We start from the raw sequence: 42,964 nt of genomic DNA on the forward strand, positions 1-42,964 counted from the left end.
ATAACAGCCCGTTAAGATCGAACGATCTTTGCGTGTAGCCTTTTTTTCAAAAGTCATGTCTTTTACTTTTTCTTCTTTTTCATCTAATTCCAACTGAATTTCATAGTAACGAGCAATCGTTGGATACCGTTCGCTAATTCTTCCAACACGTTCGCCCACCTTTACAACTAACTGGATATTACCTTTTTCAACGGAGGTTTTCAGTTTGTTTAGGTCGTATAGAAATCGGGTTTCTTTTAGGGCATCCATTGCGTCCTCTTTTTTCTCGCGGCCTTCACTAAGACAGAGAACACGACTTCCTTTTTCAATTGGAAGCTTTTTTACAAATACTGATTCGGATACTGTTTCTTCTGTTGAACTGCTCTGTTTCCCTGCTTTTGCAGGAGAAATTCTTTCAAACGATTCCTTTGCATCCTTAAATTCATCGATGTAATCCTTTTCCACAGCTCTTCGCTCAACTACGATGTACGGATAATCTAATTCCTTTATAAGTGCCAGATTATCTTTTGTAGCGATGCCACGATCCATAACAATCATCGGTCGCTTATCCCATAATTCAAGCGGTACATCAGTTTGTAGACAGGTCAGTATATCTTTCAGTGTTTCCGGTTCAGATTGATTTCCTCCATAGATTTGGCTGAAGATTGGAAATCCAGCATCATCGACAACGAGGGCTAGCGTAACTAGTGGGCAGTCAGATCGCTTTTCTTTCGATTTTCCTCGTTTTGCCAGCTCGTTATTTTGCGCACCGCCTTCGAAATAGGTATTGGTCAAGTCATACAAATAGACCTGACTTTCGCGTGGAAACAAGGTCATTTCCTTGGCGCGAAGCCCACTTTCCAGTTCCTTTTTGTTCGCCAGCAATTGATCCGCTATTTCGTATATCGCATTTTTCCCTATCTCTGAAAGATTAACAGGAAGTAACTCAACTAATGCGGTACGCTCCCGTAACCAACGCCATGATGCCAGGTCACTGGAAGGGGCAACCAAACGGCCGACAACGATTGCTTCAGCAAGCGCTTGTTGGGTAGGGTTAAAACCGCAAGCAGCTAATAGCTCATTTAACTCTAAACGCTCCCACATCGTATGACCCACTAATTCAGGACCAAGAGAACGCGTCTCTGCCGTAGCGATTGAATCTAAGTCAACAGATACAAAGTTTCCCTTTTCTTGACGTTCTTCTTTTGCCTGCGTCTTTTTCTGGGTAAAAGAAAAATGAGTCATCGCCTTTTCAGTAGCTTCAGCAATTTCATGTTCATCTTCAAACAGCGTAATTTGACCAGCTATGCGGCCTTCCAAGGCGGAAGCTAATTTTTTCCACTCAGATTTTGGAAGGGTGAGCGTTCCTAATTGCATCACAACCCGTTGCCTTGGTCCTTTTTCTGTTCGATAGGATTCAACCAACACATGTTTCACATATTCTTTTTGTGTATCTCTATTTTTAGTAGTCGTTTCTCTTATATACATAATTGAATTATAACTTATCGAAACCGGATAATCAACTGAAATCATCTACAAGTAAGTATTAGGTCACTACATTGAGCATCTTGGAAGGGAAACGTTGATAAATCAACGTTTCGATACATAAAAAATCAGTTTTTGATGTGTTTTTATCGAAAACTGATGAAAGTTGGGTTAAACCGACTTCTTGCCGTCGTTGTCACATTCTTATTTCTTAACAACGATGATTTTTGGATATACCGAGGTGGTTGGTCATTTCATTAATCATGTCATTCTTCTTATTTTTATTATTGAAGGCATTTCATTTTACCGTCTCTCTAGTTGCACCAAATAAACACCCAATATCAGAGTTGTAAACTTCTCCGTGATCTTGATGTGCGTTTCTAGGACACTGAACCCCTGTACTAACTAAATTTCCAACTCTTTTTCATCCGACACAAATCTCATTTCAAAATTAATCTGGCCTCATTCTCCACTAAATTCTTAACCATGGAAAACTTATTATCCCAGAACTGCTCGTACAACGAGATGTATTGTTTTTACTATCTATAAAAGTATTTGTTCATTATCATACCTATTAACAAAATTACTAGCCCTAGCAAAAAGACATAAATATATTTTTCATGAAATAGGTCAATAGACATACTAACATTACTAAAAATAGAAACTTTTGAAACGAAGGAACTATTTAAATATGTAACTAAAAAATTATACACCATTATGAACATAAATGTAATTGCACTAGACTTAGTTAGATATATCAAACAATAAGCTAAGCTTGAATAAAAGAAGCATTGTATCATGACTCGAAGCAACTCAAAAATCATATCATCAAGAAAAAAAGAAAAGAGGATAAATAACGGCGTTATCTTTAAAGAATAGATGATGAACACTATTAATATATCTAATAGTTTCGTTCTCTTTAAATCTTCATAAACATAAAGAACTTCATTACCTTCTCCCTCAATATACTCCCGTAGAATAAAGATAATCCACCAGACAGAAAAAAGTGGGAGTATTTTTTGTGTAGTTTCTACAACTCTTAAATGAAGAATGTCACCAACACCTGTAATGGCTATTTCAGAAAAAAATAGTGCAGGTATAACAAGGTACATAAAAAAAATAGGAATAAAATAGTAGATCTTTAAATTTCTTAGAGAAAGATAAGTCATCACCAAGTGTGTTTTTATAACCACTTTAACGCCCATAAATAACCGTCCTCAATTGTTGAAGTGACAGCTTGCCTATTTTTTTGTGGCTGTTCTGTTAATATCCTTAGATATTGATTATTTTCTTTTTCTATCTGTTTTTCTAAATAATACTCTCCTTGAATTGTTGATTGCTCTTCAGGTAAAATCTCATATACCTTATTCATTGCAATATTTCTAATCTTATTTCCATCACCACTAGTAATAATCTTACCTTCTTTCATAATAATAATCTTATCACAAATGGCTTCCACGTCTTCTACAATATGAGTTGATATTATAGTAACTCTCTCTTTAGAATTCGAGGTAATTAGACTCTTAAACCTCATTCGCTCCTCAGGGTCTAATCCAGCTGTTGGCTCATCGAAAATTAGAACATTGGGGTTGTTTAGCATTGCCTGTGCAATACCAAGCCTCCTGATCATCCCTCCAGAAAGACTCTTCACCTTATCATTAATACGGTCTGATAAGTTTACACGTCCTACGCTTTCCTCTATCATATCTGCCCGTTTATCTTTTTCAATGTTTTTAATGGCAGCAAAATATTCCATGACTTCTCTAACATTCAATTCCTTAAATAAATCAAATTTTTGAGACAAATATCCTAACGAACCAATATAACTCTTATTATCAATAATATTCTTCTCCGAGTAGGTTATCTCACCCTGCTTATACTTGTACAGATTGGTTAAGCATCTCATAAATGTTGTCTTACCGGCTCCGTTGGGACCCAGTATCCCATAAACTCCTGGGGTGAAAGAATAATTTATAGAATTTAACACCTTTTTCTTCTTAATCGTTTTAGTCAGATTATTTATTTCTAGCAAGACCTATCACTCCTTAACCTGCACTTGACAAAATATTGTCATCCACTGAATCTAGATAATGCTGTTAATATTATTCCTACTGTTCATTCATTCTCATTCTTTCCAATATCCAAGATGGTGAATAAAAATCTTCTAGAATAATATGATCTGAGTATTTGACAAACTTTTCACTCTCACTATGGATGTTTATTGGTGGTGTAGCAATAAGCTTTATTCCCTCTTTTGAGCCATCTTGTTTATTATACTTGTCAATATATTCTCTAAAATCTTTTTCTAATTCAGGCAACCAAGAGATGTCTGAGGGGTCAAGTAAAAAATCATAAACTTTAAAACTGGAAATATCTCTTTCTTGGACAAATCCTCCAATTAAAGTTACTCCTTCTGACTTCCCTCTAAATATGTTTTTTTCAAATTCGTCAAAATTTGAGAACACAGGAACATTAGAATTAACTGTCACTTCAAAATCAGCAAGACTATTCGTTTTATTTGTTATAAAACCATGAGTATTAATATCATAAACTTTATTATATCCACCCTTAGGATAATAGGGGAAATAGGCCGGAAGAAATACCCCTTGATGATTGCTATAGAATATAGGACTAAATCCTTGGTATACAATAACCAAATCGACAACATTTTTTTTATTGGGATTCAGGATTTCTAGATAATCACCCTTTTGAATAAAATCTAATTCTTCATCTAAATCATTATAAACTTTAGATACTTCATAGCCTCTATACAAAGTAAATTTGTATGAATCTAATATTTTATCTGTTCTTAATTTAATTTCAGCAGTTGCTGAAAGAGCTTTTTTAATATCTACTTTCAATTTATATGATTCTATACTGAACATTGCTGGCTCTTCCTTTTGTTCAGCCTCAGAATAATATTTAATATCATGTGAAACTAAACCATCAGGTCTATAATCCTTTATTACAGTACTTCCTGGGTTGAGGAAAAGTATTAAGTTCAAGATTGTAATACTTAATGCGCATAAAGAAAGTAACCTTGCCACATAATTTCTCTTTGAGATAATAGAGTTTATAAGGAACATGAATAATAAGAAAAGCCAAAATAAAGCAATATTCCATCGATATGATTCTATTGATATGCCATATAAATTATCCTCTTGCCAGTTGAGGTTTGGAGGTGTAATGGCAAAAAAGTCTGTAAAAGGGTAAGAATTAATATTTATATAGCGTAATGGAAATAAAATAAATTCTACTAATGGACTAACAAAAAAGATAATTAATGCCATCAATGTAAAAGCGGGAAACCTCCTGAGTACTAATGCAATGGTAAAACCGATTAGGGTGGCTATTAAGGAAACCAATAATATGTTTAACAAATTATTCTTCACGATATGAAGAAAATATATGTCAAAGTTAACTTGTTCTTTAAAGTAGACGTATATATCAAAGAGAGTCACACTAAGAAATACAAGAAAAATTGGTAGTAAGAAAAAGAGAAATTGATATAGGTAGGCTTTCGCTTTACCAATATAATAACTACCAATTACTTCTTCTAAATTTACACTCTTTAATTTGCTGAAGTATTCATAGGAAACAAACATAAAAAAGATAAAAAATGTCAAACTTAAGCTTTGAGACTTTACCAAAAAATATAATGGGTCACCATGAATATTTAAATTTGATAACTCCATTATTAGATATCCACAGACGAATAATAACAAGACTATGTAAGACCAGAAAATAAAAATATTTTTAATGAATAACCTACCAGATAGCATCAATAATTTCATACTTTAGCACCACCAATATTTTTAAGGAAGGAGTGTCAATGCACTCCTTCCTACTAAAATCTAGTTATCTCTAATCCAACCATCTGCTCTACTTCCAGTATAATCCCATCCCCAAGGATTTAACTCTATTCTCCAATTCGAGGATACAGTAAAATTATTAGTTCCTGTTAAGGTTTGCCCTTTTAAAACCAAGGTTGATTGTCTTTGAGCCCAACCCTTACCAGGTTCTGAATAGTGTCTATTTGAATAAACATCATGATCAGAATGAGAATAGTTCTGTGTTGACCATGTTGCATTTTTAGTTAACCCTACAGCATTACTATACTTGTTTTTTTCATTTTCATAAAGGCTAACATAGGTTGTTGCAGCAGATGTATTGCTTGAAAGCACAACCAGTAATATGAATGTTAGAAATACAACTCCCAAACCCTTTTTGGCTCTTTTCATAATCTCATCTCCCCGCTTAGGTTAGTTTAAATCTTGTTTTTAATTGGTAGATTATATTCTACCTAGTTTTAAGAGTATATTTATCTGCTTATAACCACAAGGAAAAATATGTCGAATTAAGTAAAATTTTTGTAAATATTTTAAAAAATGAGAATTTATTTTATAAACTTGACTCATGCACTTCAGCCAGATCTATAGAGAAGGGCAGACTTGTAGCTAGGGCAGCTTAAAAGTAAATTAAGCCGTAAGTTTTAGTTTCTTCAGCTCCTCACAAGCAATTTTTTAGGTAAAGCCTGTTCGTAAGTGTATACTGCAATTTTACTGAGATAATCTCTCCGTATCCTTCGGACAGCATCTCCAATCGTTAGCGGTATTTCTTTTTGCCATTCGTAATGTTGGTACTCTAAGAAGTCGTAGGTCAAAAACCCAATACACCAAAAACGCTCAATGCCCATTGCGAGAAAGCTCTACCACTAATTTATTATTATATCAAAAAGAAAATCCCCGCATCACACAGGGATCTACGCATACATCTTATTCTCTTCTTCCTTCTTAAAGAAGCTCTTCATTGCATGGAACACATCGGCTTTTTGCTTGAGGATATAGTGTCGGAACTTTTCATCATGGATGTTTTTGTACGCGGACATTAGGGTCGAGTGGCGATTGTATTGATTCACTTCACCGTATCCAAACATATTGGATACTTTCATTAATTCTTCCACTAGCTTGACGCAGCGTGCGTTGTCAGAGGTTAAATTATCTCCATCTGAAAAATGAAACTTTAGTCTAGTAACTTTACGGGCACTAGATAGACTCCTTATTCGTTAGCCTAATAAGATAAGTAGTACTGTGATTGAAACAATACTTATTAATGTTGTAATTAACGTAATACTTGATACAAGATTAGGTTCTGTCTCATACTGAACTGCATACATAACTGTTGTGGCAGCAGATGGCATTGCAGCTGAAAGAATAAGTACCTTTTGAAGAATTGGATCCATGGGAATGAACCATAGTATTCCTAAAGCAATTAGTGGAGATAGAAGTAATCTTACGACCACTCCAAATGAAATTTTATCCCACTGCATATTAAATAATTTTATTTCAGCAAGCTGCATTCCTAATATCACCATCACGAGTGGAATGGTAGCGGCTGCAAGTAAATCAATGACGGATAAAATATTATAGGCAACTTTCACCTCACCGAGATTCAACAAAAGTGCTAGGATGACTGCATATGTCGCCGGCATTTCAAAGACAGCTTTTATAGCAAACTTTGCACCCGCTTTTCCCCTTGCAGCATAATAAATTCCAAAGAAATTCATGATTATTGCTTGTAAAACTAGAAAGGATACAGCATAAGCAAATCCAACCTCACCATAGGCAAATAGAACAATTGGAGCACCATAATTACCAGCATTCATGAATGCAGTAGACAGAATAAGTCCACCTTCTACTGATTGGCTATAACCTCGGATTTTACAATAAAGCTTATTAATTATGATTAAAGCAGCTAACAGCAAAACAGAAAACAAGACCATAATGGCATACTGTTTATTTAGTTCGGCACGATAAAAGGTTTGAAAAACGAGCATCGGTGTTAAAATATAAATGGCAACAGTTGAAATTGGCTTAATATCAAGCCTTTTCCACTTTTGAATAACATATCCTGTTAGGAAAATATGTAAAACTGGCAAAACTACTCCAATAAAAATTGTCATATCTTTTTACCACTCAATCAATGGTACCATCTTGATGACGCCATACCTGGTTTTTCCAATTGTGTCCAATCTTTGCTTGTTCCCTTACAAACTCTTCATTTATTGAGATACCGAGACCTGGTTTATGTAACATATCTACATACCCATTTTTATATTCGAATACCTTTGGGTCATTTAAATAATCTAACAAATCACTGCCTTGATTTTTTTTGTATGAGTCTACATATTTAAGTTCTTCTGTTCCATTCATCTTGACAGCTGTAAAACCATCCTCCACAGCGTCTCGAGCAGCCTTCCCAACATCACTCGGTCTGTCGCCACCAATCCATGAGTAAACACGGACAGAATCACGACAGACTCCTCCCATTAATTCATAGACGGGAGCATCATAAAATTTTCCTTTTATATCCCATAATGCTTGGTCAATGCCTGCAATATCGCTCATTAAAGTTGGACCGCCACGGTAAAAACCAGAACGGTACATTGTTTGCCAATGATCTTCAATACGGAGTGGATCACTACCAATTAAGTAATCGCTGAGTTCCTCCACTGCCGCCTTTACGGTTGAGGCACGACCTTCTATAACAGGTTCCCCCCACCCTTCAATTCCTTCGTCTGTCACAATCTTTAAAAACAACCAACGTGGCGGAACAATGAATGTTTCTATTTTTGTGATTTTCATTTATGTAACCCCCATTGTATTAGACTAATTTCTACCGCTTCTAGCTCGTTGTATTTTTTCGATAAGACGGAGGTTTGGATCAAATACAATTGTCATGCTATTTCGTTTAGCAATGTTAATGGCTTCTAAGCTTCTAATACCGCCTTATAACATGTATCACTTAAAGCAGGAGTAATTCCCGTTATATGAAGAATCTTCGCTTGCGCTATGTAAGGTTCGTTTAAATCACTTGGTTCAATCAGACTAGCAGCAGAATCCTTTCGATAATAGTAAACATTAATATCTTCTGGAGAGCGCTTTTCTTTAAAAAAGATACCAGTTGGTGCTTTATCTGTAAAAAAACAGGAAGATGTATCGACACCTTCCACGCGTACCTATTTTTGAATGTAACGACCAAAAAGATCGTTTACAAGCTTGCTGAACCAACCTACAGAATGACCTAGTCTTGTTAACCCTATTGCAACGTCCGATTCGGCTCCACCAATTTGTTTAGGTAATTGGTGGACATATTCAAGTGGTAGCATTTGTTCCTGGTTGGAACAGGTCCATCGTTTCGCCAAAAGTAAACACGTCTAATTTATTCATGTTAAACAAACACCCTTCTCTCTATTCTTTTGGTGATTATTGCCCTAACCCTACTAAGAATAGCGAGAGTTGTGGAATAAACGTGAGAAACAATAGTGTGATTAGCATTGCAAAGAAGAACGGTATGACTGCACGTGATATAGCTTCAATTGACAGACCCGATATACCTGATGCAACAAATAAATTTACTCCGAGAGGTGGTGTAATAAACCCGATCGCTAGGTTTACAACCATTAGAATTCCAAAATGTATCGGATCGTATCCAATTTGAATTGCAATCGGCAATAGAATTGGAGTTAAAATAATTATGGCAGCTAACGTATCCATGAACGTTCCAACAATTAGAAGTAATAAAGTGATAAGCAAGATTAATATTAGAGGTTCGCTTGAAATGGACAGCATTCCTTGCGCAACCTTTGTTGGAATCTGTTCAATTGTTAAGAATCGCCCAAACGCCGTAGCCGTTCCGACTATAATCAATACAGTAGCCGTAGTTAAAGACGAGTCAACCAATATTTTAGGGAGATCTTTTATGCCAATTTCACGATATAAAACTAAACTCGCAAATAGTCCATATACCACTGCAATTACAGCAGCCTCAGTCGGAGTAAAGAACCCTCCATATATACCGCCTAGAATAATGATTGGAATCAGTAGGGCCCATTTCGCTTCCCAGACGTTTTTCCAAATGTTAGCTAAAGTAGTAGGCTCATTTGATCCCTTATAGCCCATTTTCCTCGAATAGTAGTATGCCCAAATCATCATAGAAAGCCCTACTAAAGTTCCTGGAACAATACCTGCAATAAATAAATCTCCAATTGAAGTACTACCAACAACTCCATATATAACCATTGGAATACTTGGTGGAATGATAACCCCTATTGAACCGGCAGCTGCAACTACAGCTGTCGCGAACTTCTTATCATATCCATTCCGAACCATTGCAGGAATCATGATGCCTCCAATAGCCGCAACAGTTGCAGGTCCTGAGCCAGATATCGCCGCAAAGAACATACATGTAATGATCGTTGCGATAGCAAAACCACCTGTTTTATTTCCAACAATAGCATTTGCTACTTTAAACAATCTTTCCGATATTCCGCCTTTACCCATTATTTCTCCTGCTAGGATAAAGAATGGAACCGCCATTAAAGGAAACGAGTCAACAGACGTAACTAACTCCTTCATTAAGAACTCTATCGGCAGACTTCCTGAATAATAAATGGTAATGAGTGTCGCTAATCCGAGTGAAATTCCAATTGGAACAGTTAAAAATAATAATATGGCAAAACTACCAAATAACACGGCAGCAGTCATGTTATAAACCTCCTCTATTATTCAAGGACATTATCCTGAACTCTTTTTTCTTCTGATTGATCTGTAAACTTTTCCTTACCTAGTAAAGCCCTAATATTTTTCACGAGATTTTGGATAAGTCGAATAAGCGTCAAGCTAATTCCAATTGGTGTTGCCATATAGACGATCCCCATAGGAATGTGTAAGGCAGGAGACGTTTGGCCAAAGGATAAAAGTTTTAATGAAATATCAAACCCATATCTAATGACAAATAAGGCAAATATGATAAAGAGCACATTTGAAACAATTGTTAAGATATTCTGCCCTTTTTCTTTTAGAAGTAGTAAAACGACATCTACCTTTATATGTCGTTGTTTCTTCACACCATAGCTAATCCCTATATATACCATCCATATAAAACAGTACCTGGCTAATTCCTCAGACCATGATAATGAACTATCTAATAGCCTCATTATTACTTGTACAAAAATAACGGAAACCATAACCGAAGAAAAGAGAACTAATAATGCCTCTTCTACATGTCGATCAAGCCATCGAATAATTTTCATTTTGATCTCCTCTTTACTAAATAAATTTAATCTAGCGCACTTTTATATCATTAAAACAACAATTTAGCTAAAAAAAGACTTTGAGAAATTCTCACTCCCAAAGTCTTTTAAATTAGCCTTTACTTAGATGCTTCTTCAATCGCACTGTATACTTCGTCTACAATGTCTTTTCCGATTTTTTCAGCATACTTATCAATTGTTGGTTGTACAAGCTCTTTCATTTCAGCATACTGTTCAGGTTGGATTTCTGTGTATGTTACACCTTCAGCTTGTAAATCCGTTAAATATTTAACGTTAGCTTCACGATTCAATTTTCGCTCATAAAGACCGGCTTCAACTGCAGCCTCTTTTACAATCACTTGTTGCTCTTCAGTTAACCCATCATAGAACTCTTTACTCATTAAGAATACAAACGGGCTGTAAATATGATTTGTATTAGAAACGTGTTTTTGTACTTCAGAAAATTTTGATAAATAGATCGTTGCAAATGGATTTTCTTGTCCATCAACAGTTCCTTGCTGCAAAGCAGTAAATAATTCCGTGAATGCCATTGGAGTTGGATTGGCTCCTAGTGCACGAAACGCTTCTAAGTGAAGGTCATTTTCCATTGTACGAAGCTTTAAACCTTTAAAATCTGCAGCAGACGCAATGGCTTGCTTACTGTTTGATACTTGTCGGAATCCATTTTCCCAATAAGTTAAACCAACTAAGTTTTGTGAATCTAACATGGCTAAGAATTTTTGTCCTACTTCGCCATCTAATACCTTGTCCGCAACTTCTTCACTTGGGAATAAGAACGGGAAGTCAAATACGCTGAACTCAGGAACAAAGTTAGCTAGAGGTGCTGTAGAAGGGATCGTAACCTCTTGAGAGCCTAATTGCAGTGCCTCCGTCATAGTACGGTCGTCACCAAGCTGTCCACTGTGGTAAGTTTCAACAATAATTTGTCCCTCGGTCTTTTCTTCAACAATCTCTTTGAACTTTACAAGACCTAAATACTGTGGATGCTGATCATTTAATCCAATACCTGCGCGAATTGTTTTTACTTCGACAGTGTCAGCGCTATCTCCATCACCACTTGTTCCCTCTTTTACTTCGTTGTTGTTACCACCACAAGCTGCAAGAGCAAGAAGCATAAACACTGCTAAAAAAATACCTAAAAACTTTTTCATCATTGTATCCCCCTAAATTAATTTTTATATTTTATTTCTTTACTACCTCATGACCACCAAACTCATTTCGTAACGCTGAAACGACTTTACCAGTGAAAGTATCATCCTCTAATGAACGATATCTCATTAATAACGACATCGTTATTACTGGAGCAGCTACTTGTAAATCTAGGGCAGTTTCAACTGTCCATTTTCCTTCTCCAGAAGAATTCATTATGCCTCTAATCATTTCAAGCTTAGGATCCTTTGAAAAGGTATTCTCTGATAACTCCATTAACCAGGAACGAATAACCGATCCGTTATTCCAAACCTTAGATACTCCTTCATAGTCGTAGTCAAATTCACTTTTATCAAGAATATCGAATCCTTCCGCAATAGACTGCATCATCCCGTATTCAATCCCATTGTGAATCATCTTTAGGTAATGACCACTTCCCAAATTCCCAGAGTAGAAGTAACCGTTTTCAACAGTGATATCATTAAAAAGCGGTTCGATTGTTTTAAAGACTTCTAGGTCTCCACCAATCATCGCACAGGCACCATGTCTTGCACCCTCTACACCACCACTTGTCCCACAATCGAAGAAATAAATCCCTTTTTCTAGAAGGTGTTTCCCATGACGGATAGAATCCTTATAATTAGAATTTCCACCATCAATTATAATATCCCCTGGATCTAAAAACGATTCAAAATTTAAGAGAACGCTTATAGTAATATCGCCAGCAGGGACCATTAACCATATTAGCCGAGGGGTCTCTAGTTGCTGAATTACATCTCCTAAGGTAAAAGCACCAATCGCAATGGATGCACATCATAAGTTCCTAAGAAGTGGTTTACTAACAAACTGCTATACTGATGCCCATTTGCAAATCATGAGTGCCTCTCAACTTACTAGTCAGGATGTTGTTGTTTTGATCTCTCATTCTGGTACGAGTAAAGATATTCTTGAAGCCCTACAAGTTGCTAAAGATTGCGGCACCACTACAATTGGAATCACTCATTTTGCTAAGACACCATTAAGTAAAAAGGTAGATATACCGTTACTTACAGTCTCTCAAGAGACAGAATTTAGATCTGAAGCATTAGCTTCTCGTCTCGCCCAATTAAGTATAATTGACGCATTATATGTTAATGTAAGCGTCAAACTAAAAGATCAAACTAAAAATTCCATACAAAAAATGAGAAATGCAATTTCTATTAAACGCATTTAATAAAGTAAGAAGGTGTTGTTCATGAATAAATCTATCGTTATAGGACTTGATATTGGGACAACTAGTGTTAAGGCAGTTGCTTTTAATAAAAGTGGACATGTACTTGTTGAAAAGGAAATAGAGTATCCGTTATACACCCCACATCCTAGCTGGGCTGAACAAGATCCTTTGGAAATAGAAAATGCAACCATAAACGTTATTCGCCATCTAATTGAATCAAGAAATATAGACCCTACAACGATCCTTGCATTTGGATTATCTAGTGCCATGCATTCACTTATTTGCATGAACAATGAAGGTGACCCCCTCTCCCCTTCTATTACTTGGGCTGACGGTCGAGCCAATAAACAAGCAATTCAACTAAAAGAGCATGGATCACATCTTTATCAACGCACAGGAACACCAATCCATCCTATGTCACCGCTAGTTAAACTCCTATGGATGAGGGAAAATAAGTATCAGCCTTATACAATGGCGACAAAGTTTGTTTCGATAAAAGAATTTATTCTCTATCGATGGTTTGGAAGTACCGTTGTTGATTATGCTGTTGCATCCGCAACCGGCTTGTTTGACTTGCACTCACTAAAATGGAATCAGGATGCTCTTAAAGCTGCAGGTATTCATGAGGAGCAACTCTTTACTCCAGTCCCACCTTCAGAAGTTATTAATGGCTTGAATAAAGAAATTGCTCAAAAAATCGGGATTCCAACAAATATCCCATTCGTCATCGGTGCCAGTGATGGACCACTTGCGAACTTAGGTATAGGGGCCATCGACCCAGGTGAAGTTGCGATTACAATCGGGACTAGCGGAGCAATCAGACAAATAATTTCGGAACCAAAAACGGATATTCTTCAACAAACATTTTGCTATGCATTAACTGATTCCCTTGCTTTGATAGGTGGTCCAACGAATAACGGAGGCATTGTTTTAAGCTGGCTAAGAGAAATACTCGGTAGTAATGAAAGCTATGAATCACTACTGAACCAAGCCCAAAATGTCGCTCCTGGTGCAGAAGGTTTATTGTTCTTACCTTATTTAAATGGTGAGAGAGCTCCAATGTGGAACTCAAAAGTAAGAGGAACTCTATTTGGCCTCTCACTAAGGCACGGTAAGGACCATATTGTTCGTGCAGGACTAGAAGGAGTCATTTTTAGCATTTATCATGTGGGACAGGCATTAGAGCGACTTGCTGGTGAACCAACTAAAATTTTGGCGAGTGGTGGTTTTGCACGCTCTCCCCTTTGGCTCCAAATTCTCTCTGACGTTTTCAATCAAGAGGTACATGTTCCTATCAGTCATCAAAGCTCGGCCTGGGGAGCAGCATGGATGGCTTTATATGGAATTGGCGAGGTACGTGATTTGTCATCGATAAAAGAGCACATACCCATGAATGGATCCTATTCACCGAACATTGAAAATCATAAAGTGTATAAGGAAATGTTTCAGATGTATAAGAATCTTTCCAAAGTAACAGACGATTTATTTACTTAAAAAAGATGCTAATGAAACATTTGTTTTCCTAAAGTGAGAAACAAAATAAAACAATTTTTTTTAGGAGTGTTATTTATATGAAAAATCTCTTTAGCGTAAAGGATAAAGTAATATTAATAACTGGTTCCACAAGAGGAATAGGACTTAGCTTTGCCCAAGGACTAGCTGAAGCTGGGGCAAAGGTTGTTATTAATGGAAGATATCCATTAAAAGTAAATCAAGTCGTTCAACAACTAAACCATAATGTTACGGGTTTTGCATTTGATGTATGCGATAAGGTGGCTGTAGCAGAAGGTATTAAACAAATTGAAGAGGTAGTTGGACCTATTGAAGTCCTGATTAACAATGCTGGAATTCAAAGACGCGCTCCACTTGAAGAGCTATCTGTCGAGGATTGGAATACAGTTATAGAAGTGAATTTAAACTCTGTTTTCTATGTTTCTCAAAGTGTTTTTAAATATATGAAGCCTCGTTTAAAGGGTAAGATCATCAATATTACCTCTCTAAATGCTGAAGCTGCCCGCCCTAGTATAGGAAATTACTGTGCATCAAAAGGTGGATTAAAAATGTTAACAAAATCAATGGCAACTGAGTGGGGTAAATATAATATCCAAACAAACGCAATTGGACCCGGATATTTTTTAACAGATTTAACACAACAGCTTGCTGACGACCCCGAATTTGATAAATGGGTAAAAAGTGAAGTGCCACTACAAAAGTGGGGAAAACCAGAAGAACTGATTGGAACAGCTATTTACCTTGCATCGGATGCCTCTAATTATGTAAATGGACACACCGTTTATGTGGATGGCGGTTGGCAGGCATCGTTATAATGACTGGTATTTTTATTCGTCACGCCAATGAGAATGACCTACTTAGCATCCTTTCAATATATAACCAAGGAATTGAAGATCGGATCGCAACCCTAGAAACTGAGATAAAAGATATTGACTATATGAGGATGTTCAAAAAGTCCGGCAAAAATAGCTTCGAATTTCTTCGTCAGCTCGTCTTTCCGCTCCTCACGTATACAAAACATACGCTCCGGTGCTCAAGACTTCGCTTCCTTGAACTTCTTTGCTCTTTTTGTCCTCCTTTTTGAACAGGCTCTATATCAATCAATGGTTTCAAAATCATGGAGGAAGGTTTCCAGTTTTAGTTGCAGAGTTGAACGGAAACCTGTTAGGATGGGGTTCTTTAAATCAGTTTAATCCTAGGAAGGCCTACAATGGGGTAGCTGACTTATCCGTATACATAAAAAGAGAATTCAGAGGCAAAGATATAGGGAAATCTTTATTAAAAGAATTAGAGATCCTAGCAATTCAGCACGGATTTTACAAGATCGTGCTATCTACTTTTCCATTTAATCGCTTAGGTCAAAGCCTCTATGAGAGAGTGGGTTACCGTGTAGTCGGTACTTATAAAAATCAGGGTATCCTTGATGGGGAATTTGTAGATGTAATGATTATGGAGAAATTCTTAGTGAAAAAAATAAACAATTGAGAAATTTAAAGAGAATATAGATAAAACCTCGGAAAGGAAGTTATAGGAATGGCGATACGCCTATTTAAAATCATGATGACTTGTGTTTTAATAATTATCCCTACTTTTACTTTTGCACATGTAAAATGGTTTACCAATGAGCAACCTGTGAAGGAATCCATTGAGAATATTTTATCACCATTTTTTATCATCCTAAGTATATTCATTGCGATTATTCTGGCTTTATTAGCACAACTACTTCCTAGGATTACCGAAACAGTTCTCTCAAAAAAAATTGATCAAAAACTAGGTAAATATCGACGATACTCCAAGTACATTTTAAAATATGGCACAGCCTTAGCCCTACTACTCCAGATAACTAATGGGTCTATTTTTGCTCCTGAGTTTAAAGTAACTTCAACATTTGAGATGATTTGGATTATCCTATCAATGATTTTACTAGTAATCCCACACCATATCTCAACAAAATTAGGTGCTGGATCTCTATTAGGACTCTTTATTTATGTAACAAATGAGGTGGGCATATTTCATATGCTCGACTACGGCTTTTACCTCTCCATCATTGGTGTCTTACTAATACAAAAAACAACGTTAGAAGACTGGGGATTCCCATTCCTATATTTAGGAACTGGACTTTCTTTATGTTGGGTGGCCGTAGAAAAATGGGTGTATCCAGAATTAACAATTAACATTATTCAGCAACATGGGGTTCCTACATTTGGATTTCCAAATGAAATTTTTATTGTCATAGCTGCATTTATAGAATTCATTGTTGGATATCTATTAGTAGTTGGGATACTGAACCGACTATTAGCTGTAGTCGTCTCATGTTTATTTATCCTAACCACGATGATTTTTGGATACACCGAGGTGGTTGGACACTTCATTATTCATATCATTCTACTGATTTTTATCATAGAGGGAGTTTCCTTTTATGACCCTCCTATTAGTATCCATAAAACTAAGATCGATCAAATGGTGTTTGTATTTTTAAATTTCCTCCTAACACTTGCTACTTTCTTGTTGATTTATTATCGATTTGCTTAAAAATGCCAACCAGATTGTTTTTCTGGTTGTTTTTTTATTTTAGAGTGTTTTGTTTTAACATACTCTTGTTATACAAGAGTATCTTCTACTATTCAATCATAAAATGCAAAAACCCTGCTATCAGCAGGGATTTCACGCATACATCTTATTCTCTTCTTCCTTCTTAAAGAAGCTCTTCATTGCATGGAACACATCGGCTTTTTGCTTGAGGATATAATGTCGGAACTTCGCATCATGGATGTTTTTGTACGCGGACATGAGGGTCGAGTGGCGGTTGTACTGATTCACTTCACCGTATCCAAACATATTGGATACTTTCATTAATTCTTCCACTAGCTTGACGCAGCGTGCGTTGTCCGAGGTTAAATTATCTCCATCTGAAAAATGAAACGGATAAATGTTATAACGCGTTGGATTGTATTTTAAATCGATAAGTTCTAATGATTTTTTGTAGGCTGATGAACAAATCGTCCCTCCACTTTCACCTTTCGAAAAGAAATCTTCTTCTGGGACTACTTTTGCTTCTGTATGGTGCGCAATAAATTCAATTTCTACAGATTCATACTTTGTTCGAAGGAAACGAGTCATCCAAAAGAAAAAGCTCCGAGCCATATACTTCTCCCAGATCCCCATTGAGCCACTTGTGTCCATCATCGCAAGTACAACAGCCTTTGAATCTGGTTTCACTATTTCATTCCATGCTTTAAATTTTAGATCCTCTTGGTAAATAGGATGGAATCCAGCATCACCACGAAGGGCATTTCGTTTAAAGGCTGACATCATTGTCTTCTTTTTATCAATGTTACCCATAAGTCCAGTTTTTCGGATATCATTAAATTCGATTTGGTGGATAATCGTATCATCCCGCTCTTTTTTCTTTAAATTTGGCAGTGCTAGCTCATTAAATAATGCCTGCTCAAGCTCCATGAGTGAAACTTCTGCTTCATAATAGTCCTCACCAGCTTGATCCCCTGCCCCCTGACCTTTACCTGCACCTGGTTTAGGCTGCTGCTGCCCAGAACCATCTCTTGCCACTACATCTCCAATTTCGCTTTCGCCATTTCCTTGCCCTACATGCTTATTTTTATCATAGTTATATCGAATTTTGTACTCATCTAGGGAACGAATCGGAATTTTTATTACATCTTTACCATTCGACATGATAATACTTTCTTCTGTCACTAGATCAGGTAAGTTATTTTTTATTGCCTCTTGTACTTTTTCCTTATGCCTCTGCTGGTCGTCGTGTCCTTTTCGATGGAGGGACCAATCTTCTTTTGAAATCACAAAGGTATTCTTATCACTTGGTTGACTTGGTTGACTTGGTTGCATTGCTTCCCCTCCTAACTTTTTTTGTTGAATTTGTCACCCTCATCATTTTCCTTGCATATGTTATCTCGGACGGTATTATTTGGGACATTATTTCATATGATGAAAGGTTGGTTATTACTCTATCCTATGCAGTTGCAACGAATAATTGACAAATAATTTAGAAAATTGTACTTTTCACATCAAAATAAGACAAGTTCTCGCATCTTTTCTAGATATTAACATTATTATATGATGCTATATGAAGGATAGAATGATTTTATCGTGATAAAATCTGTCTCATTTCAATTAAACTCCTTAGAAAAAAACAGCCCCAACAACAGTTGGGATTACTCTTTACTATCATACTGCTGTGGATCCGGAATCAAACCTTGCTTCTCTATCTCCTGAATAGTAGACATCTGCTCCATAATCTTAGAATGTTGATCCAACTCTTTTTGATTAGTAATCATTGAACTGTTTTCCGGCTTATCTCTTAGATTTACTTTTTTGTTTTTCATAGGAATCACCTCTTACAGGTACATACCCTACCCTCCTCTATTTAAAACATATATTAAAAGTAGAAGCTTCTTTGTGCAAAATCTAGGTATAACTAAGAAAAGAGCAAGCGCCTTATTCAGACCAGGCATAGCAAATGTTCTCAAGCCATAAAGGCACTCTTTGCCTTTTTGGCTTGAGGTCATTTGACCTCGAGGGGCTAGGCGTTGGAGCTAGACACTAACCCATTTTGAAAAAACTTATACTTTCTTATCTTTGAACAAAAGGCGCAAGCGCCCCGTTTTGCCTCAAGCATAGCAAATGTTCTGAAAAAATTAGAAGGGTGGTTTTCCCTTTTCTTTATTTCAGGTTATTTGACTTCGAGGGGCAGGACGCTTGAGCCGGATTCAGATGCACTAGCCCATATAAATTCTGATATTATAAAAAATAGGAGTATGCCATAAGCATACTCCTACTCCCATTATCTATTTAAAAGGCTTCCCACATAGCGTAATAGCTCATTAGCTGATGAAGGGTTATATCCGTGCTCTTCGATTAAACGGACCACTACCTCATTCATCTTCTTTAGCTGCACTTCGTCTGGAGTTTTAGATGATGTTGTAATTTTAACAACATCCTTCAAGTCGGCAAATAATTTCTTCTGAATGGCTTCACGTAAATGCTCGTGTGAATTGTAATCAAATCGTTGACCCTTTCTTGCATACGCAGAGATACGGATCAAAATTTCTTCTCTAAATGCTTTCTTTGCGTTCTCAGAGATGCCGATTTGTTCTTCAATTGATCTCATCAGCTTATCATCAGGATTCATTTCTTCCCCAGTTAGGAGGTCCCTCATCTTGTTTTTATTACAATAGGCTTCAACATTATCTAAATAGTTATCCATCAGTGTTTTCGCTGATTCCTCATAGGAATACACAAATGCCTTTTGGACTTCCTTCTTGGCAATATCGTCATATTCTTTTCTGGCCACTGATATAAAATTCATATACCTTTCTCGGTCTTCACTCGAAATGGATGCGTGCTGACTTAAACCATCCTTCAAGGATCGTAATACATCTAATGCATTGATAGAAGGCGTTTCCTTACGGATAATTGCTGATGAGATTCGATTGATCACGTAACGAGGATCAATCCCTGTCATTCCTTCATCCACGAATTCCTTCTTCATTTCTTCTAAGTCTATTTTATTAAAGCCTTCTACCGCTTCACCGTTATAGAGTCTCATCTTCTTTACTAAATCGATGTCACCCTTTTTAGGTTCTTTCAATCTAGTAAGGATCGTAAACATAGCTGCTACCCTAAACGTATGAGGGGCTATGTGAACATCTGAGACATCACTCTCTCTAATCATCTTTGCATAAATTCTCTCTTCTTCTGAAACTTTTAAATTGTAAGGTACAGGCATCACAATAATCCGCGAGTGAAGGGCTTCGTTTTTCTTGTTTGAAATAAACGAACGATATTCCGCTTCATTCGTATGGGCGACTATTAATTCATCGGCTGAAATTAAGGCAAACCGTCCCGCTTTAAAATTCCCTTCTTGCGTAAGAGATAATAGATGCCATAAGAACTTTTCATCACATTTTAACATCTCTTGAAATTCCATCATTCCGCGGTTTGCCTTATTTAATTCCCCGTCAAAACGATAGGCACGTGGATCTGATTCAGAGCCATATTCAGCAATCGTTGAAAAATCAATGCTTCCAGTTAAATCGGCTATATCCTGCGATTTGGGATCCGACGGACTGAAGGTTCCAATCCCAATTCGGCGATCTTCAGATAAGAAGATTCTTTCGACGACGACATCCTCTATTCGGCCACCATATTCTTGCTCTAATCTCATCAAATTTAACGGTGACAAGTTTCCTTCTATACGGATCTTATATTCTTTATAAAAATCTTCTCTTAAATGTTGAGGTATTAGATGCAAGGCATCCTCATGCATGGGACATCCTTTGATTGCATACAAGGCACCTTGATCGGTTCTTGTATACGCCTCTAGTCCTCTTTTCAACATGGAGACAAGCGTTGACTTTCCTCCACTAACAGGGCCCATTAGAAGTAATATACGTTTTCTTACATCTAAACGTTTAGCCGCAGGATGTAAATATTCCTCCACCAAACGCTCAAGTGATTCCTCTAATCCATACATCTGTTTACTAAAGAACGAAAACACCTTTTTGCCATCTACCTCATCCACTCCAGCATCCTTGATCATATTATAAACTCTGGAATGAGCGGACTGAGCCACATAAGGTCGTTCTTTCAAAACTTCTAAGTATTCAGCGAAGGTTCCTTCCCATTTTAGACGGTTTTCTTCCTCACGATGCGCTTCAATCTTTCTTAAAATATCCATAAGGACCCCCTTCAACGTATTCGTCATAAAGCCAAAGATTATTACAATCTATGCTGAGCCGTCCACTATCATTCTAAAAATTCGATATTAACTACTACTTGTTAAGGAATCCTTCTTCTTATCCACTTATAAATTGGCCGCCATTTACATGAATCATCTCTCCTGTTACATAGCTCGAATCACTTGAAGCTAAGTAAACAAATGCTGGTGCTAGCTCGTATGGTTGGCCTGCCCGTTTCATCGCTGTTTTCTCATATCCAAATGTCATAACATCTTCTGCTGAAAAGCTTGAAGGTATAAGAGGTGTCCATATTGGTCCTGGCGCTACTCCGTTAACACGTATTCCTTTATCAACTAATGAAAGAGCAAGAGATCTCGTAAAAGTAACAACGGCACCTTTGGTTGAAGAATAGTCAATTAATTGTTTATTTCCCTCATAAGCAACAACAGATGCCGTATTGATAATACAGCTTCCTTCAGGCATATGAGGCAATGCAGCTTTCGTCAAATAAAAAATAGAGAATATATTCGATTGAAATGTTCGATGTAACTGTGCCGTAGAGATTTCTAATAGACTTTTCGATACAAATTGTTCGGCTGCATTATTCACCAAGATGTCTATTTTTCCAAAGTATTGTATAGCTTCATTAATCACAGATTTGCAAAACTCTTCTTGACCAAGGTCTCCTCTAATCACCAGGCAGTTTCTGCCTAACTCATCAATACGTTGCTTTGTAAATGCTGCGTCCTGGTCCTCATTCAAATAAACGAAGATAATATCGGCACCTTCTTTTGCATAGGCAAAGGCTACCGCTCGACCAATCCCACTATCAGCACCTGTTATTAATGCAACCTTACCTTGCAACTTACCACTCGGTTTATAGGACTCTACTTCACTTATAGGCTGTGGTTCCATCACATATTGAAATCCAGGATGAATGTCTTGATGCTGTGCGGGAAACTGTATCGGTATTTCCTCACATTTTTGAAAAGAACCATAAGGCTTAGACATATGTTGTACCTCCTCAAAGTTTGCCTAGTTTAGCCTATGAATCAAAAACGCATATAGTTCTAAAAAAGTTTCTAATTTGTCACCGTTACCATTCACTTACCTTGATTATTCAGCTATAATAAAGATATGTTTCTGGGAATACTAGGCTCTAAAGGAGGGCAATTCATATGGGTATTACTTTGATTTTAGGCGTTTGCGCTGCATTTTTAACGGCTATATTTTCTGCTGGATATAATTCAAAACCAGGTATTAAGAAATAGTTATACAAAAAAACCGACCAAGTAAATTGGTCGGTTTTTACTATGATAATCCTGGATAACTCTGTTGTCGTAAAGCCTCATATATAAGAATAGCGGCTGTATTGGATAGATTTAATGAACGCACATTTTCATTCATCGGTATACGTAAACACCGGTCTTTGTTAGCCTCTATTAGTTCTTTAGGTAGTCCTGTTGTTTCCTTACCGAAAACGAATAGATGATCCTTTTCGATATGACTATAATCAAAAGAAGTAAACGTTTGAGTCCCAAATTTCGTTAAATAATAAAACTCTCCATCTTTGTACTTATCTACTAACTCCTTTAGTGAATCATAATAAAATATAGTTACAAACTCCCAATAATCTAAACCAGCACGCTTCAGCATTTTATCATCCGTAGAAAACCCAAGTGGACGTATTAAATGTAAGATTGTACCCGTTGCAGCGCAGCTTCTAGCAATATTCCCCGTGTTGGCAGGAATCTCTGGTTGGTACATGACGACATGTATGGCCATTTTCTTTTTCACCTCATTGAACATTAACTACGTGTCATTATAACATTTGCTGCAAATATTAAAAATCAAAAAAGACGGGAAAATTTCCTCGTCTTAAGAATTTCCATCCGTAATGTGAAAGAATTTGTATTTGATGTTAGGCGTATAGGCGGTTGAATCTTCATAAGACCAATAGCGCATTCGGCTGTTTGTCGTATGTGCATTAACTAGGGGCATGCCAAATGCATCTTTTGCGACAACGATTGTATTGTGATCAAATCGTCCATCACCTTGAAAATCATAGCAAATCACGTCACCGAGCATAAGTTCTTTTGCACTCGTTTTGACAACGGCTCGGAGTCCTGATTTAGAGCTACCTAAATACCATCTAAGAGCATGTGCAACTGACCAGCTATAACTCCATGAATTATTCTTCATCCACCAGCCTTTGTTTCGATTCGGGGAACCTGTCATTGGAGCACCACCAGCATGTAAGCACTGAGACACATAGTTCGTGCAGTCTACTTCAAACTTTTTATAGTTGGGGTTGTATGAATCCCACCACTGCTCCGCGTACCTCACTGCTTCACGCCTGTCGTAAACAAAGGGGGCTCTGTCATTTGCAATAGAGTGGGATAACTGATATACATAATCTTCTTTGTCCTGGTATACCTGTGACATTAGCACATCACTCAAAATTTCACCATGTTGAATAACGACTTTTCTTTGCTCTTCATATTCTTCATTGAAAAATTGGTTTTGTTGTTTTAGTAAGTCTTTAAAATAGACCGTATATACAACGTGTGTAGCCTCTCCAACTTCCTTCAATGAATTGATTTGACAAATACCATGGCTCTTTACGACGCTTGCTTGTCTTTTTTGTAAAAGAACTTGTCTACACGTAAACTCTGCATGAGCTGCTAACTCAAAATCGGACTGAATTCCGACGTGATAGTTTGCACGTGCTGAAACATAATCTAGTAAAATCGTTTTTATATTCATGTTATCCACCACCTCCGATTCATTAGATACTCTCTAGATGGTATGAGTTGAATGGGAAAATCATGAATACATTATGTCTCTAGCAAGCGTAAACCCTTCTCAATTTCAGAAAGTACCTCTAAATCTTTTTCTCGTTTTCTGGCATCTAATAAGATAGTTCGACTATCCTCTTGACCAATTTTCCCAATCGCCCAAGCAGCAGTTCCCCTTAGTACAGGACGAGTATCCTCTAATAGCACTTGTGTAAGCTCTGGTATTGCTGTTTCATCCTTAAAATGAGCGAGTGCCAAGATTGCATTTCGTTGGATAGGCTTTTTTCCACGCCATGATCCTGATAACGGTCCAAAGCGTTCTTTAAACTCACGATTAGTAATCGTTAATAAAGGCTTTAACAATGGTTTAACAAGTTCTGGATCTGGCTCCATTTCCTCGTGTAAATGAAAATCCTTTCCCTTGTTCTCAGGACAAACGGTTTGACACGTGTCACAGCCATATAAACGATTGCCTATCTTTACACGGTATTCATCGGCAAGAAATCCCTTTGTTTGGGTTAAGAAGGCAATGCATTTATTTGAATCCAGCTGGCCACCTTGTACTAGAGCTCCAGTTGGACAAGCATCAATACACTTTGTACATGTTCCACAACGATCTATTATAGGTTGATCTGGAATAAATGGTATGGTCGTAATCATCTCGCCTAAATACACGTATGAACCAAATTCAGGAGTAATCGTGGCGCAATTTTTCCCGCTCCAGCCAATACCAGCACGTTCTGCAACAGCTCGGTCTGATAACTCACCAGTGTCAACCATAGACTTCATCCTTGAATTCGGAACACGTTCTAGTAGAAAGCCTTCGAGCTTGCTAAGACGATCCCGTAGCACATGGTGGTAGTCAACTCCCCATGAGGCTCGGCAAAATATACCGCGTCTTTCAGTCTTGGTGCTTCTAGGAGCATTTTTCAGCTTCGATGGATAAGCCAATGCAATGGCAATGATTGATTTAGCTTGTGGAAGCACCAGCTCAGGATTTGACCTCTTTTCAATATCAGGCTCTTCAAAGCCAGATTGATACCCGAGCTCCTGCTGACGAATTAGACGTTCCTTTAATTCTGAAAAGGGGGCAACACTAGCAAACCCAATTTTATCAATCCCAATTTCTTTACTATATTGAATGAGCTCTTCCTGAAGTTGACGGATGTCCACGCTACTCACTCCTTTCTTGATTACTTTTCTTGTAAATTATATAGTGAATAGTAACATATCTTATATACCATATCTAGAAAGAGGTTTTATCCATGGAACTAAGTATTAGTAAGGAAATCACACAAAAGATCCCAACCTTTAAAATTGGGTTAATTACTTATAAGGATATTACAATTGGCTCTTCCCCTCAAATGCTAAAAGGAAGACTTCAGTTATTCCAAGAATCGATTGCGCTTGATTTAGAAGCTATGCCTCTAACTGAATATGTCGGTGTAAGTGAGTGGAGGAGTGTATTCAAATGGCTAGGAATGGATCCGAGTAAGTATAGACCCTCCCATGAGGCAATCGTAAGACGTGTGGCAAAGCGGCAATTTCTGACGACCATCCATTCAGCAGCAGATATTAATAACTTCTTTTCTATTCAGTATGGCATTCCCATTGGGATTTATGACCTTGATAAAATTAATGGAGACATTGAAATTAGACTCGGAACTGAAAATGAATACTATGATGCGTTGAATAATCGTGTTATTGATGCTTCTGGCAAACTAGTTAGCATCGACAAAGAAGGTCCATTTGGCAGTCCCTATGTGGATTCGAAGCGGACAGCTGTAACCGAAGAAACCACTTCTGCCTTCCAGATTGTCTATTTACGACCTTCTATGCAAACGGAAGAATGTGCTAAATTACTACATGCCATGAGTAATATGTTTACCCAGATTAATGGAGGTAGTGCGGATTGTTCAATTAAACAATAATAGAATAAGTGCATAAGTGCCTTTCTAGCAAGGTTCTGAAGCTAGATTCAATAAAAAACGCAATAGCTCGTTTTCTACTGAAACGAACCACTGCGTTGTAAACGATTTTGGAGCGGGTGATGAGAATCGAACTCACGACATCAGCTTGGAAGGCTGAGGTTTTACCATTAAACTACACCCGCATTGAATCGAAATTTGTCGAACTCCTTTATCATACACATGATTAAAGAAGAGGTCAACAGCTTTTCGGGAAATTTGTCGAATTTCATTGGTTTTATATCAACACATCACATTTATAATGAGCAGTATTAAAAACTGAGTGAGGTTAATTACCCCACTCAGTTCTATTCTTGTTATTTGATCTCAAGTCATCTGATCACTTTATCCTCATGTAAATTTGCCCACCTCGATAGAAAATCCGATTTCCCCTAACAAGATCACATTGCATGACCACTCCACACGAAGATTCTTCGTTCAGCTTGAATAGACTAAATACCATTCTTTTTCTTATCATTTGTTTTAATTTCATGCGAAAAATGGTAGAAACTCACTAGAGAGACTAGCTTTCAATAGGAATTGATAGTTGGTATGTAGCCAAATTTAAAATATGAGCGGAAATCTAACTTATATCGTCCGAAATCAGGATATATAAACCGTTTCTCATTTTTATGGGCCGAAATTCTATCTTATTAACCGAAACACCACTTTTATCAGAAATTAAACAAAAATTCCCTAAAAAAACTCACTTCCCCCTTACAGATGCAGCACAAATTAAGGTGAAAATATATATTTTTTTAGTAGAAAAAAGCACTTAGATATATCTAAAGTGCTTCAATGTTATTCTTATTTTAAACCCACCACATATCCCCTGGCTGTTCCTCTATTAATACCGACTTTAGGTTCTTCACTGCTCTCGCAAAACCTTCTTCAATTGACATGATTGGATCCTCATGCTCAATACTTACAACATAATCATACCCGTACGTTCTAAGTGCACTCATCATATCTGACCATTCAGCGAGACTATGACCACAACCAACAGAACGGAAGGACCATGCCCTTGTTTGAATATTTCCATAAGGCTGCATATCTGTTAAGCCGTACATATTGACGTTATCTTGATCAATAGAGGCGTCCTTTGCATGGAAATGATGAATTGCCCCGGCTTTTCCAAGGATTTTAATAGCTCCAACTGGATCAATTCCTTGCCACCAAAGATGACTCGGGTCAAGGTTTGCACCAATTGCATCACAGGTTTCTTCTCGTAACTTAAGAAGAGTATAAGGTGTATGTACTAGAAATCCACCGTGAAGCTCTAGACCAATTTTGACTTTATGGTCTTTGGCTAGCTGTCCAACTTCCTTCCAATATGGGATTAGTTTCTCCTCCCATTGCCATTTCAGAATATCACCGAATTCATTTGGCCATGGAGCAACCGGCCAGTTTGGGTGCTTTGCCCCTTCGTGATCCCCTGCTGTTCCAGAGAAACAGTTGACCACAGGGACACCCATTAAGCTTGCTAGTTTAATGGACTTCACTAATGCCTGATGAGAAACCTCAGCAAAGCTTTTGTCTGGAGAGATTGGATTTCCGTGACAGCTAAAAGCACTAATAACTAATCCACGAGATGTAAACTTTTCCAGGTACTCATTCCGTTTCTCTTCACTTTCTAACAGTTCGTCAATTTGGCAATGAGCATCTCCTGGATATCCACCCGTGCCTATTTCCACAGCATTTAAACCTGCCGAAGCTACATAATCTAGCATTTCATCTACATTCTTTTGTGAAAATAATACCGCAAATACACCTAGTTTCATGAAAGCATTCCTCCTATTTCAGTCTAATACTCTCTCCTGTTTCACTACTTTTATAAATAGCATCAATAATCTTAGATACTTGTAAGGCTTCTTGTGGCTTTACAACTAGCTCTTCAAGTCCTAAACAACTATTAACAAAATTTTGAGCCTGAGGTAAACTTGGATCATCTTCTCCAGGAACAAACGCTGACTCACTATTCAAGAGCATTCCATGTTTCGCTTGATTCATCTGAAACGGAAATAAATCAATACCGCCTGTTGAACCAGAAATACTCACACTTTCTTCGTCATTCTTGATATTAGCCGACCAAGATGTCTCAAACAACATAGATGCACCATTGGCAAACTTGATGTAAGCTGTCACATGATCATCTACTTCAAATGTCTCGTGGTTAAACACCCCCCACTCATTTACTTGGTTTGGCATTTTACTCAATTGATTATAAGTTGTCCCCATAACTTCAACTACCTCAGGATTACCTAACAGCCAAAGAGATAAATCTAGGAAGTGGCATCCATAATCAATTAAGCTTCCTCCACCTTGAAGCTCTTTGTTGGTAAATACACCCCAACCGGGAACTTTTCGTCTTCTAAGTGCTCTTGCCCGAGCAACAATTGGAGCACCAATTTCATTTTCTATGATTACACGTTTAGCAGCTTGTGAATCTTTCATAAATCGGTAATGATAGGCTATAGATAATACCTTACCAGACTTATCTGCAGCAGCAATCATCGCCTGGCATTCTTCTGTTGTCATCGCCATCGGTTTTTCACACAGTACATGGACTCCTGCTTCAAGTGCAGCGATCGTAATCTCAGCATGAAATTTATTGGGTGTGCAAATTGTTACCGCATCAACCTCATTAAACATATCACGATAATTTGAATACACTTTTGAAATGCTGAATTTTTCAGCAACAGACTTCGCTACCTCTTCATTTACATCACTAATTGCTTCAATTATGACTTGATCGGAAAGCTTTAAAAAGGTCGGGATATGACGACCTTGTGCGATTCCTCCTACCCCGATTAGCCCCATCCTTAATTTTGTCATTCACTTACACCTCAGGGTTAGAATTTAACAATACGTTTTGTTTCATTTGACTCAAGTGCTGATAACACGACTTGTAGAGATTTCATGCCCTCTTGCCCAGTAACAGGAGGCTCTGTATTGTGTAAAATAGAGCTCACAAATTGATCAATAACCTGAGTATTTTTTTGTCCACCTGAATCATTCGTTTGGATTCCACCAAGCTCGAACTTCACAACTTCCCCGTTCTTATACTGAACAATTAAAGAATGATTGGGATCATCTTCTAGTCGCAAGATTGCTTTTTCTCCATAAATGATTGTCGAGTTATCTTCCTTTGAAACATAGGACCAACTTGCCGCTAACGTACCGATAATTCCACTTTCTGTTTTCAAGACACAAACAGCATTATCATCAACATCCGCATTTTCCTTCGCGCTTGTTTCGACAAACGCACCCACCTCAACAAATTCTTCACCAAACAAATAGCGTAATAAATCTGTTTTATGAACACCAAGGTCACCCATTGCCCCAATGAACGCTTCTTCCTTTTTAAAGAACCAGCTGTCCTTTCCATCTGCACTCCAGCCCTCTGGACCACCATGACCGAACGCTGAACGGAAGCTATAGATTTTTCCTACGTCCCCATTTGCAATGAACTGTCTTGCCTTTTGATGGGATGGAACGAAACGTTGATTGTGAGCAATCATAAGCTTTTTGTTGTTTCTCTTTGCGGCTTCAATCATGTTTTCTGCTTCTTCACGTGACGTTGCCATTGGCTTTTCACACAAGACATGCTTTCCTGCGTTTAAAGCAGCAATTGAAAGTGGAGCATGTAGGTAGTTCGGTGTACAAACGCTCACTGCGTCAATTCTTGGGTCAGCTAGTAATTCCTCATAATTTGTATAAGGCTTCGCTCCATACTGACTGGCAAATTCATTCACTCTTTCCTCTACTATGTCACACACTGCTACAATCTCTACCTGTACATTTTGACCATACTCTGGAAGATGACGATGCTTGGCAATACTTCCGCAACCGATAACGCCTACTTTAATCTTCTCCATAAATGAATCCTCCCTTTACCCCTTAGTTTTTTGCTTTAATTTCTTCTAGTGGTTTTGCATTTCCATAAACTGGTCTCAAACGCAATGTAGGCTTTGCCCACTTTACTGCATTAATGATCACACGTTGAATTTCCTTTTTGTAATAGGTTGGATATGTTTCATGACCTGGTCGGAAGTAAAAAATCTTACCGTTTCCTCGGCTAAACGTACAACCACTTCTAAAGACTTCCCCACCTTCAAACCAACTTACCATGACAAGTTCATCGGGTGCTGGTATATCAAAGTGTTCACCATACATTTCTTCTTTCTCTAGCTCTATGTATTCCCCTAGACCCTCCGTAATCGGATGGCTCGGATTAACAATCCAAATCCGTTCACTTTCATCAGCCTCGCGCCACTTTAAGTCACATGAAGTTCCCATAAGTGTTTTGAAAATCTTTGAAAAATGACCCGAATGAAGAACGATCAGTCCCATTCCATCAAGTACACGCTGTTTCACCTTTTCAACGATTTCATCACTGACCTCATCATGAGCAATATGCCCCCACCAAACGAGTACATCTGTCTCCTGTAGCACCTCATCTGAGAGACCGTGTTCAGGCTCATCTAGTGTTGCTGTTCTTACACTAAATTGCTCCTCCCCTAAAAACGAAGCAATGGCTCCATGTATTCCTTCAGGATAAACGTCTCTCACCTTCGGATTTTTTTGCTCATGACGATTTTCATTCCACACAGTAACGTTTAACATAATATGACCTCCATTGATTTATAGTTATTTTGGTATTTTACAATTTAGCTTGTTCATTGTTTTATAGCTAATGAGTTTCTGTATTCATTGGGTGTTTGTCCTGTTGATTTTTTAAACACCTTGCTAAAATACTTTTCATTTTGATACCCGACCTGATACGCTATATCATAAATTTTTAAGTGAGGGTTCTCTAGTAAATCTTTTGCTTTTTCTACTCGTATTTTTGTTAAATAATCTGTGAGCGTTTCATGGAATTCTTGCTTAAATTTCCTTGATATATATTCTCTGCTTAGATAAAAGCGATCTGCAATCTCTTGTAGATTTATATCCTGCTGGTAATTATGACGCAAATATTCTTCAATTTTCTGCATGTTGTTTTTTTCTTTTTTATATTTAACATCAGATAAAGTGGAAAGTAAGTCATAAAATTCTTTTTTCTTTTCTCCTTTAAATCTTTGGTAGGAGAAGGCACCATCTTCCATCCAATAATTCATTCCAAAATACAATTGGATGGATTCGGGAATTTCATATTCCTTTAACCAACTCTTTCGAAGGAGCTTAAACTCATTTTCCCAGTGTTCAATCTGTTCAAGTGTCAAACAGTTTGTCGAATCCTCAAAAGACTGAAAGATGCGTTGTAAAATAGTATCAACTTGCTCCATACTTCCACTTTGAATTGCCCATTTAAATTCCTGAGAATAATCTAAAAGATGCAAGGTTGGTTGATAGCTAACATCCTTATACGTAACAATCGTTTTCTTATGTACTAAATCATGCTTCATTAATGCATGTTGTGCTGATTCATATGCTTCAGGTAGAGAACCCAATTGTTTTCCTAAAGCAATTGTACAATGAACCTTCGTGAATTGGGAAATTAATGAAAAAATTTCTTCAACCAACATGAGAATCGTATTTTGCTTCCAAAACAATAAGACCAGCTCTTGTTCTTTATTTATATTCCGAAACGCAACCCCATAATTATCCTTGTTAAGCAGCTCGTTACAAATATTGCTCACTGTAAAAAAAGCAAGATCCACATCACCTTGAAATTGTTTCATAATTACTTCATCAAGTGGAATGACCGCAATTGAATACTGCTCTTTTGAAATCATAACAAAGTATTGATTATTAATTTTATCAGATATCGAAATTGGAATTTGGGACTTCGTAAGAATCCCTGAGAACAGCCGATCCCAATACATTGGCTTTACCTCATTAATTACCTTATTTTCCTCGAGCATAGACCTTCTAGTAAGAGCTTGGTTATTCCATTCCTTAACTGCCCTCTCTAATGTCTCATTTAATACCTCGGGATCAATCGGCTTTAAGATATAATCAAAGCTCTTATAATGAATGGCATTTCTCATGTATTCAAAATCGTCATACCCACTTATTACAATGGTCTTACTCGTCATATTTGATGAATGAATCCATTTCAAGAGACTAATACCATCTCCTCTTGGCATACTCATATCTGTAAAAATAATCTCAGGTTGGTGCAAGGTTATGAGCTTAATTGCTTCCTCTCCATCTTCTGCTTCGTAGATCGTATCAATATCATACTTGTTCCAATCTGCTAAAAGAAGTAGACCTTCCCGGACATGCTTCTCATCATCAATTATAATGGCTTTCATTTTTACCGCCTTCCTCACTTAATGGAAGCCTTATTTTCACCAAGAAGCCTCCTTCTTGATTTTCGAGCTGTAATGTCGCTAAGTTCTCATAATAAAGCTTCAAACGAACATACACATTCTTTAACCCTATATTTGTTGCTATACCTTCTCGCGTACTATCTTCGTCCTCAAAATGCTGTTGGATCTCTTTAAGACGTGTTTCCGTGACTCCCACACCATTATCGATTACATTAATGACCAAATATCCACCCTCCCTCTTGCACTCCATCGTAATTTTCCCTAATCCATCACGAATATCAAAGCCATGCTTAAAATAGTTTTCTATAATAGGTTGCAATATCATTTTTGGGACAAATACGTTTTGAATTTCTTCTTCAGCCTCAATCGAATACTCTAAATTTTCACCAAACCTCTCCTTCTGTAATAAAAGAAAAGCCTTCGTATAATTAATTTCCTTTATTAAAGGTACCATATTATCCTTCATGTTCATCCCATACCTCATAATTTTTGAAAGATGTGTAACAAGAGTATAGATTTGCGGAACATTATTCTTTAAAGCGACTGTACCAATTGATTGTAAGGCATTATATAAGAAATGTGGATTGATTTGAGATTGAAGTACTTTCAGTTGGTTCGTTTTGTTTTCTAATTCAAGCTTGTACTCTCTGTTAATGAATAGATTAATTTTTTCAATCATTTGCTTGAAACGGTCCCCTAGTATACCAATCTCATCGTTACCTAACGATTCGAATTGAACCTTCATATTTCCTTCTTCAACCTGCTGAATATTTTGCAAAAGAATTCTAATCGGAGAAGTAATTTTAAACGTGACAAACGTAGTTGCCAAAATGACTAGCATTAAACCAATGACTCCAAACATAAAGTTGATTTTGGTAACATTGATTGCACTTTCATAAAGAGTATCATAAGGCACCCTTTTCACGAGGATCCATCCACCAGCTGATTCTGGGATTTGATTATACATCATGACCCCGTTGAAGGTATCTTTCTTCCATTCAATCGTCCCACTCTCAGAATCAGAGTGAAGTATCTTTTCAATCCACAGTTGCATATTCTCACGTTTTGAAGCGATTCGATTAGAGCTATAAATTACTTCACCATCAGATGATAGAATGAAGAATTCTTCTGTAAGATTGTTGTAAAGATTTCGGCTTAATTTATAGATTCTATCAGGTAAAACTTCGAGTGATATGTATGCTAGCACCTCATTTGAAGGAATATTAGTCAATGAGCGGTGAATAGCAATTATATTCTTCGGCTGTTTTAGTGAATCTTCATACTGTACATGCATGGGCTCTACATACAAATTGAACGGACTGTCCTTTGCTTTTAAATAATAATCTTTATTTATACTCTCCTTAGTATTCGTAAAGACAACAGTAGATTGTTTAGATGCTGAAATCACTCGCCCACCCTCGGCAAAAGTAATGTTTACACGCTCAATATTTTCTTCAGCATAAAGGATAGTTTGAAGAACATTTTTCACGATTCCTACAGTTTCATAATTATTCTCTTGATTAGGTGATCTCATATAATTCATAAAATCGGGATTATTATATAGTGACAATGTTAACCCATTCAGTTCATTTATGTAGCTTTCAAGATTAACTTTCCCTTGATAAAGGAGATTAATGTTCTCTTGAACGACTCGATTTTCCAAGGATTCTTTCGTATGTATGTAGGTAACAATCATGGAAGTTCCATAGGGTAATATGGTTGCAAGGAGTAATAGAATGATCAACCTGTTTCTTATACTTTTCTTAAACATCCATCTACCTCCCATGCAATAAACCTTTTAAACAGTATAAAGCAGAAAGCACGTCTTGGTATAGACATGCTTTCTACCTTGTTATTTACAGGAAATTTAAATGTTACTTTAAATTATCCCATGTAGTTTGGAATTTTTCTAAAACAGTGTCATAGTCGATTTTTCCAGCTGCATATTCTTGGATTGTTGCTGCAAACTCTTTGTTTGCACCATCTGGCCATCTGAACCAAGTCCAAGGAATTGTCTTCTCATCCTTAGAGTATTCAAGAATAGATTGACCTAATGAACCTAAACCTTTTGGCTCAATATTATCAAACGCAGGAATAAAAGCAAATTCCTCTGTGATATAGCGCTTTCCAGTTTCAGAAGATACCATCCAATTTAAGAATAGCTTAGCTTCCTCTAAGTTCTCTGAGTTTTTGTTGATTACCCAGTTATTCGGAACACCTACTGGTAAACTGTTAGCCTCTGCATCGTCGTTAATTGGAATTGGAAGGAAGCCCATGTTGATCTCAGGATCGATTTCAGTAATCATGTTTTCAGTCCAGTTTCCTTGTTGAAGCATTGCCGTCTGTCCAGATGCAAATTGTGTAACTTGTGTGTTGTAATCTGTAGTTAATGGATTAGCGTTACCAAAATTAATCTCTGTATCTAGAACTTCTTTGAATTGTTTAAACTGCTCGTTTCCAACAATTTTCTGTGATCCATCATATAAACCTTCGATAAAAGCAATTGGATCTTCTTGCTGTGCAAACGGAATATTTAACAAATGCTGTCCAATTACCCACCACTCGCCATATCCTGCAGAGAAAGCAGTAATCCCTTTAGCTTCAAGCTTAGCTGCTGCATCCTTAAGCTCAGTTAAAGTTTTAGGAGCTTCTGTAATACCAGCCTCTTCGAATAAATCCTTGTTATAAATAAATCCATATCCTTCAAGGTTTACTGGCATACCATAAAGCTTACCATCAGCATCAGTCATTGGTACCTTACCGATTGGTAATACATTTTTAGCCCAAGGCTCTTCTGAAAGGTCTGCTAATTTTTCTTTCCAAAGCTCAAGTTCTTTGAAACCACCATTGTTGAAAAGGTCAGGCTCTTCACCAGAAGCAAACTTCGCTTTTAATGCAGCACCATAGTCAGCTCCACCACCAACAGTTTCAAGCTTAACTTTGATATTTGGATTTTCTTTTTCGAATTCGTCAATCATTGCTTGAAGTGGTTCTGCAATTTCAACCTTAAACTGGAAGAAATTAAGTGTTACTTCTTCATCACTTGAACCCGAACCTGGCTTCTCTCCGCCATCTGTTGAACAGCCTGCGAAAATACCTACTACTAATAACATTGAAAAGAAAAGTAAGCTAAACTTTTTCATACTAGTATTTTCCCCCTTGATATTTTTTTATATATAAATTTTTGTAGTTGATAACCACAAAAACTTTATAACTACTTAATAGATCCTGAAGCAATACCCTTAATAATATGCTTTTGTAAGAAGATGAAGAAAATGACGACTGGCGTTATTCCAAGCACAAGAGCGGCAAGTCCCATATCCCACTGTTTTGTGTACTGTGCAAAGAATGAGCTCGTTGCTAATGGGATGGTTCTTAGCTCAGCATCCTGAAGCACGAGTAGTGGTAATAAGTAGTCATTCCAAATCCATAGAGTGTTTAAAATAACGACTGTAACCGTTATTGGTTTTAATAATGGGAATACAATTCTCCAAAACACACCGAATTGGCTACATCCATCAATTCTCGCAGATTCTTCAATCTCATATGGAATCGTTTTCACAAATCCATGATACAGGAATAAAGAAAGCGGTACTCCAAAGCCAAAATACATAATAACAAGACCAGGGATGCTGTTCATAATTCCTAATGTCCCACCAACCTTCATGAGTGGAATCATTACCGTTTGGAATGGAATAACCATTGCTGCTACAAAGAGGATAAACAGAAACTTGCTTATCTTCCCTGGAGTCCGAACCATCTTCCATGCAGCCATAGAACTGATCAACACAAGACCAATGTTGCTAAAGACCGTTATAAGTAGGGAATTCCAAAATGCTTTTGGAAAATTAATGATTTCCCAAACCTTTGCATAGTTCGAAAACAGAACTTCCTTTGGCCAAGAGGCTGCATCAATAAGAATCTCAGCAAAGCCCTTCACTGAATTTATAAGAACAAAGTAGAAGGGAATGAGGAAAACGATGGCGAGTAGGATACCGATGATCTCAAGACCAAACGTTTTTTTAGTATACTTCTCATTCATTATGCCTCAACCTCCCTCTTCTTCGTAATTAACACTTGAACGGTTGTAAAGATTGCAACAACTAAGAAGAATAGGATCGACTTTGCAGTTCCCAACCCATATCGATTGTTTTGAAAAGCTTCTTGATAAATATTGATTGCAACGGATGAAGTCGAGTTAAATGGTCCCCCACCTGTCAACGAGATATTTAAATCAAAAATCTTAAACGCCATCGAAATTGTTAGGAATAAACAAATTGTAAAGGCTGGTAAAATTAACGGAATAATAATCCTCGTTAATAGAGTCCAGTTAGAAGCTCCATCAATTCTCGCAGCTTCTAATAGAGAGTTATCTACACCTTGTAAAGCAGCAATATAGATAACCATCATATAACCACTTATTTGCCATGCAAATACAATAACAATTCCCCAGAATGCCGTCGTCTCATCTCCAAGCCAAGGCATTTTGAAAAAAGGAATACCTGTCAAATTACCGAGCGAAGCAAAACCTTTTACAAAAATGAACTGCCAGATAAAGCCCAGTAATAGTCCACCAATAACGTTCGGGATAAAAAACACTGTTCGTAATAGATTACGCGATTTCAAAGCCGCATTTAGTAACAACGCTAAGCTGAACCCAATTAAATTACTAATAATTACAGCAACTACCATGAACTTTGTTGTGAATAAAAATGAGTCAAGAAAGGCCTTATCAGTTGTCAAAATCTTAATATAATTCTCAAATCCAACCCATTCAGCAACAGAACTAACACCATTCCATGAAGTAAATGAATAATAGATCCCCATGATAAAAGGAACAATTTGAATAACAAGGAAAAATAATAGTGCAGGTCCTACAAAAGCTGCATATGTTAAAATGTTTTTCCATTTCTTCTTATTTCTTGAAGCACGCTTCATCTCTGAACTTGCGTGTTGTCCACTCTCTTCTAGTTTGGAACCCACCCTATATCACCACCTATAAATGAATGTAACCGCTTTCCTAAATTATACTGTCTGCTCTCTCTTTTATGGGTGACTAAATTGACCTGTTTAGGAGACGATTTTGACTTGTGTTGAATAGATTTAAAGCAAATTTTCTTGAATAAGAGCTTTTTGGGATTAAGCAGTGAGTATCAGAAGTGCTATTCGGGACTAAGTAGTGTGTACCAGATCGCTAATAAGTGCTATTCGAGACCGAGGTTGTGAGTCAGATCGCTCGCTGTCTCGAATATGAGCTATTCGAGACTGAGCAGTGTGTTTCAGATTGTTCGCTGTCTCGAATAAGAGCTATTCGGGACTGAGCTGGGTGTATCAGATTGTTCGCTGTCTCGAATAAGTGCTATTCGGGACTGAGCAGTGTGTTTCAGATTGTTCGCTGTCTCGATTAAGAGCTATTCGGGACTGAGGTGTGTGTATCAGATCTCTCGCTGTCTCGAATAAGTGCTATTCGGGACCAACCAGTGTGTTTCAGATCGCTCGCTGTCTCGATTAAGAGCTATTCTGGACTGAGGTTGTTAGTCAGATCGCTCGCTGTCTCGAATATGAGCTATTCGGGACTGAGCAGTGTGTATCAGATCGCTCGCTGTCTCGAATATGAGCTATTCGGGACTGAGGTGTGTGAGTCAGATCGCTCGCTGTCTCGAATAAGAGCTATTCGGGACTGAGGTGTGTGAGTCAGATCGCTCGCTGTCTCGATTAAGAGCTATTCGGGACTGAGCAGTGTGTATCAGATCGCTCGCTGTCTCGAATATGAGCTATTCGGGACTGAGGTGTGTGAGTCAGATCGCTCGCTGTCTCGAATATGAGCTATTCGGGACTGAGGTGTGTGAGTCAGATCGCTCGCTGTCTCGAATATGTGCTATTCGGGACTGAGCTGGGTGTTTCAGATCGCTCGCTGTCTCGAATAAGTGCTATTTGGGACTGAGCAGTGTGTATCAGATTGTTGGCTGTCTCGAATATGAGCTATTTGGGACTGAGCAGAGTGTATCAGATCGCTCGCTGTCTCGAATAAGTGCTATTCGAGACTGATCAGTGTGTTTCAGATCGCTCGCTGTCTCGAATAAGTGCTATTCGGGACTGAGCAGTGTGTATCAGATTGTTCGCTGTCTCGAATATGAGCTATTCGAGACTGATCAGTGTGAGTCAGATCGCTCGCTGTCTCGAATAAGAGCTATTCGGGACTGAGCAGTGTGAGTCAGATCCCTCACTGTCTCGAATATGAGCTATTCGGGACTGAGCAGTGTCTATCAGATCGCTCGCTGTCTCGATTAAGAGCTATTCGGGACTGAGCAGTGTGTATCAGATTGTTCGCTGTCTCGAATAAGTGCTATTCGGGACTGAGCAGTGTCTATCAGATCCCTCACTGTCTCGAATATGAGCTATTCGGGACTGAGGTTGTTAGTCAGATCGCTCGCTGTCTCGAATAAGTGCTATTCGGGACTGAGCAGTGTGTTTCAGATCGCTCGCTGTCTCGAATAAGAGCTATTCGGGACTGAGCAGTGTGTTTCAGATCGCTCGCTGTCTCGAATATGAGCTATTCGGGACTGAGCAGTGTGTTTCAGATCGCTCGCTGTCTCGAATATGAGCTATTCGGGACTGAGGTGTGTGTTTCAGATCGCTCGCTGTCTCGAATATGAGCTATTCGGGACTGAGGTGTGTGAGTCAGATCGCTCGCTGTCTCGAATATGAGCTATTCGGGACTGAGGTTGTTAGTCAGATCGCTCGCTGTCTCGAATAAGTGCTATTCGGGACTGAGCAGTGTGTATCAGATCGCTCGCTGTCTCGAATAAGTGCTATTCGGGACTGAGTAGTGTGTATCAGATTGTTGGCTGTCTCGAATATGAGCATTCGAGACTGAGCAGAGTGTATCAGATCTCTCGCTGTCTCGAATAAGTGCTATTCGAGACTGAGCAGTGTGTTTAAGATCGCTCGCTGTCTCGATTAAGTGCTATTCGGGACTAAGTAGTGTGTATCAGATCGCTCGCTGTCTCGAATAAGTGCTATTCGAGACTGAGCAGTGTGTTTAAGATCGCTCGCTGTCTCGATTAAGTGCTATTCGGGACTAAGTAGTGTGTATCAGATCTCTCGCTGTCTCGAATAAGTGCTATTCGGGACTGAGTAGTGTGAGTCAGATCGCTCGCTGTCTCGAATAAGTGCTATTCGAGACTGATCAGTGTGTATCAGATCTCTCGCTGTCTCGAATATTGAGCTATTCGGGACTGAGGTTGTTAGTCAGATCGCTCGCTGTCTCGAATAAGTGCTATTCGGGACTGAGCAGTGTGTTTCAGATCGCTCGCTGTCTCGAATATGAGCTATTCGGGACAGAGGTGTGTGAGTCAGATCGCTCGCTGTCTCGAATATGAGCTATTCGAGACTGAGGTGTGTTTCAGATCGCTCGCTGTCTCGAATAAGTGCTATTTGGGACTGAGCAGTGCGTATCAGATCGCTCGCTGTCTCGAATAAGTGCTATTCGGGACTGAGCAGTGTCTATCAGATCCCTCACTGTCTCGAATATGAGCTATTCGGGACTGAGGTGTGTGAGTCAGATCGCTCGCTGTCTCGATTAAGAGCTATTCGGGACTGAGGTGTGTGTTTCAGATCGCTCGCTGTCTCGAATATGAGCTATTCGGGACTGAGGTGTGTGTTTCAGATCGCTCGCTGTCTCGAATAAGAGCTATTCGGGACTGAGGTTGTGAGTCAGATCGCTCGCTGTCTTGAATAAGTGCTATTCGGGACTGAGCAGTGTGTTTCAGATCGCTCGCTGTCTCGAATAAGTGCTATTCGGGACTGAGTAGTGTGAGTCAGATCGCTCGCTGTCTCGAATATGAGCTATTTGGGACTGAGCAGAGTGTTTCAGATTGTTCGCTGTCTCGAATAAGTGCTATTCGGGACGGATCAGTGTGTATCAGATCGCTCGCTGTCTCGAATATGAGCTATTCGGGACGGATCAGTGTGTATCAGATCGCTCGCTGTCTCGAATAAGAGCTATTCGGGACTGAGGTGTGTGAGTCAGATCGCTCGCTGTCTCGAATATGAGCTATTCGGGACTGAGGTGTGTGAGTCAGATCGCTCGCTGTCTCGAATAAGAGCTATTCGGGACTGAGGTGTGTGAGTCAGATCGCTCGCTGTCTCGATTAAGAGCTATTCGGGACTGAGGTGTGTGTTTCAGATCGCTCGCTGTCTCGAATATGAGCTATTCGGGACTGAGGTGTGTGTTTCAGATCGCTCGCTGTCTCGAATATGAGCTATTCGGGACTGAGCAGTGTGTTTAAGATCGCTCGCTGTCTCGAATATGAGCATTCGAGACTGAGCAGTGTGAGTCAGATCGCTCGCTGTCTCCAATAAGAGCTATTCGGGACTGAGAAGATTAATACAAATTGCTTCCTTTTTCGATTAAGAGATATTAGTGACTGCATTTGTAGAACCTGATAGCTTACAATCTCGTATAGTTCCTATAATTTCAAGTATTGGAAAAATCATAAATTCTTTCGACAAAAAACAGAAAACTAAAATAGTCAAAACCTTTTATTTTAACCTACTCACTAATCAGTATTATTTACATAATAAGAGGATCTCCCGTGTTTTAATAGTTTATACTTCCTTCCTAAAACTCTTTGAATAGTTTTCTTACATACAATCCCTTTGCACCATTCGTGTATAGAATTTGTTGTGATTCTTCTAGTCGAAAAAAGGGTAATATATTCCTCTACACATCTTATAATTGCAGTTTGGAGTTCCTCTTCACACTCACATTCATGACATTTAACTCTTCTCTCATTGAAGTCAGAAACAAATGAATGGCAAAACCTGCAAGTTATCCCTTTAGTAAGTTGTTCATAGCTATAACTAGGTAGCCGAGAGTAAGGTGATTCCTCTAAACTAATTGATAATAATTTTTCAGCAAATCTTATATGTCTATCATTTAGCTTTGAAGGCTTGGAGTTTAATTTTTTCTGGAAGCGTTCGAGCTGTGTTGAGAATATTGCCGGTATGTTCAATGGGGCTTGATATAAGAAAAAATTGGGGTTAATAAAAATAAGGGTAGATTCGACTGTAGAGTTATATCCAATATCTTGGAGAAGTCTTCTAAATAAGGACTCATTACGAATGAGCTGGAGTAGTGGATTTTTGATTTCAGTTTTATTGATTGTATACCACTTGTTGTCTTCAGTATAATAATCCTTATCAAAATTTTTTACTTCGAAAAGATAAATCGTTTCTTTTGATATTAACAAGGTGTCAATTTGAAATACTGTATGGTTACTTTCAAACAGTAAATCATGTAGAATTAGATAATCATCTGAGAGTTCATTTATCCATAAGTCGAACATTTGCTCACCCTGGTAGCCTTTCTCAAGGTTCAAATAATAGGTTTCTTCTTTAACTGATAATTCCTTTCGAGTTTTTAAAGATCTCATTGTCTTTAATTCTAATGTCTGATAGCGAGGTTTTATAATCATATCTCACATCCCTTTTCTAAAATAATTTTCCTCTAAATCAATCTTATGAAAAATTAGCTCTATTTACAAGTATAAATAAGTAGATATATTTTTTACTCTGTAACTTGGCCTAATTAGACTTCACTCATTTAAGGAAAAATGGTTAATAGCACAGGATTATAGACATTATAGAAACGATCAAAAAAAAAAGGCTGCTTGTTCAGTCATTTAGACTAAACTTACAAACCTTTTTTTTAGAAATGTTCAATTTTATTATTAGATAATACCTAAGGCCGGGGTCGAACCGGCACGCCTTTCGGCACCGCATTTTGAGTGCGGCGTGTCTGCCATTCCACCACTCAGGCAAATAATGGAGGCGGCACCCGGATTCGAACCGGGGGTAAAGGTTTTGCAGACCTCTGCCTTACCACTTGGCTATGCCGCCGTTGGAGCGGAAGACGGGATTCGAACCCGCGACCCCCACCTTGGCAAGGTGGTGTTCTACCACTGAACTACTTCCGCAACAATATTAAATTTTCATAATTATAATATATGCAACCAATTAGGTAAAATTGTCAAAAAATAAAAATGGGGCGAACGAGGGGAATTGAACCCCCGAATGTCGGAATCACAATCCGATGCGTTAACCACTTCGCCACGACCGCCATACTATTTAAATTTAAATACAAAAAAATGGCAGGGGCAGTAGGAATTGAACCCACACCGGAGGTTTTGGAGACCTCTGTTCTACCTTTAAACTATGCCCCTATTTAATTTTTAAAGTATAAGTGGTGGAGGGGGGCAGATTCGAACTGCCGAACCCGAGGGAGCGGATTTACAGTCCGCCGCGTTTAGCCACTTCGCTACCCCTCCAATTAAAATGGTGGCTCGGGACGGAATCGAACCGCCGACACAAGGATTTTCAGTCCTTTGCTCTACCGACTGAGCTACCGAGCCATGATTTTGGTTTGCAATAAGCAAAAAAATTCTTAGTCATCTTTTCTAAACCCTAAGAATTCAAAATAAAAAATGGCGGTCCCGACGGGAATCGAACCCGCGATCTCCTGCGTGACAGGCAGGCATGTTAACCGCTACACCACGGGACCTAAACCTAAAAAAAATTAAAGAGTCTTTGGTCTAATGTAAAATTGGTTGCGGGGGCAGGATTTGAACCTACGACCTTCGGGTTATGAGCCCGACGAGCTACCAGACTGCTCCACCCCGCGATAATAGTATTAATTTGATTGCTACAATGCACTTAACATGTAGTTATAACGACCATCCCGATTTAAAT

The 42,964-nt window shown here is 38.0% G+C and carries 33 protein-coding genes, 10 tRNA genes and 4 pseudogenes; 7 read left to right on the forward strand and 40 right to left on the reverse strand.

The window, feature by feature from the left end:
• The 13 genes and pseudogenes from ACOI1C_RS19145 to gnd form a co-directional block, all read right to left on the reverse strand.
• Positions 1–1,512: IS1634 family transposase (locus ACOI1C_RS19145; protein ID WP_422512185.1), on the reverse strand; the 1,512-nt coding region annotated here is incomplete at its 3' end.
• A 491-nt stretch (positions 1,513–2,003) separates the two neighbouring features.
• Positions 2,004–2,669: a hypothetical protein gene (locus tag ACOI1C_RS19150; protein WP_422512186.1), complete on the reverse strand. Its 666-nt coding sequence runs from the start codon at positions 2,667–2,669 to the stop codon at positions 2,004–2,006.
• Positions 2,648–3,496: an ATP-binding cassette domain-containing protein gene (locus ACOI1C_RS19155; RefSeq protein WP_422512187.1), complete on the reverse strand. Its 849-nt coding sequence runs from the start codon at positions 3,494–3,496 to the stop codon at positions 2,648–2,650. Before ACOI1C_RS19155 ends, ACOI1C_RS19150 begins: the two co-directional genes overlap by 22 nt.
• A gap of 76 nt (positions 3,497–3,572) precedes the next feature.
• On the reverse strand, positions 3,573–5,159 hold the full coding sequence (locus ACOI1C_RS19160) for a hypothetical protein (protein WP_422512188.1): 1,587 nt from the start codon (positions 5,157–5,159) through the stop codon (positions 3,573–3,575).
• Positions 5,160–5,318: 159 nt separating this feature from the next.
• Entirely contained in the window at positions 5,319–5,705 is a 387-nt protein-coding gene (locus ACOI1C_RS19165) for a hypothetical protein (RefSeq protein WP_422512189.1), read from the reverse strand.
• Between the two features lie 521 nt (positions 5,706–6,226).
• Positions 6,227–6,484, reverse strand: a pseudogene (locus ACOI1C_RS19170) (DUF444 family protein); the annotation flags it as partial.
• A gap of 45 nt (positions 6,485–6,529) precedes the next feature.
• Entirely contained in the window at positions 6,530–7,426 is an 897-nt protein-coding gene (locus ACOI1C_RS19175; protein ID WP_422512190.1) for an AEC family transporter, read from the reverse strand.
• Between the two features lie 13 nt (positions 7,427–7,439).
• Complete coding sequence (locus tag ACOI1C_RS19180; protein WP_422512191.1) at positions 7,440–8,108, reverse strand: hypothetical protein; 669 nt, start codon at positions 8,106–8,108, stop codon at positions 7,440–7,442.
• A 63-nt stretch (positions 8,109–8,171) separates the two neighbouring features.
• A pseudogene (locus ACOI1C_RS19185) lies at positions 8,172–8,693 on the reverse strand (sugar kinase); the annotation flags it as partial.
• Between the two features lie 36 nt (positions 8,694–8,729).
• Entirely contained in the window at positions 8,730–10,010 is a 1,281-nt protein-coding gene (locus ACOI1C_RS19190; protein ID WP_422512192.1) for a TRAP transporter large permease, read from the reverse strand.
• Between the two features lie 17 nt (positions 10,011–10,027).
• Positions 10,028–10,558 (reverse strand): TRAP transporter small permease, encoded by a 531-nt coding sequence (locus ACOI1C_RS19195; protein WP_422512193.1) that lies wholly within the window; start codon positions 10,556–10,558, stop codon positions 10,028–10,030.
• Between the two features lie 119 nt (positions 10,559–10,677).
• The gene (locus ACOI1C_RS19200; RefSeq protein WP_422512215.1) at positions 10,678–11,730 is read right to left on the reverse strand and encodes a DctP family TRAP transporter solute-binding subunit; all 1,053 of its coding nucleotides are present in this window, start codon (positions 11,728–11,730) and stop codon (positions 10,678–10,680) included.
• 31 nt (positions 11,731–11,761) lie between these two features.
• Positions 11,762–12,514: pseudogene (gene gnd, locus ACOI1C_RS19205) on the reverse strand (phosphogluconate dehydrogenase (NAD(+)-dependent, decarboxylating)); the annotation flags it as partial.
• Between the two features lie 16 nt (positions 12,515–12,530).
• Between gnd and ACOI1C_RS19210 the strand changes: the two are divergent.
• The 6 genes and pseudogenes from ACOI1C_RS19210 to ACOI1C_RS19235 all read left to right on the forward strand — a co-directional run bounded on the left by ACOI1C_RS19210 (position 12,531) and on the right by ACOI1C_RS19235 (position 16,985).
• Positions 12,531–12,941 carry a MurR/RpiR family transcriptional regulator gene (locus tag ACOI1C_RS19210; RefSeq protein ID WP_422512194.1) on the forward strand — a complete coding sequence of 137 codons (411 nt, stop codon included), beginning with the start codon at positions 12,531–12,533 and terminating at the stop codon, positions 12,939–12,941.
• A gap of 21 nt (positions 12,942–12,962) precedes the next feature.
• Complete coding sequence (locus ACOI1C_RS19215; RefSeq protein WP_422512195.1) at positions 12,963–14,435, forward strand: gluconokinase; 1,473 nt, start codon at positions 12,963–12,965, stop codon at positions 14,433–14,435.
• Positions 14,436–14,512: 77 nt separating this feature from the next.
• The gene (locus tag ACOI1C_RS19220) at positions 14,513–15,268 is read left to right on the forward strand and encodes an SDR family oxidoreductase (RefSeq protein WP_422512196.1); all 756 of its coding nucleotides are present in this window, start codon (positions 14,513–14,515) and stop codon (positions 15,266–15,268) included.
• Positions 15,268–15,393, forward strand: a pseudogene (locus ACOI1C_RS19225) (GCN5 family acetyltransferase); the annotation flags it as partial. The gene ACOI1C_RS19220 and the pseudogene ACOI1C_RS19225, both read left to right, overlap by 1 nt.
• A gap of 140 nt (positions 15,394–15,533) precedes the next feature.
• Positions 15,534–15,938, forward strand: a complete 405-nt coding sequence (locus tag ACOI1C_RS19230; protein WP_422512197.1) for a GNAT family N-acetyltransferase — start codon at positions 15,534–15,536, stop codon at positions 15,936–15,938.
• A 48-nt stretch (positions 15,939–15,986) separates the two neighbouring features.
• Positions 15,987–16,985, forward strand: coding sequence for a DoxX family membrane protein (locus tag ACOI1C_RS19235; RefSeq protein ID WP_422512198.1), 999 nt, complete (start codon positions 15,987–15,989; stop codon positions 16,983–16,985).
• 132 nt (positions 16,986–17,117) lie between these two features.
• On the opposite strand, the gene yhbH is transcribed toward ACOI1C_RS19235, so the two are convergent.
• The 7 genes from yhbH to queG form a co-directional block, all read right to left on the reverse strand.
• Positions 17,118–18,317: a sporulation protein YhbH gene (yhbH, locus tag ACOI1C_RS19240; protein WP_422512199.1), complete on the reverse strand. Its 1,200-nt coding sequence runs from the start codon at positions 18,315–18,317 to the stop codon at positions 17,118–17,120.
• A gap of 326 nt (positions 18,318–18,643) precedes the next feature.
• Complete coding sequence (locus ACOI1C_RS19245) at positions 18,644–18,814, reverse strand: hypothetical protein (RefSeq protein WP_422512200.1); 171 nt, start codon at positions 18,812–18,814, stop codon at positions 18,644–18,646.
• Positions 18,815–19,272: 458 nt separating this feature from the next.
• Positions 19,273–21,168 carry a PrkA family serine protein kinase gene (locus tag ACOI1C_RS19250; protein WP_422512201.1) on the reverse strand — a complete coding sequence of 632 codons (1,896 nt, stop codon included), beginning with the start codon at positions 21,166–21,168 and terminating at the stop codon, positions 19,273–19,275.
• A 118-nt stretch (positions 21,169–21,286) separates the two neighbouring features.
• Positions 21,287–22,180: an SDR family oxidoreductase gene (locus ACOI1C_RS19255; protein WP_422512202.1), complete on the reverse strand. Its 894-nt coding sequence runs from the start codon at positions 22,178–22,180 to the stop codon at positions 21,287–21,289.
• Between the two features lie 300 nt (positions 22,181–22,480).
• Positions 22,481–22,954, reverse strand: a complete 474-nt coding sequence (gene trmL / locus ACOI1C_RS19260; protein ID WP_422512203.1) for a tRNA (uridine(34)/cytosine(34)/5-carboxymethylaminomethyluridine(34)-2'-O)-methyltransferase TrmL — start codon at positions 22,952–22,954, stop codon at positions 22,481–22,483.
• A gap of 93 nt (positions 22,955–23,047) precedes the next feature.
• Positions 23,048–23,929 carry an amidase domain-containing protein gene (locus ACOI1C_RS19265; protein WP_422512216.1) on the reverse strand — a complete coding sequence of 294 codons (882 nt, stop codon included), beginning with the start codon at positions 23,927–23,929 and terminating at the stop codon, positions 23,048–23,050.
• Between the two features lie 77 nt (positions 23,930–24,006).
• Positions 24,007–25,140: a tRNA epoxyqueuosine(34) reductase QueG gene (gene queG / locus ACOI1C_RS19270; protein WP_422512204.1), complete on the reverse strand. Its 1,134-nt coding sequence runs from the start codon at positions 25,138–25,140 to the stop codon at positions 24,007–24,009.
• Between the two features lie 92 nt (positions 25,141–25,232).
• Between queG and ACOI1C_RS19275 the strand changes: the two genes are divergently transcribed.
• Positions 25,233–25,898 (forward strand): B3/4 domain-containing protein, encoded by a 666-nt coding sequence (locus ACOI1C_RS19275; protein ID WP_422512205.1) that lies wholly within the window; start codon positions 25,233–25,235, stop codon positions 25,896–25,898.
• Positions 25,899–26,006: 108 nt separating this feature from the next.
• On the opposite strand, the gene ACOI1C_RS19280 is transcribed toward ACOI1C_RS19275, so the two are convergent.
• The 20 genes from ACOI1C_RS19280 to ACOI1C_RS19375 all read right to left on the reverse strand — a co-directional run bounded on the left by ACOI1C_RS19280 (position 26,007) and on the right by ACOI1C_RS19375 (position 42,896).
• Positions 26,007–26,080: transfer RNA gene (locus ACOI1C_RS19280), tRNA-Gly, on the reverse strand.
• Positions 26,081–26,746: 666 nt separating this feature from the next.
• Positions 26,747–27,715 (reverse strand): sugar phosphate isomerase/epimerase family protein, encoded by a 969-nt coding sequence (locus ACOI1C_RS19285; RefSeq protein ID WP_422512206.1) that lies wholly within the window; start codon positions 27,713–27,715, stop codon positions 26,747–26,749.
• A 13-nt stretch (positions 27,716–27,728) separates the two neighbouring features.
• Positions 27,729–28,769 carry a Gfo/Idh/MocA family protein gene (locus ACOI1C_RS19290; RefSeq protein WP_422512207.1) on the reverse strand — a complete coding sequence of 347 codons (1,041 nt, stop codon included), beginning with the start codon at positions 28,767–28,769 and terminating at the stop codon, positions 27,729–27,731.
• Positions 28,770–28,786: 17 nt separating this feature from the next.
• Positions 28,787–29,812 carry a Gfo/Idh/MocA family protein gene (locus tag ACOI1C_RS19295; protein ID WP_422512208.1) on the reverse strand — a complete coding sequence of 342 codons (1,026 nt, stop codon included), beginning with the start codon at positions 29,810–29,812 and terminating at the stop codon, positions 28,787–28,789.
• Positions 29,813–29,834: 22 nt separating this feature from the next.
• On the reverse strand, positions 29,835–30,560 hold the full coding sequence (locus ACOI1C_RS19300) for a ThuA domain-containing protein (RefSeq protein WP_422512209.1): 726 nt from the start codon (positions 30,558–30,560) through the stop codon (positions 29,835–29,837).
• A gap of 53 nt (positions 30,561–30,613) precedes the next feature.
• Positions 30,614–32,194: a helix-turn-helix domain-containing protein gene (locus ACOI1C_RS19305; protein WP_422512210.1), complete on the reverse strand. Its 1,581-nt coding sequence runs from the start codon at positions 32,192–32,194 to the stop codon at positions 30,614–30,616.
• Positions 32,175–33,983, reverse strand: a complete 1,809-nt coding sequence (locus tag ACOI1C_RS19310) for a sensor histidine kinase (protein ID WP_422512211.1) — start codon at positions 33,981–33,983, stop codon at positions 32,175–32,177. Before ACOI1C_RS19310 ends, ACOI1C_RS19305 begins: the two co-directional genes overlap by 20 nt.
• Positions 33,984–34,086: 103 nt before the next feature.
• Complete coding sequence (locus ACOI1C_RS19315; protein WP_422512212.1) at positions 34,087–35,355, reverse strand: ABC transporter substrate-binding protein; 1,269 nt, start codon at positions 35,353–35,355, stop codon at positions 34,087–34,089.
• A 71-nt stretch (positions 35,356–35,426) separates the two neighbouring features.
• Positions 35,427–36,254, reverse strand: a complete 828-nt coding sequence (locus ACOI1C_RS19320; RefSeq protein ID WP_422512213.1) for a carbohydrate ABC transporter permease — start codon at positions 36,252–36,254, stop codon at positions 35,427–35,429.
• A complete protein-coding gene (locus ACOI1C_RS19325; RefSeq protein WP_422512217.1) occupies positions 36,254–37,150 on the reverse strand; it encodes a carbohydrate ABC transporter permease in 897 nt (298 codons plus the stop codon). The genes ACOI1C_RS19320 and ACOI1C_RS19325 overlap by 1 nt, the downstream gene beginning before the upstream one ends.
• A 3,623-nt stretch (positions 37,151–40,773) precedes the next feature.
• Positions 40,774–41,691 (reverse strand): nuclease-related domain-containing protein, encoded by a 918-nt coding sequence (locus ACOI1C_RS19330; protein WP_422512214.1) that lies wholly within the window; start codon positions 41,689–41,691, stop codon positions 40,774–40,776.
• Positions 41,692–41,954: 263 nt separating this feature from the next.
• A tRNA-Leu gene (locus tag ACOI1C_RS19335) sits at positions 41,955–42,035 on the reverse strand.
• Positions 42,036–42,041: 6 nt separating this feature from the next.
• Positions 42,042–42,115: transfer RNA gene (locus tag ACOI1C_RS19340), tRNA-Cys, on the reverse strand.
• Between the two features lie 2 nt (positions 42,116–42,117).
• Positions 42,118–42,192, reverse strand: a tRNA-Gly gene (locus ACOI1C_RS19345).
• Positions 42,193–42,259: 67 nt separating this feature from the next.
• Positions 42,260–42,335: transfer RNA gene (locus ACOI1C_RS19350), tRNA-His, on the reverse strand.
• Between the two features lie 29 nt (positions 42,336–42,364).
• Positions 42,365–42,438 (reverse strand) — tRNA-Trp (locus tag ACOI1C_RS19355).
• 21 nt (positions 42,439–42,459) lie between these two features.
• Positions 42,460–42,543, reverse strand: a tRNA-Tyr gene (locus ACOI1C_RS19360).
• An 8-nt stretch (positions 42,544–42,551) separates the two neighbouring features.
• A tRNA-Phe gene (locus ACOI1C_RS19365) sits at positions 42,552–42,627 on the reverse strand.
• Positions 42,628–42,700: 73 nt separating this feature from the next.
• Positions 42,701–42,776, reverse strand: a tRNA-Asp gene (locus ACOI1C_RS19370).
• A gap of 43 nt (positions 42,777–42,819) precedes the next feature.
• A tRNA-Met gene (locus tag ACOI1C_RS19375) sits at positions 42,820–42,896 on the reverse strand.
• Between the last annotated feature and the right edge of the window lie 68 nt (positions 42,897–42,964).

The sequence above is a fragment of the Bacillus sp. DJP31 genome, assembly GCF_049310945.1.
In the GTDB taxonomy this organism is placed as follows: domain Bacteria; phylum Bacillota; class Bacilli; order Bacillales; family SA4; genus Bacillus_BS.

Bases quoted from the DNA above. Each gene is read 5' to 3' on its own strand.
- ACOI1C_RS19150 (WP_422512186.1), bottom strand. From the start codon at position 2,669: ATGGGCGTTAAAGTGGTTATAAAAACACACTTGGTGATGACTTATCTT.
- ACOI1C_RS19160 (WP_422512188.1), bottom strand. From the start codon at position 5,159: ATGGAGTTATCAAATTTAAATATTCATGGTGACCCATTATATTTTTTG.
- ACOI1C_RS19165 (WP_422512189.1), bottom strand. From the start codon at position 5,705: ATGAAAAGAGCCAAAAAGGGTTTGGGAGTTGTATTTCTAACATTCATA.
- ACOI1C_RS19175 (WP_422512190.1), bottom strand. From the start codon at position 7,426: ATGACAATTTTTATTGGAGTAGTTTTGCCAGTTTTACATATTTTCCTA.
- ACOI1C_RS19180 (WP_422512191.1), bottom strand. From the start codon at position 8,108: ATGAAAATCACAAAAATAGAAACATTCATTGTTCCGCCACGTTGGTTG.
- ACOI1C_RS19190 (WP_422512192.1), bottom strand. From the start codon at position 10,010: ATGACTGCTGCCGTGTTATTTGGTAGTTTTGCCATATTATTATTTTTA.
- ACOI1C_RS19195 (WP_422512193.1), bottom strand. From the start codon at position 10,558: ATGAAAATTATTCGATGGCTTGATCGACATGTAGAAGAGGCATTATTA.
- ACOI1C_RS19200 (WP_422512215.1), bottom strand. From the start codon at position 11,730: ATGAAAAAGTTTTTAGGTATTTTTTTAGCAGTGTTTATGCTTCTTGCT.
- ACOI1C_RS19210 (WP_422512194.1), top strand. From the start codon at position 12,531: ATGGATGCACATCATAAGTTCCTAAGAAGTGGTTTACTAACAAACTGC.
- ACOI1C_RS19215 (WP_422512195.1), top strand. From the start codon at position 12,963: ATGAATAAATCTATCGTTATAGGACTTGATATTGGGACAACTAGTGTT.
- ACOI1C_RS19220 (WP_422512196.1), top strand. From the start codon at position 14,513: ATGAAAAATCTCTTTAGCGTAAAGGATAAAGTAATATTAATAACTGGT.
- ACOI1C_RS19235 (WP_422512198.1), top strand. From the start codon at position 15,987: ATGGCGATACGCCTATTTAAAATCATGATGACTTGTGTTTTAATAATT.
- yhbH (WP_422512199.1), bottom strand. From the start codon at position 18,317: ATGCAACCAAGTCAACCAAGTCAACCAAGTGATAAGAATACCTTTGTG.
- ACOI1C_RS19245 (WP_422512200.1), bottom strand. From the start codon at position 18,814: ATGAAAAACAAAAAAGTAAATCTAAGAGATAAGCCGGAAAACAGTTCA.
- ACOI1C_RS19250 (WP_422512201.1), bottom strand. From the start codon at position 21,168: ATGGATATTTTAAGAAAGATTGAAGCGCATCGTGAGGAAGAAAACCGT.
- ACOI1C_RS19255 (WP_422512202.1), bottom strand. From the start codon at position 22,180: ATGTCTAAGCCTTATGGTTCTTTTCAAAAATGTGAGGAAATACCGATA.
- trmL (WP_422512203.1), bottom strand. From the start codon at position 22,954: ATGGCCATACATGTCGTCATGTACCAACCAGAGATTCCTGCCAACACG.
- ACOI1C_RS19275 (WP_422512205.1), top strand. From the start codon at position 25,233: ATGGAACTAAGTATTAGTAAGGAAATCACACAAAAGATCCCAACCTTT.
- ACOI1C_RS19285 (WP_422512206.1), bottom strand. From the start codon at position 27,715: ATGAAACTAGGTGTATTTGCGGTATTATTTTCACAAAAGAATGTAGAT.
- ACOI1C_RS19290 (WP_422512207.1), bottom strand. From the start codon at position 28,769: ATGACAAAATTAAGGATGGGGCTAATCGGGGTAGGAGGAATCGCACAA.
- ACOI1C_RS19295 (WP_422512208.1), bottom strand. From the start codon at position 29,812: ATGGAGAAGATTAAAGTAGGCGTTATCGGTTGCGGAAGTATTGCCAAG.
- ACOI1C_RS19300 (WP_422512209.1), bottom strand. From the start codon at position 30,560: ATGTTAAACGTTACTGTGTGGAATGAAAATCGTCATGAGCAAAAAAAT.
- ACOI1C_RS19305 (WP_422512210.1), bottom strand. From the start codon at position 32,194: ATGAAAGCCATTATAATTGATGATGAGAAGCATGTCCGGGAAGGTCTA.
- ACOI1C_RS19310 (WP_422512211.1), bottom strand. From the start codon at position 33,983: ATGTTTAAGAAAAGTATAAGAAACAGGTTGATCATTCTATTACTCCTT.
- ACOI1C_RS19315 (WP_422512212.1), bottom strand. From the start codon at position 35,355: ATGAAAAAGTTTAGCTTACTTTTCTTTTCAATGTTATTAGTAGTAGGT.
- ACOI1C_RS19320 (WP_422512213.1), bottom strand. From the start codon at position 36,254: ATGAATGAGAAGTATACTAAAAAAACGTTTGGTCTTGAGATCATCGGT.
- ACOI1C_RS19325 (WP_422512217.1), bottom strand. From the start codon at position 37,150: ATGAAGCGTGCTTCAAGAAATAAGAAGAAATGGAAAAACATTTTAACA.
- ACOI1C_RS19330 (WP_422512214.1), bottom strand. From the start codon at position 41,691: ATGATTATAAAACCTCGCTATCAGACATTAGAATTAAAGACAATGAGA.